Genomic DNA, 57671 nt, shown 5'->3' on the forward strand with positions numbered 1-57671 from the left:
CGGACTGCACTTTCGTTTTCCGCCAGTGCATCATAGAAAGCGATTTCATCCGGGTTTAAGCTCAGCGCATCATCGCGCGCCATCGCTTCCTGGAACGCTTTCGCCATCTGGATCAGCTCTTCAATCACCTGCGCGGTTTCAATGGCGCGGTTATTGTATTTCAGCAGCACGGCTTTCAGGCGATCGGAGTATTTCTTTTGCTGCACCACGTTATTACCAGAACGGGCATGAATGCCGTCATTGAGCAGTTTTTCCAGCAGTTCTACCGCCAGATTACGCTGTGGCATTTCCCTCACTTCTTCCAGGAATTCATCGGACAACAAACCGATGTTCGGTTTATCCAACCCTGCAAGGGCAAACACATCCTCAACGCCTGTAGCGACAACCGCGTTATCGAGGATCTTACTCAAGAGGGAGTTTTTCTCTGACTGGCTAAATTTTGCCTTAGGATCAAGTTTGATAAGCCCCACTCTAACCGCCGAAAGGAACGCGAACTCCTCCTGTAAGGGTTCAGCTTCATCAAGGGTGTTACAGAGCGACCAGGCTTTTCTCATCGCCAGCGAAACATCGAGGTAACGCTTTTTACCGTCATCCAGACCTAGAATGTAGTTCACGGCATCGCGTAAAAACGCTAATGGATCGCGAGAAAAGCCTTCGTAGCTAAAGCCTGGTTTTCCTGCTGACGGCGCGAACATCCCGTGAATGACATCGATTTTTTCCAACAGAATGGCGAAAGCTTCCCGGGCATCCACGGTGGTCTGCCCTTTCCCTTTTGAGTCGGTATAGGTTTTCAGCGCCTGCTTCAGCTCGTTTGCAATGCCGATGTAATCCACCACCAGCCCGCCAGGCTTATCGCGGAACACGCGGTTAACGCGCGCAATGGCCTGCATCAGGTTATGGCCGCGCATCGGCTTGTCGATATACATGGTGTGGCAGCACGGTGCATCAAACCCTGTCAGCCACATATCACGGACGATCACCAGCTTCAGCGGATCGTTCAAATCTTTAAAGCGGGCTTCAAGACACTTTTTGGTCTGCTTGTTGTAGATGTGCGGCTGGAGATGGTCTTTATCTGATGCCGAGCCGGTCATAATGACTTTGATAGCGCCTTGTTCAACATCCGTGCTGTGCCAGTCCGGGCGGATCTCTGTGATGGCATCGTAAAGCTTCACGCAGATATCACGGCTCATGGCGACAATCATCGCCTTGCCGTTCATGGCCGCATTGCGTGTTTCAAAGTGCTGAACCAGATCGGCGGCAACCTGTTTGATACGCGGCTCTGAACCTACCAGCTTTTCCAGACGGCTCCAGTCACCTTTGGTTTTCTCTTGCTGGTCCGTCTCTTCATCTTCCACCAGCTCATCCACCTGGTCGGAGAGCGTTTCCAGCTCTTCATGATTCAGGTCGAGCTTTGCCAGTCGGGATTCGTAGTAAATCGGCACCGTCGCGCCGTCATCCACCGCATCCTGTATGTCGTAGATAGAGACATAATCACCGAATACGGCACGGGTATCTTTATCTTCAGAGGCAATTGGCGTACCGGTAAAGCCCATAAACGACGCATTCGGCAGCGCATCGCGCATGTGTTTGGCGTAACCGTATTTATAGACGCCAGTTTGTCTGTCCAGCGTGGCGCTCAGGCCATACTGGCTGCGGTGTGCTTCATCGGAAATCACCACGATGTTGCTGCGTGAGTTAAGTGCCGGATGGCTCTGCTCGCTGTCCAGCGGCGCAAACTTTTGCACGGTGGTAAAGATGATACCGCCGGATTCACGCGCATTGAGCAGTTCGCGCAGCTCATCGCGGTCGTTGGCCTGTAAAGGCGTTTGCTTCAGCAGATCCTGCGCCTGGCAGAAAGTGGCGTAGAGCTGCCCATCCAAATCGTTACGGTCGGTTACCACCACGATGGTCGGATTGTTCATCTCTGCCTGTTGCAGCAGCTTTCCGGCGTAGCAGCACATGGAGATACTTTTGCCAGAACCCTGGGTATGCCACACCACGCCTGCTTTTTTACTGCCGGGGGTAATGTTGCTGCGCAGCGGCAGATGTTTGCCGGTAGACGCCACAATCGTGGCCGCAACCGCCTCACGCACCGCGTGGAACTGATGGTAAGCGGCAATCTTCTTGATCAGCCGTTTGCCGTCAGACTCAAACAGAACAAAGTAGCGAATGTAATCGAGAAGAAGCGCACGGTTAAAGAAGCCCTTCACGACGGTTTGCAACTGCCAGTCAAACTGTGGCTTATCGTCTTCGTTAGCGACGGTTTTCCACGGCAGGAAACGCTCTTCATCGGCAGTCAGCGAGCCGATACGGGCATTTTGCCCATCGCTCACCACCAGCGCTTCGTTGCAAATAAACAGGTCGCTGAGTTCGTTTTTATAGGTCTGCAGCTGGTTAAACGCAGCCCAGATATCGGCATTGGCATCAATCGGGCTTTTTAGCTCAATCACCGCCACCGGCAGGCCGTTGATATAACCAATGATATCCGGACGACGAACCTGTTTTATCCCCTGAATCGCCACCTGGTTCACGACCGTAAAGCGATTATTGCCGGGATGGTTAAAATCCATCAGCAGCGCTTTATCATGAACAGTCTTATCTTCACGCTTGTACTCAACGGGTACACCGTCGAGCAGCAGATGGTGGAAGGCCTTATTGCTGACGACCAGGTCCGGGCTTTGGGCATGGGCGACACGGAGTATCACCTCTTCCAGCACGGAAACAGGGAGATGGGGATTAATGGTTTGCAGCTGTTCCAGCATCACCGGGCGCAGAAACACATCATGAAATGAGGCACGCAGCGGGTTGTCGCCATCCGGCGCGATATCCGGCCCGTGCAGCACTTCCCAGTCCTGTTCAGCAAACCATTTCAGGCATTGCTGCTCTAAATCGTCTTCGCTCAGCATTACTCTTCCTCGGTGATCATACCGGTCTGTTTCAGCTCAATCGCCAGTTCCAGCAGGCTCGGGCGGATCGCTTTTTCCAGACGGCTCATGCTATCCATCATCCAGTCGATAATGGCAGGCCAGACCTCTTTATTGCCGCCATCAAACGCCTTTGAACAGACGATCTGGCAGCTTTTTCGCTCTGGCAGTAAACGCCAGTCGAGCGGCTCGCCAAAAAGCGATTCAATGTGCGTTTTACGTTCCTGAAGGCGTTCAAATAACCAGGTGTTTTCCAGCGCATCCCCGCGCGAAATATTGAGCTGCACGCGAGCATCTTTCTGGGAAAAGATCAGTTCAAAGGGCACGCCGCTGACCCCCGATCCGGCGGCCAGCCAGTGATCGGTTGAGGGAGCGCGGTTATTAAACAGTGAGCAGGGGCTGGTTCGGAATTTTTCCAGCGCCATCGTCCAAAAATCGCGGCGCAGATAATGGCGCTGCTGCAGTTCGCTACTGCTGGAGGTGGACTGCTCTTCCGCCTCTTTTTGCGCCATGCCGATCATGTAAGACTCCGCTTCCGGGGTAGGGATAACTTGGCGGATATCGACAAACACGTCTTCACCGAAACGGTAGGGGGTTACTTTGAAGCACTGCGCCCGGATACCAAACTGCATCAGCCACAGCGCGGTATTGGTGACCTCTTTGCGGAAATTAGCCGCAACCATGATGACGCGCTGGGTGCCTTTGCGGTTGAGCACCCCTTCTTTCAGGCTTTCCCAGCCCATAAATTCGGCGATGACGTCTGCCGCCTGGCGGTTCTCGTTGGGATCGTACTGATCAAGATAGAGCTGGAAGATCTCCACCACGCTTTCCTGACGGAGATTGGCACAGTAGCCGGCGTATTTCAGCGCTTGCCACACCACGTCGCGCCCGGAATCATCGAGCTTGTTCTCAATGATGACCAGGTTGCCTTTTTTATCGAGCGCCAGGAGATCGAGGCGCTCTTTGGTGTCGTCAAAGCCGGCGAACTCTTTCTGGATAATCAGCAGTTCGTCTTCTTTGTCGTCTTTTTTGGTCAGCGTCTGCGGATTTTTCGCCAGCCACTCCTGCAAATGATCGCGCTCGCGAAAGCCGAGGCTGCTGAACGACACTTCTTGCAGGGAGTGCAGGCTGTTGGTCGGCGTATCGACTTTATACATTTTCCGCCTCGCTTACCGCCTGCTCGGCTTCCGGCAGAGTGATTTCGCCGGAGAGGAGTTTGGGGAGAAGGGTGTCGCGGAGTGTAGTCAACGTTGCTGTTGATAAATTATTTTTTTGAATCATATTCCTGATAGCCGAAATATGATTATTGAATTTATTCAGAATGGAATGAATCGGTTTCAATACTTCTAGTCGATAGACATTATCTCGGTTTAATCCAGGCACTGCCGCATCAGTGTTCATACTTGAAAGATTTAACGTTTTCATAAGGTAATATAGATAACTTAGTGGAACCCCATCTTTATTAGAAACGTAATAAACGGTATCAATTGGATGAAATTTTCCATCCTCCCAATACAGAGTACCGATAGAACCTTTTCTTCCAACTATAATACTTGGACCTTCAACGAGATAACTGATGTGTGAGCCAGTGATGCCACCTGAACCATAGACTGAATAAGGTCCTTCTATACGCTCTGTCTTTTTAAGCGATTTTCCGTAATGAAGTGTTGCGATATTAGACAATCGCTGTGAACTCCATCCCTCTGGAATATCCCCTAACTCACTATCCTGCATAACATACGGAAACAGCTCTGCCGTGGCTTTTAACTCGGCATATTGCTCAGGGTGTTCATGCTCAAATACCGCCAGCGCATCATTATCTTTCCCGGAAATCGCCGTCATAGCTGCAAGCGTCGCATCTTCCGGCGAACCGCCCGCCTCCAGCACTGCCATTTTGGCTTTTACCGGTTCAAAATCGACAAACCAGCTTTTGAAAAGGGCTTGAGAAATATTTTCCAAAGTATTATTTATGACTAGAGAAATGTTGATTTTATCCTCAATGCCATTTAATAAATTAGTTAATTCTAACCGTTCATCCGTTAATTCTGGCAGGTTGAATTTAAAAAAATCCTCTCTTGAAAGCCCAAGATTGGTAGTTCCGGTGGCATGTGCTCGACAGTATTCTCTATACTGAGGAGTTCTAAGTAACCAGTAAAAATAATCTTTATTGAAATCTTCTTTAAAAATTAACTTCACTGTATCTTGGGTTAAGCGCCCGCATGGTATAAATGAAGGAACTTTAGCTATTGATCCAAGCAAATCTCCGCTTTGTGTTACATCCTTCAATGAAACATAAAGATCATTTGGATAAACCAACAATTTTTCTGGAGAATCCCCTCCATATGTTTTCAATTTCTCCTCTCGAAAACCGCCATTCCTACCAATACTTCCTAACCCGAGGAGAAATGGGCCTGGTTGATCAAGCAAAGCGCTTTTATAGGTTGTTCCTCGTTGAAGTTCAACCAGTTCCCCGATAGCCTTAAAACTCATAACCCAGCCCCCCCAGATTCGCCTTAATCTGCGCTTCCAGCTTCGCGCTCTCTTCCAGCTGATCTTTGAGCTGCGCGGTCAGTCGTGTCATCTTCTCGGCAAACGGCTCATCATCTTCTTCCTGCTCAGCGGCACCCACATAGCGCCCTGGGGTCAGCACAAAGTCGTGTTTCTGGATATCTTCCAGCATTGCGGAGAAGCAGAATCCTGCTTCGTCTTCGTAGTCTTTATCCGCCTGCCAGGCGTGGAAGGTATCGGCGATTTTGGCGATATCTTCGCGGCTGAAATCACGCAGCACGCGGTCTTTCATAAAGCCAATCTGGCGAGCATCGATAAAAAGTACTTCACCTTTGCGGTGCGCTTTGCCGCTACTGCCGGTTTTGTCTTTGGTCAGGAACCAGATACAGGCCGGGATTTGGGTATTGGTAAACAACTGGCCTGGCAGCGCGACCATACACTCGACCAGATCGGCTTCGATCAGGTTGCGGCGGATCTCGCCTTCGTTGTTAGTGTTGGAACTCATCGAGCCGTTGGCCAGCAACAGCGCCATCGAGCCTTTTGGGGCCAGGTGGTGGATCATGTGCTGCATCCACGCAAAGTTGGCGTTGCCCTGCGGCGGCGTGCCGTACTTCCAGCGCACGTCTTTTTCCAGCTTCGCGTTCCACCACTCCTTCATGTTGAACGGCGGGTTAGCCATCACGAAGTCGGCGCGCAGGTCCGGGTGCTGATCGTCCAGCAGCGTATCGGCATTTTTCGCACCGAAGTTAAAGTCGATGCCACGGATCGCCATGTTCATCGCCGCCAGTTTCCAGGTGGTCGGGTTGGATTCCTGGCCGTAAACGGAGATTTTCTGTTTCTGCTCAGCAGCGTTGTACTGCTTCTCACCGGCATGCTCTTCAATAAAGCGGTCGCTGGAGACGAAGAACCCACCTGAGCCCATTGCCGGGTCATACACGCGGCCGTTATAGGGCTGGAGCATTTCAACAATCAGGGTCACGATGCTTTTTGGCGTGTAGTACTGACCGCCCTGCTTGCCTTCTGCCAGCGCGAACTGACCGAGAAAATATTCGTAAACGTGGCCAAGAATATCTTTGCTCTTTAAGCTGAGCTTCTCGCCATTAAATTCTGGGTTGCTGAAGTTGGCATCCGAGAAGGTATTTATCAGGCCGGTCAGGACCTCGTTACCCAGCTGATACTGGCTGATGCGGTTCAGAATACCTTTCAGTTTTGGGTTAGTTTTTTCGATCTCATCCAGCGCGTTATCCACTAGCCAGGAGACAGAGCGCAGTGTCACATCCTTGCCGGTAGTTTCATCCACCCACAGCACGGTGCCGGTCGGCAACATGGCTTTGTTTTTCAGGGTTTCCCAACGCGCGGCTTTTGGTACCCAGAAGATGTTCTTTTCTGCGTAGTAATCTTCCACTTCCAGTTCATCAACAATCGCCTGCGCATACTCTTCATCAGAATCGTGATCGTCGCGCGACATGGCGTAGATGTTGTCAGGGTTACCGACATCGCGGAACAAGGTGATCAGTTCCTGCTGACGGGCCTCGAAGGCATCGGAGACATACTTCAGGAAGATGAGCCCCAGAACCACATGCTTGTAGTTGGCGGCATCCATATTGGCGCGCAGCTTGTCGGCGGCCTTCCAGAATTTGTTATCCAGTTCGTTCAGGAACAGTTGCTCAGCGTTGTTCATAAAATCCTCGAGGCAGATCGCAGCGAAAACGCAACGATGCCTTATTGCAAATACAGTTTTGGAATGCAGTTCGCAAAATGATACCCGGAACGGCAATGAATACAAACGACACAGCGTAAAGAAGTTTGCATTTGAGAGGTGAATAATAGGAAACTAAACCGCCGTTCCGTATGCGACTTCAGTCCTCAAGCGTTGCTACTTAGCTCATTCCCTGAGCAACAAGGCCTGTTCTGCGTCATCGGAACGATAAACTTGAAGAATGTTAAAAGTGAGAAACTACTCGGAAATTTTGATTAAAGGTAATCAAAATGTTGTCGATGGTTATTCTATCGTGTTTTTAATTTATAACAGGTAAAACTATGTCCTGGCTTAATTCCGTTTTATTGGCACTAACATCTGTGCAACCTCATATGGTGCCGCTAACTGTTATCAGCCTGGTCTTTGTTTCGTTTATCTGTTTTATGATCTTTTATTTTTTCAAATCAGTTGTAATTGTTAAGCGACTGAAAAAATATACACAGTCAATTAATAGCATTGAAAACAATGATCCTGAGCATCAACTCCAGCATTTAAAAAAATTGTTTGTACAGCCCGAGCTAAAACATGCCTGGAACGAGTTTGCGGAATCCCTGCATCCACAGCACGAGTTAGTCGGCAGTGAAGAGAAGATTGTCAAAATTCGCGCTACAGCCCCCAGCGCCAGCTACTTTTCCGAACAGCAGTTGGTGGATATTCCACTCAATACCGAATTCTTCAAGCATCTCCCCGGTATTCTGACCGGTGTGGGGATTATCGGCACATTCTATGGGCTGATGATTGGCCTGAACCATTTTGACCCCAGCACGCCGGAGCAGGTCGCCAGCAGCGTCAATAATCTGCTGCACGATGTGCTGTACGCTTTCCTTGGCTCTGCGGTTGCTATTTTTGCGTCCATCGTCGTCACATGGCTGGAGAAATTCTCTCTGGCGAAATGCTATAAGTACCTGGAAAAGTTTACCGCCTCCATCGACAGGCTCTATATCAGCGGCGTCGGTGAGGAGTATCTCGCCTCACTGGTGAAATCCAGCAACGAAAGCGCCACTCAAGCGCGCCACCTGAAAGAGAGCCTGGTTACAGATCTTCGCGACATGCTGCTGCATCTGGCTGAAAGCCAGAAAGTTGAAAATGAACGTCTCGCGAATACATTGAGCAATACCTATCGTGAATCAGGCGCACAATTTGCCGACCAGGTGAGCGGCGCAATCGAAAATAGCCTGAAGTCACCGCTGGATAAGATTGCGGGTGCAGTTCAGACCGCCAGCGGCGATCAAAGCGGCATGGTACAGAACATGCTGCAGGATGTGCTGACCGCATTTATGGCGAAGCTCGATACCACCTTTGGCCAGCAGTTTACCAATCTCAACGAAATGATGGGGCAAACCGTCGGGGCGATCCAGACGATGCAGGGCGGGTTCTCCGCGCTGCTACAGGATATGCGTCAGGTCAGCGACGATTCCCGCCAGGGCAGCGCACAGTTAATTGAACAACTGCTATCAGAAATGAAATCGGGCCAGCAGGCCATGCAGGCTGGCATGAATGACATGCTCACCAGCTTACAGTCTTCTGTCGCCAAAATTGGTGCTGAAGGCGAAGGTGCCGGTGAGCGTATGGCCCGCCAGCTTGAGAAAATGTTCGCCGACAGCGAGGCGCGGGAAAAAGCCCAGGCAGAACACATGTCCGCCTTTATTGAAGCCATTCAGAATTCAGTCCAGCAGGGCCAAAGTGCCACAATGGAAAAAATGGCAAACTCCGTCGAAGCACTCGGTGAGCAGTTGGGTAGCTTGTTTGGGCAGATTGATAAAGGTCAGCAACAGATATCAGTAAACCAGCAGGCTAATCAGCAGTCCCTGCACGAACAGACGCAGCGAGTGATGGGTGAAGTCGACGATCAGATCAAACAGCTGATTGAGACCGTTGCCAGCCAGCATCAGGGTACAACTGAAACACTTAACAAACTCGCAGAACAGACCAACCGACAGATTCAGGATATGCAAAACGGTGCGGACAAAATGCGTGTTGCAGCCGAACGCTTTGAACACGCAGGCGATCGGGTGTCGGAAGCGAATCACCTCACTGCTGACGTATTGAATAAAGCGCAATCGGCGGGTTCATCACTCTCCCTTGCCACCAGCGAACTCACTTCAGTGGTGGCCGATTACCGTAATAATCGGGAAGCTGTCAGCAAATCCATTGCCATGCTGGAGATGCTCGCAGCAAATACCCAGTCGGAACAAACCACCCGCAGCCAGTTCATCACCGATCTTAAGCAGCACGGTGAGCGCTTGCAGAGCTATAACCGCGAAGCGCAGACCTTTATGGAAAATGTCAGTGACGTGCTCGGCAAAGGCTTTGAAGACTTCTCAGAAGGTGTTTCTCGCAGCCTGGATAAAACCCTGGGCAGACTGGACGTCGAAATGGCCAAAGCCACCAATCATCTTGCAGGATCCGTTGAGCAGATCGGTGAAAGCGTCAGCGAGCTTGACGATGTTCTGTCTCGCGTGCGTGCCTGAGGGGGTGACAGCTAATGTTTGGAAACGCATTTGGTGTTAGAAAACGCCGTGGCGATGAAGCAGAAAAACCCTTTTGGATCTCCTATGCCGATCTGATGACCGCCATGATGGTGCTATTTTTAGTCGTCATGGTGGCGTCACTGAGTTCAGTAACGCAGCGTATCCAACGCGCAGAGCAAGGGGAAAAGGTCAGGGGACAGGATATCTCCCGATTGTGTGAGCGCCTGGAGCTGCATGCCCGCAGTGTGAATAAAACTATCGTGGTGGATTGCCACGATAACCGTATCAGCTTTGGCGAGGCAGGTCGTTTCGATCACAACCGATTTTTCCTGAATGCCGAAGGGCAAAAAGCATTGCAGGATGTCGTACCTCTGGTGCTGGAAGCATCCGACAGTGAAGAAGGCAAAAAGTGGTTCAAACAAATCGTCATTGAAGGTTTTACTGACACTGATGGTTCGTACCTTTACAACTTACATCTCTCGCTGCAGCGCTCTGAGTGGGTGATGTGCAGTTTGCTCGATAGCCGCAGTCCTCTGCAAAACAGCATTTCTGCAGAGCAGCAGATCCAAATTCGTAAGCTTTTCCTTGCTGGTGGTGTCTCGTTTAATAATGCAAAAGAGAGCAAAGAAGCCAGTCGTCGCGTTGAGTTGCGTATGCAGTTCTTTGGGCTTAAGGATAAACGTGATGGGGCCGAAGAGGTGGATTTCCCTCCGGTCGTTAATAAAGAAGTATGCCAACTGGTAATGCCGCAATGACACCCGCACTGAGTTCTCTTGCACAACGCATAGCGGCTAAACTGTCCTCCAGCCAGCAGGATGATAATTTCCTGCGTAATGATTTTCATGCGCTGACCTCTGCGGGTCTCGACATGGAAAAGCGGCTTGATAAAGCAGAGAAAATCCCCCCACCGCCTCAAGAGATGCGGCTGGCAGCCCTGCGTCGCTTTCGTCTTGCAGAAGAACTGACTGAACGAGAGTGGCGGATGGTGTTTTATGGCCTCGCCGATACAGATCCGCTCTACCCCGACCGGCCGGTATTACTGGAGGATGATATATTCTTCCCCCATGTAGACAGTGCTATAAAAAAACAGATTGAATCCAAGGCACTGAAGCGCAAGGACTGGGCAGCACTCTGTTCAAGTTATTTTGCCTACAAACACGAATCGCCAGAAACAAACCCGCACTGGTGTGTACTGCGTGGGCATATCGCCAGGGGATACCCCGTGGTAAAAGCCGCTATCCGCAGAGAAAAGTCGTGGATGAAAACCATTGAGTTTTATCACGACATTTTTACGCCTCAGGCTGGTGGTGTGATATCCCAACAGCTGCTTTCGGGTGAGAGCAATGCTTTATCATCATTAGAAAAAATAGCGCAAATCCCAGACAGCAGCTGGTTGTGGAAACGTATTTTCACCGTATTGCTGGCGCAGCTTGATACTCTGGACGATCCTCACTATCTGGATAAAATCAGTTGGCTATTAGGCCTGGCGGCGCAGTGGGTGCGTTTTCGTGATGACATTATGACGGCGACGCTGACCCGCTATTACCATTCTATCTATCGCGATCAGGTGCATTCCGCCCTGAAACAGGCGGCACTGGAATATTGGGATAACCCGCAGCTGAAAAGCCAACAGAATAAGTGGCATCAATATGTTTCTGAACCCGTCGCAGCGATGGTACGGGGCTGGCTGGCCAAACAAGATCTGATGCACTTCTTTGAACTGCTTCGCGGAAACGGCGATGTTGACCAGGCGCGACTGCACTACTGGCTGCGCTTCGCGAACCAGATGGGCTTCACCCGCATCGTGATGGGACCGGATGCCTGCCACGATCGTGGCAGCGACTTTGTGAAATTCCGCGAGGAGAATCGTGGGAGGCTGAGTCATCTGCGCGGTGGGCGTAGTTTCGATAACGCTATGATCATGCAGATTAACGATTATATCTTCGTTGAATTTTCCGGGACGGGAAACGCGATGTATGCCTATCGAGTGGGTCAGGCTCCATTTAACCCGGAGTCACACACATTGGATATAAATATCCAATTAAAAGACAAATACCGTAATGTTCTTCGTCTTCCACATACCCCAAGAGCCGAAGGGTACAACAAGACCCGGATCACCGGCTGGATGCTGAAATATGACGATGAACTGCGTCAGCTGGGTATCCGCTGGATGGCTGAAGAGCCTGTCAAATTTATAGATAAAAAAGCGCCCTCGACCGCCTCGGTATCTGACATCAAAATCATCAATCCATTGCGGGATACAGCAATACAGCGCCTGGTTGAAAATACCGCATGCATCGTCAGCGATAATCGACAAAAAGGTGGAGTCCTGTCCGTTCAGCTCAAATCCCCGGACGACACAACAGAAAGAGAGTTGCTTCGACTCGGTTTCACCCCTGTGACTAAAGAACCACATCGCTACTGGATCAAATAATGCTGAAACGTCTGTTAAGTAAACTGACGGGAAACCGTCAGCAGATAGAACGCCATCTGAAGAATCAGTACGTGATTGAGGACAATGGGCTCAGTTTTCCGCAATCGTTGGTTGATGACTCAGAGCTTTGGGCTCTGGCATCCTGGCTTGAGCAACTAGCCGAAGAAGACTATCTGATATCACTAACAGACCGATGGTTGTTGAGCTGGGATGCCTTGTATCGACTACTGCAAGACGAGGAACATTCCAGCAGTCTGCCTCTTATTGGCGTCCCAGGGGTATTACCATTACGTGCAAGCCTGAGTTCGCGTGGGGCATTAAGCGATAGTGATTTTCGTGTCTGGATTGCGGAGTGGACTTCGGTTCCTGCCCGCCAGTCGATTCGTTTCAATCGTACCGGCGCTATTTTTACTTATGAAAATCAGCAGTACCTGTTTTCGCGGGAAAACTGGGCACTCTTACAGGCAATAGAGCAGCTTAGTACCCAGCAAATTCAGACGCCTGGCGAAACCACTAACCAGCTGGGATGGGCCGCTGTTCGCAAATGTGCGAAGCAAGCCGACGCAAAATTTGATGACTACTTAGAAAAAACGCATGTTATCAAACCAACCTCATTGTCATTACGCCTGCGTAAGGCAACGGTTGCTGATACCGCCGTTATCGAGATTGAGCCCCACTTCGAAGACCAGCCCGCTAACTGGCTCGGCAGTTTTGACAAAAACTCACAGGTTCACGATAGCTACCGTATTCCCGGAGAGAACGGCGAACTCAGCCATGTCATCATCCCTCCCGAAGTGAAAGACGTCCTAAATTCAATACACGCAATCCCAGGCCGCCGGGTGGCCGGCAGTGAAGCTCTATCCTTTGTTCGCAACCCCTTTACTTTCCTGGGTGAAGATGCCGCCAGTGTTATTGCCCCTGAGGAACACGAACAGGCACTGTTTGATGCCCATATTTTCTTTCATCACTTCAGGCTTCAACCCCAAATCAATGATGAGAATAAGATAGAGAGTATTACGCTGGTACTGGAGCCTGTCTCTCCTGTACCGCAACCGGAAGTGACTTTTCTTTTCTCTGCCCCGTGGGAAATGGATAATTTTGTTCAGGCCTTAGGGATCAGCGTTGCCGCGCACATGCCAGCGGGTTCCTGGCAGGGATACGAGCTGGAACTAAGCCAATTTACTGAACAGCAATGGCATGATTGCCAATCGCTGTTGTCGCGCTGGCAACAGGAAGTCGAGGGTAAAGAATTTAGCGATGTACTGGATCTCGGTAAATACGGCGATCGCGTCATTGGCATTGGTGAGTTCGAAAAAATATCGTCTCCCTGGCTGACCAAAGCAGATAGTGAAAACTGGCTCCCTGATGATATCGACTTCTCCGCATTTTCGGAGGAGACACTAACGGGCTGGGAACCTGAAAACCTGCATCATTTCAATGAACTGCAGGAGAAAATAACCCAGGCCGAAGGGACTGGCGAAACACATATTATCTCACCCTGGAATGAGACTGAATTACCGCTGGATGCCGCTAAAACCTTCAGTAAGAACTGGGAAAAACAGCAGAACACAGCAACTGAATCTGAGGGCAATGCTGTTGATAAAGCAGTCCGAGCTGTACTCAAAATTGAACAAAACATTGAGGAAGCTGCTTATATCAAACAGCGCCGAGATTCACTCATCAATGCTCGACATGCTGAACCTGAAATTCCGCTAAGTCTGAAAGAGCACATCCGACTCAAAGACCATCAGCGTGAAGGCGTGGCCTGGCTTCAGCAGCTTTTCCTCCGCTCACCTCAAGAAACAGCAGGTTGCCTGTTAGCGGATGATATGGGGCTGGGGAAAACGCTGCAGATCCTGAGCTTCCTGGTCTGGTTCATTGAAAAATTCCCTGATGAGCCACCAAGTCTCATCGTTGCTCCCGTTTCTCTTTTGGATAACTGGGAACGTGAGTTGGAAAATTTCTTCTACACCGCCGGGATTTCGGTGATGAAATTGTATGGCGATACCATCAAAGCGGTGAAATACCCGAAACAGGCTATTCCTGCTGATCTACTGTCTCAGGGGATCAAAAATTTGCTAAAACCTGGCTGGCAGGGTAAGGCGAAAATCATTCTGACAACCTACGAAACGCTTCGCGATCAGGAGTTCTCACTGGCACGCCAGCCATGGTCCATTATGGTGTGCGACGAGGCACAAAAAATAAAGAACCCGGCAGCATTAATTACGCATGCCGCCAATGCAATACAAGCCAGGTTTAAAGTCGCATGCACCGGCACGCCTGTCGAAAACACGCTTGTAGACCTCTGGAGCCTCTTTGATTTCGCTCAGCCGGGTCTGTTAGGGGCTCTTAATGAGTTTGGCAAACATTATGTTCGCCCCATTGAGAACGAAGCGGGTCGTGATACAGGGCGGCTTGAAAGTTTACGAGCGTTGATTGAGCCACAGACATTACGCCGAACTAAAGAAGAGGTTGCGCGTGATTTGCCGCAAAAAATCGAAGTCGTCAGCTGCAAGCAACTGCCGCTTTCTGCCCCTCAAAAGCAACTTTACCTTTCTTCAATCGCTAACTGGCAACAACAACAGGCAATCAGCGAGGGCATGCAGCAGGCTGGTACGGGGATGTTGGGGTTATTACATCGTCTTAAACTCATTTGTGCACATCCGGCAGTTGTTAATCCAGAGCCTCGCTATCGTGAAAGCTCGCCAAAACTGAATTGGATGCTCAAAACGCTGGATGAAATTAAACACACCCGTAAAGACAAGGTGATTATCTTTACTGAGCTGCGCGATCTCCAGCGAGAAATCCAGCATGCTGTCCAGCAGCGATTCGGTTTCCGCCCGGTGATCATCAATGGCGACACCAGTACTAAAAGTCAGAGCCAGAACAGCCGTCAGCGATTGATTGATGATTTCCAAGCCCAACCCGGCTTTAGCGTGATTATTCTCTCCACAGTAGCAGTGGGTTTCGGGGTTAACGTCCAGAAAGCTAACCATGTTATTCATTTCACCCGCTGCTGGAATCCGGCAAAAGAAGATCAGGCAACTGACCGCGCTTACCGTATCGGCCAGACAAAGGATGTGTATGTCTATTATCCGACGGTAATGGACTCTGAAATCACCACGTTTGAAGAAACGCTAGACGAACTCCTTCAGCGTCGCCGGGCATTGGCGAGGGATATGTTGTGCTCTACACCGGATATAAGCAGTGCTGATTTTGAGAACATTTTAAAAGGGACGTAACTGCTCAAATTTTGCGATACAAAAAGATAATTGGTCCAATTCAAAGCCAAAAGGATTGTTAGCCGGATAAGTACGTCAGAGAAAAATCAGTGAGTTAAATTGAAGAGAGTTATCTGTAAGTCATCGAATTTTATGGTGCCGATATCGTGATGAGGCAGAGCGCCTTGCTGATCAGCAGTCAGATGTGGTGAAGAAGATGGTATTCGAGACTCTTAAGAGCATGTACAGCAAGGATAAATAATGAAGAAGGCGGCATTTTTTGCTCTCTCGCTTTTCGCATCTTCCTGCGGCGCTGAAATGCGTGAGTTACAAACAGGGAATGATCTTCTCCACAACATCAAAGAGGGTAAGGCTGGGAACGACTTTGCTTCATTTTATACAACCGGATACATTCGAGGAGTCACTGATTCGTTAGTTATGATTGGTTCCCTATGCCCTAGTCCCGGTGTTGATATGGCACAATACACTGATATAGTGCAGAAGTATCTTGAGAAGAATCCAGAGACAAGAAATGAAGCTGCCTTAGTTTTAACATTTCTTGCAGTGGGTCAGGCTTTCCCTTGCAAAAAGAAAATCCAATAAATAAGGATGTAAAATGAGATCTCTAATGTTTCTCGCATTTTTTTTATCGGCAGCCTCTGCTAGTGCTGAGTGCTGGGTGGTCAAAGATATGAAAGGCGTAAACTCCGCTTCTCATGGTGACTATAATTTCGAGAAGGATGGTTTTAGCGGAACATTCAGGATCTCTGCAGATGGTGATAAGGCATCCATAACATATTCTGGCAGTGATGCTGGAGGTTTGTCATATGGACAAATCCTGCCAAACACCATTATAGGTCTCAGTAATAATGAAAATGGACAAGTGGTAGAAACTTGGAATATTGGTAAAAACGGCATTGTGAAAATGACAAAAGTGATAAGTGGTTTTGGCGACTTTGATTCAGTTAAGGCCATGGTTGGCAAGGTGGCGAGCGAGTGTTAGCCGTCCATGGCTGTCACTTAGTCACCTGTGGCTTCGGCCTGCTCTTTCGCCTTGAGGAAGTTAACAACACCGTTGGTGTAAATTTGCTTTCTCTCAAGCGGGTCAAGTGTCGACGCCCAACGCTTATAGCGATCTGACTTCTTTAATGCTGCTTCTGCTGCCTTCACTTGCCTTGCGGAAGCATTGTTCCACACCGCCTGCTGCCGCGCTAAGTCACGAAACTCTGGTGAGGCGATCAGATCCGTGGCCACCTCCATTCGTTTGGAAGTGGAATTAGCGGCGGTAATCATATTGCCGATTGGCTCACCAACGAACGGAACCCTGCCGAGAACGCTTTTTGCCGTTCTGTTGACGATGGCATCACCTAACCGACTGGCATCGTCAAAAGCCTCCTTGATAGATGTAATCCGGCCGGTAGTAATATCTGACTTAAGCGCCTTTGAAATCCCGTCATTGAACACATACATATTCCTCAGCGCCTTCATTCCTCCAGGAGAAAGGTTTTTTGCCAATGCTCTGCGAGACTCTGCGTTTCTCATCATCCCACGATACCAGTTTGCATACTGTGTTGGAGATATTGCCACGCCTGGAGTAGTGCCCTTGCCAGTGAATGCCTTAGAGATAGCTGAAGCGGCAACGTACTGCCTCATGTCGGCCGGTACGTTTTGCATAAGCCGGTTGAAATTTGTTGTTGATCCATTGGCCAGCATGTTTATGGACGTGCGCATATTGTTGACTATGTCGCCGTCTTTGTTGCGGCCATAAAGATTAACGATGTTAGCCGGTTCCATCGAGTCGGCTATTGGGTGCGAATGCACTGCCACGTTATCCCCCTTTCGCCCGGTTCGTCCGGGCTTCTTTTTGCCTGGAGAAAACCGATGGAAGAAAAGATATTCACCCGCGATGAAGCGGCGGACTTCCTGCGGGTCAGCGAGGGCACTGTCGCGGAATGGATTAAGTCAGGAAGGCTGGCCGCCACCCGCAAGAACCCCGCCAAAAAGAAAAGCCCCTATCTCATCTGTCTGACGGATTGCATTGCAGCCCTGAAGAACCCGATCCACAATCAGCCGGTGAATGCGGTTGATGTGCAGGAGGATAAAGCATGTCAATCAAGCAACGTGCCGGTACGTGGCACTGCGACTTCGTTACGCCTGGTGGGAGCCGAATTAGACGGTCTCTTGGCACAACGGACAAAAGGCAAGCACAGGAGCTCCATGACCAGTTAAAAGCTGAAGCCTGGCGTGTCGATAAGATGGGGGAGTACAAGGCGCACACTTTTGACGAAGCATGCTTGCGCTGGCTCAACGAGAAGCAGCATAAGAAAAGCCTGGATGATGACAAAAGCCGGATAGGATTCTGGCTCATGCACTTCAGGGGTATGGATCTATCGGCCATCACTGAGGACAGAATTCTTTCAGCAGCGAGTGGGATGGTAAACAGAAAGCACCGAATGAACTGGGAGGCCAGGCGAGATAGTTTCCTGCGCACAGGGAAACCGGTGCCTGAGTTTAAGGATAAGCCGGCGGCGCAGGCAACCAGAACGACACACCTTGCGTTTATCAGGGCTCTGTTACGCTGTGCGGCAAATGAATGGAGATGGATCGCCAAAGCGCCAAATATTAAATGTCCGGTTCCGAAGAATAAGCGTATCCGGTGGCTGACAAGGGAAGAGGCCCAATCTCTTATCAGGGAGATGCCCGCACACTTTAAACCGGTTGTTGTCTTTGCTCTGGCAACGGGGTTGCGGCGGTCCAACATAACGGATCTGGAGTGGTCGCAGATAGACATGCAAAGGAAGGTTGCGTGGATACACCCTGAGGATGCAAAAGCAGGAAGGGCGATTGGGGTCGCCCTTAATGATTCTGCATGCAAGGTGTTACGCGATCAGGTAGGCAAGCATAACCGTTGGGTATTCGTTCACACTGAATCATCCGTTCGCCCTGATGGAACCAGAACAAAGGAAGTCAGGAAGATGAGGAGTGATGCTAACACGGCGTGGAGGGCTGCGTTAAGGCGCGCTGGGATAGAGAATTTCCGTTTCCATGATTTACGGCATACATGGGCGAGTTGGCTTGTTCAGTCCGGAGTGCCGTTATCTGCATTACAGGAAATGGGAGGGTGGGAGAGCATTGAAATGGTGCAACGGTATGCGCACCTGGCACCTAATCACCTGACGCAGCATGCCATGCAAATTGACTCATTTCTGGCAGGAAATGGCACAAATATGGCACAAGGGGCGTTTGCTGATTTGGTGAATATCGCGTGAAGCCGCGTGGATACTGGTGCCGATAATAGGAGTCGAACCTACGACCTTCGCATTACGAATGCGCTGCTCTACCAACTGAGCTATATCGGCCCTGAGAGGCCGGTTACGAGTGTAACCACGGGGCAAAAGGTTAAAACTAAGTGGGTGATGCGTCAATGGCCTTATGAATCAATTGCCTAAATTAGCATCACCCCTTTTTCATTTACGCACGAATCGTATCTTCACCGAAGCCGACCCACTTGTAAGTGGTCAGCGCTTCCAGCCCCATCGGGCCGCGCGCGTGCAGCTTCTGGGTGCTGACCGCCACTTCTGCGCCGAGGCCAAACTGGCCGCCGTCGGTGAAGCGGGTCGAGGCGTTCACGTAAACGGCAGAAGAATCCACTTCGTTCACGAAACGGTTCGCGTTGCTCAGCGTACGGGTGAGGATCGCATCCGAGTGCTGGGTACCGTGCTCGCGGATATGGGCGATCGCGTCGTCCAGTCCGCTGACGACCTTCACGTTCAGATCCAGCGACAGGTACTCGTCGTTGTACTGTTCTGCTTTGACGGGCATAACGCTTGCCGGGCCAGACTGCAGCTGCGTCAGGGCATTGTCGTCAGCGTGTAACGTCACACCGCTTTGCGCCATCTGCTTGCTCAATGCCGGCAGGAAAGTCTCTGCAATGCGCTGATGGACCAGCAACGTTTCCACCGAGTTGCAGGCGCTTGGACGCTGGGCTTTGGCGTTGACGATGATCTTGAGGGCCTGTTCGAACTCGATGCTGTCATCAACGAAAATATGGCATACGCCGATACCGCCGGTGATCACCGGGATCGTCGACTGCTCGCGGCACAGCTTGTGCAGCCCTGCGCCACCGCGCGGGATCAGCATGTCGATGTATTTGTCCATGTGCAGCATTTCGTTGACCAGCGCACGATCCGGGTTTTCAATCGCCTGAATGGCACCCGCTGGCAGGCCGCACTCTTCCAGCGCCTGCTGGATCACTTTTACCGTGGCGGCGTTGGTGCGCCAGGTCTCTTTCCCACCGCGCAAAATGGCGGCGTTGCCGGTTTTCAGGCACAGCGAGGCCACATCAACAGTCACGTTCGGACGCGCTTCATAGATAACGCCGATCACCCCAAGCGGCACGCGGCGACGTTCAATGCGCAGGCCGCTGTCCAGCAGTCCGCCGTCGATCACCTGTCCTACCGGGTCGGCAAGATTGCACACCTGGCGCACGTCGTCGGCGATGCTTTTCAGACGCGCCGGGTTCAGCGCCAGGCGGTCGAGCATGGCTTCACTCAGGCCGTTTTCACGCGCTTCGGCTAAATCTTGCTCGTTAGCCCGCAAAATCTCAGCGGATTGTGCTTCTAAATACTCTGCGATTTTCTCCAGCACGCGGTTTTTCTCGCGGCTAGACAGGAGCGCCAGTTTGTACGAGGCGGCTTTGGCGGCTGCGCCCATTTGTTCCAGCATTTTCTGGCTCCTTTAGCGAATAATCATATCGTCGCGATGGACGGCAACCGGGCCATACTCGTAGCCGAGAATGGCGTCGATCTGCTGCGAATGGTGGCCGGCAATGCGGCGCAGCGCGTCGCTGTTGTAGCGGCAAACGCCGTGGGCAATGTCGCGCCCTTCCAGGCTGCAGATGCGGATCACTTCACCACGTGAGAAGTTGCCTGTCACGTTTTTAATCCCTTTTGGAAGCAATGAACTGCCTCTTTCCAGAATGGCGGCGGTGGCGCCTGCATCAACGGTGATCTCGCCCGCAGGCGGTGCGCCGAAGATCCAGCGTTTGCGGTTTTCCAGCGGGGTGGCTTCGGCATGGAAACGCGTGCCGACCGAAATGCCTTCCATCACGTCGCCAATCACGCCCGGACGGCTGCCGGCGGCAATGATGGTGTCGATCCCGGCACGACAGGCGACGTCGGCGGCCTGCAGTTTGGTGCCCATCCCGCCGGTGCCCAGGCCGGAGACGCTGTCGCCCGCAATGGCGCGCAGGGCATCGTCGATGCCGCGGACATCCTGAATAAGTTCAGCCTGCGGGTTGGTGCGCGGATCGGCGGTAAACAGCCCTTGCTGATCGGTCAGCAGCAGCAGTTTATCGGCACCTGCCAGGATCGCGGCCAGCGCCGAGAGGTTGTCGTTATCGCCGACTTTAATTTCTGCGGTGGCGACCGCATCGTTCTCGTTAATGACCGGAACGATGTTGTTATCCAGCAGCGCGCGCAGGGTATCGCGGGCGTTGAGGAAGCGCTCGCGGTCTTCCATATCGGCACGGGTCAGCAGCATCTGCCCGACATGGATGCCGTAGATGGAGAACATTTGTTCCCAGAGTTGAATCAGGCGGCTTTGACCGACGGCAGCCAGCAGCTGCTTGGAGGCGATGGTGGCCGGGAGTTCGGGGTAACCCAGGTGTTCACGTCCGGCGGCAATCGCCCCGGAGGTGACAATCACAATACGATGCCCTGCGGCATGAAGCTGTGCGCACTGGCGCACCAGCTCGACAATGTGGGCGCGATTAAGGCGGCGCGATCCGCCTGTTAACACACTGGTACCGAGTTTTACCACCAGCGTCTGGCTGTCACTCATGATTCTCTGCCGTTTAACTATAGGGAAATGATATCAATCAGACTTTTTATCAGGACTGGGCCCCGTTGCCAACCGCCTTCGCAAAAAGCGAAACACTTTGTTGCGCGGGATCAGCAAGCGTAGCGGCAGAAAATGACAATTTTATTACTGAAATAAATAAACACAGATATTTAAAATTATTCTGAGATTGTCATAAAACTTTCATTGCAAAAAGTTACAACCCTTCCTGTTTTTTCACGGAACACAAGCATGAGCTTACTGTTCAGCGAATTTTAGCGCGTATTTAAATATCAGGATTGAAAATGAAAAAGAGTCTTCTGGCATTGATGGTAATGGGCGTCGTTTCTTCCGCATCTGTACATGCAGCTGAAGTTTTTAATAAGAACGGAAATAAGCTGGACGTGTACGGTAAAGTGAAAGCAATGCATTATCTCAGTGATGACAACGCCAAAGATGGCGACCAGACTTATGTGCGTTTCGGCTTTAAAGGCGAAACTCAGATTAACGATCAGCTGACCGGTTATGGTCGCTGGGAAGCAGAATTCTCCGGCAACAAAGCCGAAAGCGATGCAACGCAGAAAACCCGTCTGGCCTTTGCCGGTATTAAGCTGAAGGACTTCGGTTCATTCGACTACGGCCGTAACCTCGGCGCGTTGTACGACGTTGAAGCCTGGACCGATATGTTCCCGGAATTCGGTGGGGACTCATCTGGTCAGACTGATAACTTCATGACCAAACGTTCAAGCGGGCTGGCAACTTACCGTAACACCGACTTCTTCGGCGTCATCGACGGCCTGGATATGACCCTGCAGTATCAGGGCAAAAACGAAGGTCGTGAAGCGAAGAAACAGAACGGCGACGGCGTCGGCACCTCTCTGACTTATGATTTTGGCGGCAGCGACTTTGCCATTAGCGGTGCGTACACCAACTCTGACCGTACCAATGCCCAGAACCTGCTGGCACGTGGCCAGGGCGATAAAGCCGAAGCCTGGGGCACCGGTCTGAAATATGACGCGAACGATATTTACCTGGCGGCAATGTATACCGAAACGCGTAATATGACGCCAATCTCTGGTGGCTTCGCCAATAAAGCGCAGAACTTCGAAGTGGTTGCGCAATATCAGTTTGACTTTGGTCTGCGTCCATCCCTGGGTTATGTCCAGTCTAAAGGTAAGGATATTGAAGGCGTTGGCGCTGAAGACCTGGTGAAATACATTGATGTTGGCGCGACGTACTATTTCAACAAAAACATGTCTGCGTTCGTCGATTATAAAATCAACCAGATTGATGACGATAATGCACTGGGCGTAAGCAGCGATGATATCGTGGCTGTGGGCATGACCTACCAGTTCTGATGATGACGTAATAAAAAACCCGGTGCCTGTACACCGGGTTTTTTTATGTCTGTTGCTCGCGCAAAACGTTACGCTGTCAGCTTCACCGGTTGGTTGGTGAAATCATCAGCGGGTTCTAGCTTGAGTTCGAAACCGGCCAGCAGAACGCGGGCTTTTTGATGGAATTCGCGCAGGGTGTGCTCAAGGCGCTGCATCACTTCCGGATCCTTAATCGCCATCGCCTGCCAGTGACCCTCTTTATTGAACAGGCCAAACTGATAGCTGTAGGTGAAGCGTGACTTTTCCGCTTCCATTTCCATCCACCATCCCCAGAACTCCCGGCTCTCCGGGGCGGGTTTCACATTAACGCAAACGGCCAGGCAATCGAAAAAAAAGCGCGTCTCTTCGCACTGTTCTTCACGGATGTAGGGGCCAAGAGCCATAAACTTCTTGATCATTCTACTCTTCGGATGTCCACTCGGTAACGTCATTGCGATCTCCTTTTGTGAAGCCACTGTTTTACCAAACCACCAAAAATTAGCAATCTTCTAACACAATCTATGATGGATCCAACGTGTAATCTGCTTCAATGCCTTGTCAAAATTCTCATAAACCGGACTGAACGGCACTTCCAGCAGTTTGCCATCGACAGATGACGAGGTGATTAAACGGGATTCTTCTTCCGGGCTGAACGGATCGTTTTTCCAGAAGCCGGAGAGCATCGGTGTCGGGCAGCGACGGCCCAGCAGGCCCTGGGTTTTCAGGGAGTAACGGTTAAGCTCCACGCGCAGCGCCTCGTCCGAGGCATCGTGCATCCCCAGACGGCTGGCCAGCACGTCGAGGTACATTTCCGGCACGTTGCTCTGGCGGACCGGGTCGCTTAATAATGCATGCACAACCGGACCCAGGCATGCCACCGCTTTCAGCCGCGATGACTCCAGATAAGCCAGACGCACCGCCACATTGGCGCCAAAGCGGAAGCCAAACGCCGCGACTCGGGTGTGATCCACCCACGGGCTTTGTTCCAGCGCTTTCAGGGCATGTTGATGGAGCAAGCTGGAATCCTGGGTCAGTTTCCACTTCGACGAGAAGCCAATCGAGGGCATGTCGAGGGTCAACATTGCCATCCCCTTCGGCGCGAAGTAGCGCTCATACAGGCTGTAATAATCGATTTGCAGGGAATCGAGGCCGCCGCACATCATCACCGTTGGGAACGGGCCTTCACCTTCGGGCATATGCAGGAAGCCGGTTACCGCCGGGCCGCCGGGAATGGTAAAGCTGATTTCGCGCATCCGGCCAGGCAAATGCTGGGCGGCTTCCTGATAGGCACGATTCGCCAGCGCCTGCGCTTGCTCGGCCAGTTCGTCGCCTTTCAGGTGCGGGTAGGCCGCAATACTGTAGAGGTTGGAGGCATGCAGCCAGTGCTGGCCGCTCAACAGGGGATCCTGCTCCTGGCTGGCTTTTTGCTGCCAGACCATCGCCTGGGTGGCCCACTCGTAAATCCAGTTGCCGCCGCGATAGCCCACCACCGTGTCGTACAGGTCATCGTCGGTGCGCCCGGCATCGCTCATCACGATACGCGCCTGCACGTCCAGAATTTCACGCGGATCGATACCGCGCCAGATCCACATCAGGCGGTTAACCATGCGGTACCAGTGCGGGATGTTTTTGCCATCAAGCGTGGATTGCACCGCTGGCTGAACGCCAGGGTTAAAACGACGAACCAGCGTCGAGGTTTCGGGGTGTTTGAATTTGGGTTTAAACAGAACTTCGCTGAGATTCGCCTGGGTCATTGCGCTGCCTCTAAAGATACGTCAGAGGGGGCTATTGTAACGCGCCAGGGATAAAAACAATAACGCCCGGCAGTGCCGGGCGTTAAAAATGTGAGGATTAGCGACCTGAGATTGGCGGAACGAAGACTACGCCCATATCCCATGGCTGTTCAATCCAGGTATCCTGCGGGATATCAATCACATAATCATCTACCAGCGGCTGGCCAGCCGGCTTGGCGAAGATGGTCACGAAATGCGCTTTTGGGTACATTTCACGGATTGCCACTGCGGTGCCGCCGGTATCGACCAGGTCATCAATCACGATGAAACCTTCACCGTCGCCTTCTGCGCGTTTCAGCACGGTCAGCTCACGCTGGTTGTCGTGGTCATAGCTGGAGATGCACACGGTATCGACATGACGAATACCCAGCTCACGTGCCAGTAATGCGCCCGGTACCAGACCGCCACGGCTAACGGCAATGATGCCTTTCCACTGTTCAGATGGCATCAAACGGCTTGCCAGCTTGCGTGCGTGAATCTGCAACATGTCCCAGGTGACGACGTATTTTTCGCTCATGTGAAGTATCCCAGCCTGTTTATTTACGGCTTAAAAAGTGTTCGAGGGGGAAAATGGTTGCGCGAGATTATAGAGATCTGAAGCACTAAAAACCAGTGCTAAGCGGTTCAGCGCAGAGTTTTTACTTGCTTACCCCTACCAGCCGCCAGAGAAAGTGGTATTCTCAACCCCACCTCGCAAGTCTGACTTGTGGTGACTCTAAACCCGCTAACCCCGTGACCTGCAACACTGTCTGCAGGGCATCGACAAGGAGACTTACTGTGTCTGAACTGTCTCAATTATCGCCACAGCCGCTGTGGGATATTTTTGCCAAAATCTGCTCCATTCCTCACCCGTCTTATCACGAAGAACAGCTTGCCGAACACATTATGGGCTGGGCGAAGGAAAAAGGTCTGCACGCCGAGCGCGACCAGGTTGGCAACATTCTGATCCGCAAACCTGCGACCGCAGGGATGGAAAACCGCAAACCGGTGGTGCTGCAGGCGCACCTGGACATGGTTCCACAGAAGAACAACGACACCGTCCACGACTTCACGAAAGATCCGATTCAGCCGTACATCGACGGCGAGTGGATCAAAGCGCGCGGCACCACGCTTGGCGCAGACAACGGCATTGGGATGGCCTCTGCGCTGGCGGTGCTGGCGGATGAGCGCGTTGAGCACGGTCCACTGGAAGTGCTGCTGACCATGACCGAAGAAGCGGGCATGGACGGCGCGTTTGGTCTGCAGGCGAACTGGCTGCAGGCAGACATCCTGATCAATACCGATTCTGAAGAGGAAGGCGAAATCTACATGGGTTGCGCCGGTGGTATCGACTTTATCTCTACCCTGCCGCTGACCCGCGAAGCGATCCCGGCCGGTTTCCAGACCTTTAAGCTGACGCTGAAAGGGCTGAAAGGCGGTCACTCCGGCGGTGATATTCACTTAGGTCTGGGCAACGCCAACAAACTGCTGGCCCGCTTCCTGGCCGATCATGCTGCTGATCTGGATCTGCGTCTGGTGGATTTCAACGGCGGTACGCTGCGTAATGCGATCCCGCGTGAAGCCTTTGCCACCGTGGCAGTAGCTGCAGATAAAGCCGATGCGCTGAAAAGCCTGTCCGCTGAATATCTGGCGATCCTGAAAAACGAGCTGGAAGCGAAAGAGAAGAACCTGAACGTGGTTCTGGAAGCCGTCACCGCAGATAAAGCGGCGCTGACTGAACAGTCCCGTGACCGCTTTGTTCAGCTGCTGAACGCCACGCCGAACGGCGTGATCCGCAATTCTGACGTGGCGAAAGGTGTGGTAGAAACCTCTCTGAACGTCGGCGTCGTGACCATGGGTGACGACAGCGCAGAGATCATCTGCCTGATCCGCTCCCTGATCGACAGCGGAAAAGAGTACGTGGTGAGCATGCTGGAATCACTGGGCAAACTGTCTGGCGCGAAAACATCCGCTAAAGGTAGCTACCCGGGCTGGCAGCCAGATGCAAGCTCGCCGGTGATGGAACTGGTGCGCGAGACCTATCAGCGTCTGTTCAACAGCACGCCGAACATTCAGGTGATCCACGCCGGTCTGGAATGCGGTCTGTTCAAAAAGCCGTACCCGGAGATGGACATGGTGTCTATCGGGCCAACCATTACCGGTCCACACTCCCCGGATGAGCAGGTGCATATCGAAAGCGTGGGCCATTACTGGACCCTGCTGACCGAGCTGCTGAAAGCGATCCCGGCGAAGTAATACTGTTGTCCCAGCCTCTCCCACGGGGGAGGCTGAAAAAATCAGATCCGATTATTAACGCAGGACTTTGTTAGCGTTAAATTCTTTTATCAGTTCATCCACCGCGCGCTCAGCCAGCTTCTCAACCGCTTCGCTGCGGGATGTGCCACTCAGCATCGCCAGTCGGTCAATCTTTCTCAGAATTCTCATTCGTAACGATAACGACACCGCCGTTTTTTTATCTTTATCCAGATAAACGCGCCCACCCGTTTCGCTGGTTTTGAGTACGGCATTGGAGGCCAGAGCTTCACTCATCCGACGTAATGTTTTTTTATCCAGCTGCCCTGGATTGACAAGCTGGTAGGAATGGCCCGCCTTGCTGTATTTAATCTCCGCTGAATAAGACTCGCGAAGTTCTTTCAGCGCCCGGGTCAGGGTCGGTTCTGAACAATCCAGACTGGTGATAATGTCAGCGGCGGACACGGGTTTGCCGGTACCCAATAAAATGGCAAGCGTAAAGATCCGGGCCTGTCTGGTATTTAGTTGCATCGTAAAAGTTAGCCTGCATTCTGTGTAAGTGGTTCAATGAACTGAAAATGAACAGGGGCGTCATCTTGAGTATAATCGGGCGATCGCCTGACAGCCCGGCAAGATGTTTATCAACTTACGCTACCTGAATCCCATTATGATTTTCTTATTTATGCTGCGTCAGGGGAAGCACTCTGATTCCCTCAGCATTTTGTTCATTCAGGAATCCATACACCCGCACGCGCTCCAGGATCCCCGCAGCCCAACGACGGTGGGTAGCCGGTTCACACATCGCGCCCTGAGATTTAAACACAGCCTGGGTTGAGTTCAGAATTCGCAGCGCATCGGAATGCTCGCCCTGGGTAACTTTGAGCGCCTGTTCAATCACTTCAATCTGGCGGGGATGGATGGCCGTTTTGCCCACCAGTCCATGAGCGATATCGAGCGCCAGTTCCTGGGCCATCACCGCATGGTCGTCAATATGTTCGCAAACGGGGGCCGTCAGGGAAAAATCGCGTGGACCAAACACGGAAACCAGCATTTTAATCACGTATCCCATCGGGCTGTCATAGAGGGTCAGATGACGCGGGCGACGCAAAGACACCACGTTCATCAGGTCGTTGCCGCCAATACGCAACGCGATGATCCGCTCGTGGCACGGATGAGCCAGCAAGGTTATCGCCAGCTCGCGCATCTGCACCACGTCAAAGACATCCTCTGTTTCGAGCGTAGGCATCAGGCAAAGATGGGTATCGGCCATAATCGCCCACCAGACAGGTAACGAACTGAGGGTGAACTTCGGCAGCACAAAACCGTCTATCGCCATCAGCTGCTGGTGTTCAATCAGCCACTTGCCCATCTCGGTGTTGCGGGGGCGAATGAACACCAGCGGCCAGTCGTTATTACCCTGAGTCCGTCGGGCTTCATTCAGTTCCTGCAACAACTGTTCAAGATTGGCGAGGGCAACGGGAATATCCGCCTCGCTGACGGCATCTTCAAGGCAAATGACCAGCGAGCGCAAACCGGGGATCTTCCCGTGTATGACAGCGTCGACGATATCCTGCCTGGTCGCGGGCATATACAGCGTAGCCCCCAGATTCCAGGGCGAAAGGCGGTTTTTCATCAGAGCACCTTCTTGATAATAGTGACGGCCCGGTACTGGCCGAGGATGTCGCCCATCTCAGTGACGGTAATCCCTTTTTCAGCGGCCAGCCCTACAAGCAAAGCGACGTCAGGATCGTCAATCGAACGCACGAACACGTGATCGGGTACGCGGCGCAGTACTGCCCGGGTAGCCTCCGCTATTCCCGGTTTGATGCGGTTCACACTGTCAACGGCAAAGGTGTCGGCCAGGTAAGCAATCACATCACGACTTTTTTGCCACAGCCCTTGAGCGGCTGCCGGATCCCAGACCAGTGGCGCGGTGCTGTGTAGCGGCAACTGCCTGCGAAAATGCGATACGGTATCCACCAGCAGTCGGCTGCACTCAAATTCCTTGAGATGATCGCAGACCACACACCCGTGAAGACCTTCAGCAGACCAGACCGAGCGGGAAATAAGCCCGGATACCGGCGCACCCATAATGCCGAAAGGGATCAGCCAGTCATCATCGCTGGCAGCCAGCCAGGAGCAGCCACAAGGATCGGCAAGTACCACCAGCCGCGGCTGTTCCGGGTAACCCTCACGCCCCTTCAGGGCACGTACCAGCTCGCCGGTGATCGCCCCTTTCCCCGTCCAGCCGTCAACAAACACAATGCCGCGAGTACCGTGACGGCTTTCAATGATGTCCAGTGCCGCACTGTCGATCCCACGGTCACGGATAATACTGATGCCATAGTGGAAAGAGGTGACTCCCCTGTCGCACAGGGCCTGATGCAACATCACCCCCAGCGGTACGCCCGCCCTGACGAGGCTGACTAAAATAACGGGTTCATCACCGAAACGATCGGCAAGCGTAGTGGCGAGTTGCGTCACCTCTTTCGCCAGCCTTTCTGCGCCGCGATCCAGAGCACGGGTGAACAAATCCAGGTGCCACTGCGTGGGGGCAGGCTCCTGACTCAGCATCTCGGAATAATGCTTTTCCCCTGACTGGATCAGCTCTTCTTTACGCTCAACGGAGGTCATTTCCATTTCGACAGGCTTTAACAGGAATTCCACGTCGCCAGGTAAATAGGAGCCGGAGAAGGGATTACATGGCTGCATCTTAGTGTTCTCCAAAGATACGCTGTGAAATGGCGTCGGCGAACTGGCTCTGACGCGGAAGACCAAACCAGCTGCACAGCTTCATAAACCGGTGATCGCTGAGGCTGTCGCCAAGACCGATTACCGGGAAAACGCCACGTTCAGCCCGGAGTTTGTCCAGCAGCCAGCTCACGGCGAGGCCTTTCTCAACAGGGGTAGGAAGCCAGGCGACATTGTTGCTGTTACGGTGAATATAGAACCCTTCCGTCGGGAACAACGTCTCAATTTCATCGGCAATGGCGTTGAGTTCATCAAGGCGAGTGCTGTCCCGGTGTTTCATCACCATGTAGATCGGCGTCTCGTCGTATTCGTAATTGAGCCTCGCCCAGGCATTAATGCCTCTGGCGTCCATCATCTCGGTGATGACGCGCTGCATTGATATTAGCTTCTCCCGATAAGGTGCCAGCTGAAGTAGCATATGCGACGTCCATTCCTCGTCGGGTATCCCTTCCGGCGTCAGGATCACGGCACCGTGAGTGGTGATTGCCCAGGAGCGAAAAGGGATCTGCACGCGGCTGATTTCTTCCGTTCCTCTGGCCGTCACCGGAATAAGCTCCGCCTGCTCCAGCAGCCAGTCCACCAGCATGGACTGCTCTTCGGTCATAAAGCTGCGCGGGGCGAGGCTGCGGTCCAGAGCACCGGTTCGGAAAGGTTCCAGCGCCAGTTCATCCACCATCTTTCGGCGGGTTTGAAATAACGTGTCGTCGAGATCGCTCAGGATAACGGGCTTATTCATAGGTAATAATCTCCACGACAGGGGCAATGTCAGCCAGCGTGTTCAGTAAATGGCTGTCGATACTTTCAGCAGCCGTTTCAGTACAGAGCAGTACGCGATCAAACTTCTGGTGCGCCACGTTATAAACAAAGTTTGGAATACCCAGCCCATAATTGTCTGTAAAGCTAATGGCTGACTTAATGGCATAACCCAACGCAATCGGAGAGCGGGTGGTGGAACTGTAAAAGACCTGAGAGCCTGCAGCTTCAAGTCGCTCGGCCAGCAGGAACGGCTCCCAGACAAATTCACCGGTGCCGAGCACCAGCACGCGCTCATCGTGTGATGCGGTAAGCGCCTGGCCTAGATCGGCGGCAGGTGCAGTCATGCCCAGACGTCCCCAGGACTGTTTCCCGGCAATATCCCATGCGCCCCGGGAGGTGACATTAACAGCGGGCATAACGGGTACAGGCGCGTCCGGGAGCGGGGTCCAGTTCCACTGACCGCTCACCAGCGAAATCGACGTGACCGGCAAAGGACAGCGCGCGGGCAGCGCCTCACCGCTCCAGTCTGTCAGGGTCACGGCGACAACCTGTTCCAGATGGGCCAATTTACCGGTATCGCGCAGCGCAGACAGAAGATTGAGAAAGGTATTCCCGGTGGTTGCTTCATCATCAATCAAGACCAGCGATCGGGCTTCGGCAACCCGGCGGCGCATTTCGGCATCATCGGGCAGGTAGATCAAATGATCGGTAGCATGGCTGTGTTCTTCCTTAAATTCACACAGCAGTTCGCCGTTAACCGGATGACGCGTTGAGGTCAGGTAAACGGCTTCATCGTACTGATGTCTGAGTTCATCAAACACGCCAGCGCCCAGCCCTACCGCAGTTTCGGCCATACCGATAAACAGCACCGGCCCGGGAAGGGATGCTGAAAACTGGCTGGCGAGCTGTTTATAAGCCCGCCGCATCACCGACGGTGGCACCGGAATATGCCGCCCAAGCACCTTACTGACAAACAGGAAAGCCCGTTTAGGATTGCGTCTCTCGGCAATATCAAACAAGTCATCGAGCGCAACATCACCTTGATCGCGGGTGATCTGAATGGTGCCGCAAGAGAGTGTGCGACGGTAAACAGTACCTTCGTTGTTCAAAGACATCATTCAGCCTTAATTCAGTCGGTTAGTGAGCTGTTCCGGGTACAGAATCACATCCGTTATTGATCTGACTGCAGCCGGAGAAAAGGACGATTTCGCGTTCTCGATAACGTCATTTTTTGACATCAGCCCAAGCTGATAAGCCGCGAATAATCCCGGTAAATTAACACCGCTGTGACGGGTGTAACCGATGCCGCCGGACGGACGCATGTTGGTCTCAAGCAGCACGGGCTTGCCATGGTGATTGTTGCGTGTCTGGACGTTGACCAGTCCATCCGCTTTCATGGCCCTGGCACAGGCGCAGGCCAGTTCAAAGGCCTCACCTTCATGTTCGAGATACTGAACAGGCCCTTCTTTACGCCGACCTACCGCCGCGAGGATCTCCCCTTTGTCAGCCAGAATATCGACAGAATATTCCGGGCCAGGCAGATAAGGCATCAACACAAGGGGGGTAAATGATTCAGACGCGTCTGCGGCTGCAAGGTATTGCTGTGAGTTTACGACACGATTTTCGGGGTGATTAAACAGCGCCATAGACGATGCAGTGTCATCAAAACGCCAGAAACCTATGCCATAAATTCCTGTTACTGGTTTTACGCAGACAGGGCTATCGCTGAACGGTGGCGAGGCCAGATAGTCTTTCAGCTCTGACAGCGTTGTCACCCGCCAGGAAGGCACCACCGGGAGGCTGTTTTGCTCCATGAACTGTGAAAAAGCCACTTTTTCTTCGGATAGCGTGAGCCAGTCGGCACCGGTTGCGCCAGTGGTCAAGGTCGCACCACTGGCCTCAATCGCCGCACGGTTTTCTTCAAACCAGAGGCTGTTACGCCCCGTATGGATGGCGTTAATGCCATGCAGGGCAACGGTATCCAGAATAAATTCGAGTCGTTTCTCTGCGTCTTTTGGTTCGATCAGGGAATGATCGGCAACGGATAAAATTTCGTTACGCTCGTTGCGATGAGAAGCAAAAACGGTAATGCGGCACTTCAGTTGGTCAGCAAATGCTTTAATTCCCTGAATAATATCTTTCTGGGAGGACAAGCCTTCCATTAGCCAAATTTTGCTCTTCATTTTTATCAATACCTGAGAAGTTATGTGGACTGCGGGCGTCGAATGAGTCTATGAATGTCACCGGAACATGTCAATCATAATATGATTAGAAAAGGTAAGGTGATAAAAGCACTCCACCTCATCTTGATTTGTTATTTTAAAAATAAAAATCAATAAGTTATATGAATAAACTTAGCGCATTTATCGACAAAATGGATTTAACACGGTAAAACCTGACAAAAATATCCTTGTCAGGGTACTTCATCATGATATGATTTTCTTTGTTCGTGAATACACATACCTTTGATGTCTCGGTCATTACCATTTTAAGGAATAGAACATGGTTTCATTAAGTAAGAATCAGACGGTATCACTCAGCAAACAATCTTCTGCACTTAGCCAGCTTAAGTTCGGCCTCGGATGGGACCCGTTGAAGAAGAAAGGTCTTCTCGGTGGCTTATTTGGCGGTAGTGGCTCTATTGATCTCGATGCGGGCTGTGTATTGATGGACAGCGCGGGTAACAAAATTGACACCGTCTGGTTCCGTCAACTGCAATCACGCTGCGGATCGGTTATCCATAGCGGCGACAACCTGACTGGCGAAGGTGACGGTGATGATGAAGTCATCAACGTTAACCTGACTAAACTGCCTGCAAATGTGGAATACCTCGCCTTTACGGTTAACAGCTTCCGCGGTCAGTCTTTCAATGATGTTGATAATGCCTTCTGCCGTGTGGTCGATCAGGCTGATAAAGAACTGGCACGTTATAAACTGACTGAACAGGGCGCGCATACCGGTATTGTTATCGCCTCTCTGCGTCGTAACAGCGGCAACTGGGATTTCACCGCCCATGGACATGCCTGCCGTGGCCGCACCATTGACGATATGCACGCCGATATCGTTGCTACGGTAATTCGCTAATGAACCTGGCGCCGGGGGGAAATGCCCCCGTTCCCAATCAGGAGCTTCGCGTCCGGGTGACCTCTGGTGGCCCGGTTGATGCATCTGCATTCCGTCTGTTTGCCGACGGAAAAGTACAGGGTGATGCGGACATGGTGTTTTACGGCCAGCCCCGCAACAATGACGGTTCCATCAGTCTGGCAAGTGAAGGTCAGCATTCAACGTTTACGGTCTCTCTTCACCAGTTGAAAGCAGACGTACAGAAAGTCGCGTTTACCATCACCTGCGATGGCGGGCAGACAGTGTCTGGCCTGCGCAATCTGTCTATTGATGTTGATCAGGGTTCCACAAACCTGATCAATGGCATTGTCGATCTCTCCGGTCGTCAGGAAGCCGCGCTGATCCTGGGCGAGTTTTATCGTCGTAATAATGAGTGGAAATTCCGCTTTGTTGCCCAGGGTTTTAACGGCGGACTTAAGCCGCTGGCCGAGCATTTCGGCGTGAATATTGCCGACGAACCGGCCCCCGTGACATCACCTCCTCCGGCACCGCCGGTTAGCACCCCGCCACCGGCTGAGAAGAAAATTAATCTGAGTAAAGTTTCTCTTACTAAAGAGAAGCCGGCGATTAGCCTGACCAAACGGGATAACTTCGGTGAGATTCGCATCAATCTGAACTGGCATCGCGGTAACAGCAAATCAGGGCTGGCCGGTTTATTCGGTTCCAAAGGTATCGATCTGGATTTGGGTGCCTTTATCAAGCTCCAGAATGGCCAAAAAGGGGTGATTCAGGCGTTAGGTAATACCTTCGGTCATTACCATCAAGAGCCCTTTGTCCAACTTCAGGGCGATGACCGAACCGGTGAAGTTTCGGACGGCGAATGGCTGCATATCAATGGTCGTGAATGGAAGCATATTCACGAAGTCCTGATTTATGCCTTTATCTATCAAGGTGTGCCGAGCTGGGATAAGACCGATGGCGTTGTGACCATCCATATTCCGGAACAGCCGCCTATCGAGACGCGTCTGACAGAAGGGGAAGACCGTCGCACACTGTGCGCGATTGCCCGACTTGTTAATGAAAACGGCGCAATTAAGGTAGAGCGAATTAACCAGTATTTTAAAGGTCAGGACGAAATGGACCGGGCATTCGGCTGGGGATTTCGCTGGGGCTCCGGCTCTAAATAACACTGCAACTAAGGATTCAAGTATGAGCTTTTTTAACAAAGTTAAAGGTGCTATCAACTCCGGGCGTGACGAACTGACCCGCCAGGTTGGCCGTTTTAAGAACAAGAAATTCATGCAGGGCACTGTCGCTGTCTGCGCGCGCATTGCAGTATCCAGCGACGGCGTTAGCGCAGAAGAGAAACAGAAAATGATGGGCTTTCTGCGCTCTTCAGAAGAATTAAAAGTTTTCGATACCAATGAGGTCATCGACTTCTTTAACAAACTGGTTTCAAGCTTTGATTTCGATATCGAAATCGGTAAAGGCGAAACCATGAAGTACATCCTGGCGCTGAAGGATCAGCCTGAAGCCGCTCAACTGGCATTACGCGTGGGCATTGCTGTTGCAAAAAGTGACGGTAATTTCGATCAGGATGAAAAAAATGCCTCACGTGAAATCGCTATCGCGTTAGGTTTTGACCCGGCTGAATTTGGCCTCTGATCTGCATCCTTAAGGGTAAATTATGGTTTCAACACACATCGGTTTTCCGGCTGAAACAGTCATCGTGTTCGTTGCGCTGTCAGTCGGTGCCATCTTTATTGACTTGTTCATGCACCGCCACGACAAGCCAATCTCCCTGAAGAGTGCGGCGCTGTGGTCCGTATTCTGGGTTCTGGTTGCGATGGCATTTGCCGGTTTCCTCTATATCCATCACGGAGCGGAAGTTGCCAGCCTGTTTGTGACGGGTTATGCCCTGGAGAAAGTTCTGTCCGTCGACAACCTGTTTGTCATGATGGCTATCTTCTCCTGGTTCTCGGTACCGGATCGCTATCGTCACCGGGTGCTTTACTGGGGGATCGTCGGCGCCATTGTCTTCAGGGGTATTTTTGTTGCCATCGGCACAAGTCTGCTGAGCCTGGGGCCCTATGTTGAAGTTGTGTTCGCCATCATCGTGGCGTGGACGGCGGTCATGATGCTTAAGAGCGGAGATGACAACGACGAAATTGAAGATTATTCCCAGCATCTGGCCTACCGGATGGTTAAACGCTTCTTCCCGATCTGGCCGAAGCTGAAAGGACATGCTTTCCTGCTGAGCCAAAAGGAAGTGGATGAGGAACTGGCAAAACCAGAAAATAGCGATGTGACTATTGGCCGTGGTAAGAAGGCGGCCCTGTATGCAACGCCGCTTTTCCTGTGTGTAGCCGTGGTTGAACTTTCGGATGTTATGTTTGCGTTTGACTCGGTTCCGGCCATTATTGCCGTTAGCCGTGAACCGCTTATCGTCTACAGTGCCATGATGTTTGCTATCCTCGGCCTGCGTACTCTCTATTTCGTTCTTGAAGCACTGAAGCAGTACCTGGTTCATCTGGAGAAAGCCGTTATTCTGCTGCTGTTCTTCATTGCGCTGAAACTGGGTCTGAACGCCACTGACCATATCTGGCATCACGGCTACAGTATTGCCGCGACAACCAGCCTGTATGTTGTTCTGGGTGTTCTGGCTGTGGGTATTATTGCCAGCGCCATGTTCCCGGGCAAAAAAGAAGAAAAAGAGAGTTAATCTCCTGACGGTTTGACATAAACCCATTATTTATCAAAGAGGTTATTGTATGAGTGTTTCTCTTTCCAAAGGCGGGAACGTATCCCTGAGTAAAGCCGCTCCGTCCATGAAAAATGTCCTGATTGGACTTGGCTGGGATGCGCGTTCTACTGATGGTCAGGACTTTGACCTGGATGCGTCAGCATTCTTGCTGGCAGCTAACGGCAAAGTGCGTGGTGATGCTGATTTCATCTTTTATAACAATCTGACCTCTGCTGACGGCTCTGTAACCCATACCGGTGATAACCGTACGGGTGAAGGCGATGGCGATGATGAATCCCTGAAGATTAAACTGGATGCAGTACCGGCGGATGTCGATAAAATCATCTTCGTGGTGACCATCCATGATGCTCAGGCCCGTCGTCAAAGCTTCGGCCAGGTATCCGGGGCGTTCATTCGTCTGGTCAATGATGATAACCAGACTGAAGTGGCTCGATACGATTTGACGGAAGATGCTTCCACAGAGACCGCCATGCTGTTCGGCGAACTCTATCGCCATAGCGGTGAGTGGAAATTCCGTGCTGTAGGTCAGGGTTATGCGGGTGGTCTGGGCTCAGTTTGCGCTCAGTACGGTATCAACGCATCCTGATTATCACGTCACTTTTTCAACACTGGGCTGTTCTGACAGCCCTAACTCAACTGTTAGCAGGAGCTAAAAATGGCAGTTTCTCTCGTAAAAGGCGGTAACGTTTCTCTGACCAAAGAAGCACCAACCATGAACATTGCTATGGTCGGTCTGGGCTGGGATGCGCGTGTAACTGACGGTCAGGGATTTGACCTCGACGCGTCTGTATTCGCAGTGGGTGATGACGGCAAGGTTTTGTCTGACGCTCATTTCATTTTCTTTAACAACAAAACCAGCCCTGACGGCTCGGTAGAACACCAGGGTGATAACCGCACTGGTGAGGGTGATGGCGATGACGAGCAGGTCAAAATTGATCTGACCAAAGTGTCCGCTGACATCAAAAAGTTGGTATTTGCAGTGACCATTTATGATGCTGAAGCGCGTAAACAAAACTTCGGTATGGTAAGCAACAGCTTCATGCGTGTTTACAACAACGACAATGGCACTGAAATTGCGCGCTTCGATTTGTCTGAAGATGCGTCTACCGAAACCGCGATGGTATTTGGCGAATTGTACCGCCACGGTGCCGAGTGGAAATTCAAAGCCGTAGGTCAGGGTTTTGCTGGCGGCCTGTCTGCTCTTGCATCCCAGCACGGTGTGAATGTCTGATAAGCGTGATGGTAACCCCGGCGATCATGCCGGGGTTTTGTTCCGGTTTCGCGTCTCGTATTTACAGCCCCAGCACCAGCTGCCGTTCAAGCTGCGGATCCAGCAGCGTCACATGTAACCCCACCAGCCGAACCCCGCGCCCTGCCCGCCTCTCGTCCCAGGCTTTTCGGGCTGTTGCAATCAAATCCTCTTTATTCAGCCGCGGCCAGACGTGCTCCTGCGTGGTTTGCTGAAAGTCGTTAAACTTAAGTTTGATGCCCTGACGGGCGATCAGCAGATCCGGTTTGACCTTTGCCAGTCGCCGTTCCAGTTCGGGATAAAGCTGCCCGGTGATGATCGCCTCGCACGCTTCCCAGTCATGAATATCGTCCGCCAGCGTCCGCTCCACGCCTACCGATTTACGCAGCCGCTCGTTGTTGACGCCGCGCTCATCAATGCCCTGACTGCGCTCCCACAGTATTCGGCCAAACTTACCAAAACGCTTAAGCAACATCGCCAGATCGCTGTTCTGCACGTCTTCGCAGGTGCGTAGACCCATGCTCTCGAGCTTAGCCGCAGACACTTTACCGACGCCGGGGATTTTGCCAAGCGAGAGCGTTTTGATAAATGCCGGAACCTCATCAGGGGTGATTACGTATTGACCGTCAGGCTTGTTAAGGTCCGAGGCAATTTTGGCAAGAAACTTGACCGGTGCGATGCCCGCCGAGGCCGTGAGGTTAAGCTCGCGGGCAATGGTCTGGCGGATCTCCTGCGCCATCAGCGTGGCGGAGCCGTGGCAGTGCAGGCTGTCGGTAACGTCCAGATAGGCTTCGTCCAGCGACAGGGGTTCAATCAGGGAGGTGTACCGGGAGAAGATTTCGCGAATATGGTGGGAGGCTTCTTTATAGGCCTCAAAGCGACCAGGTAATAAGGTTAAATGCGGGCAAAGTTTTAACGCCATGGCGGTTGGCATTGCGCTGCGCACGCCAAATTTGCGCGCCGGATAGTTTGCCGTGCTGATCACTCCGCGCTTCACGCGGCTGCCGCCGATAGCAATAGGAATATCCCGTAGCGCCGGATTATCGCGCATCTCTACCGCAGCAAAAAAACAGTCCATATCAACATGGATTATCTTGCGCATCATCTTCACCACACCTGTAATTATCCACAGTATAACAAAGTACAAAAAATGCGTCAGCTGTTTTACCGTCTCACTTCTGTCATGAAAGCGTGGTACAAAATTGAGCCACTAACCGCTTACAATTCATTTAGTTACATGATTTAAAATGGAATATCATTGATGAAACATATAATTATTGCCTCACTTTTGTTCTCCAGCGCCGCATGGGCCAGTCCACAAATTATCGCCCACCGTGGCGGAACCGCCGATGCGCCAGAGAACACCCTTCCGGCGATCGCGCTAGCGCTGGAAAACCAGGCCCAGGCGATCTGGGTAACCGTCCAGCTCAGTCGTGACGGCGTGCCGGTGTTGTATCGTCCCAGCGATTTGAGTGCGTTGACTACCGCGCAGGGCAAAGTCTCTCAGTACACCCAGGCCGAACTGGCGACATTTGATGCCGGCGCGAAAGCGAAAGCGAAAATGGCCGGTACCACCATCCCGACCCTTAAAGCGGTGCTGGAACGCTGGCCTGACGTCTCTTTCTATATTGATATTAAATCGCCCGACGCAGACCCGGTTGAGATGGGCAAGCAGCTGCAAGCTGTGCTTAAAGAGACCAACAGTCTGAAGCGTGTTCGCGTCTATTCAACAGAGGATCGCTATCTGGATGCGCTGCCTCCCGAGGTACCGCGTTTTGTGACCCGCAGTGAAACGCGTACCCGGCTGGCGAATATCTCCATGAACCACGTATGCCAGTCGCCGACAAAGCAAATGGACGCCTACTGGTACGGGCTGGAGCTGAATCGCAAAGTGGAAGTGGTGGAAAAATTCACCCTGGGCGATGGCATCTCGCCGGCAACCCTGACGTGGGACAAAGAGGCGATGGACTGCTTCCGCTCCCAGGGTAATGCCCATGTGATCCTGCTTGGCGTCAATTCCGACGAGGATTATCAAAAAGCGCAAAGCCTGGGGGCCGACGGCGTGATGGTGGATTCTCCCGCCCAGGCGAAAGCGTGGCTGAAGTAAAAAAATCAGGCCGCTTTCTGCGGCCTGTTTATTTCAGAGGATCCTGTTCTGCTGACGCTGTGCTTCTCGCACTATGCGCTTTTTACGCGCGTCGCAGGGCTCCGGGCAATCGCAGACCTTCTCCAGTCCCAGCGAAGAGATGCCGCCGCAGCTGCCCTGAATGCTTTTGCGCTTGATGATCCAGCCGAGCGACATAGCGAAGACCACCAGCACAAACACCGCAAAGGTCAGTAAAAAAGTCACCACAATCAGCCTCCGAAATCATCGAGCATGATGTTGTCATCTTCCACGCCGAGATCCTGCAGCATCTTAATGACCGCGGCGTTCATCATTGGCGGGCCACACATGTAGAACTCGCAGTCTTCCGGCGCGGCATGCTGCCTGAGGTAGTTTTCATACAGTACGTTATGAATGAACCCGGTATACCCGGTCCAGTTGTCTTCCGGCAGAGGATCGGACAGCGCAATGTGGAAGCTGAAGTTCGGGTTGTCCCGCGCCAGCTGTTCGAACTCCTCCTGATAAAACATTTCGCGCAGCGAGCGCGCGCCATACCAGAAGCTGATTTTACGCTGACTGCCGAGGCGCTTAAGCTGGTCGAAAATGTGCGAACGCATCGGTGCCATCCCGGCGCCACCGCCGATAAAGACCATTTCGGCGTCAGTCTCTTTAGCAAAGAACTCACCAAACGGGCCGGAGATGGTGACGCTATCGCCCGCTTTCAGCGACCAGATATACGACGACATGATCCCCGGCGGCGCGTCCGGCGCATTCGGCGGTGGCGTGGCGATACGCACGTTGAGCATGATGATGCCCTTTTCGTCCGGGTAGTTCGCCATCGAATAGGCGCGCAGCGTAGGCTCTTTGACCTCGGAGACAAAGCGGAACAGATTAAATTTATCCCAGTCCCCGCGATACTCGTCAGGCACGTCAAAGTCTTTATAGGCGACGATATGTGCCGGACACTCGATCTGAATATAGCCGCCCGCCCGGAACGGCACGTCTTCGCCATCGGGTACCCGCAGCTTGAGCTCTTTAATGAAAGTGGCTTTGTTATCGTTGGAGATAACCTCGCACTGCCACTTTTTCACCCCGAAGATCTCCTCCGGCAGTTCAATCTTCATGTTCTGGCGCACCGCCACCTGGCAGGCCAGCCGACATCCCTCTTTCGCCTCACGCTTGCTGATGTGCGACAGTTCCGTCGGCAGGATATCGCCACCGCCCTCTTTCACCGTCACCCGGCACTGCCCGCAGGAGCCGCCGCCGCCGCAGGCAGAAGAGATAAAAATGCCGTTTCCCGAGAGGGTATTCAGCAGTTTGTCGCCCGCAGGCGTGCGGATCTGCTTATCCGCTTCGTCGTTGATCTCGATGATCACATCGCCAGCGTTCACCAGCTTCGATCGCGCCAGCAGAATCAGCCCGGAGAGCACCAGCACGATCAGCGTGAACATCACCACGCCAAGAATAATTTCCATACTTTAAGCCCTTACAGCTGCACACCGGAGAAGGACATAAAGCCCAGCGCCATCAAACCGGTGGTGATAAAGGTGATCCCTAAGCCGCGCAATCCGGCCGGCACGTTGGCATACTTCATTTTTTCGCGCAGCCCTGCCATGGCAACGATGGCAAGCATCCAGCCAATCCCGGAGCCGAAACCGTACACCACCGATTCGGTGAAGTTGTAGTCGCGCTGCACCATAAACGACACGCCGCCAAAGATGGCACAGTTCACCGCAATCAGCGGCAGGAAGATCCCCAACGCCGTGTAGAGCGACGGGAAGTACTTATCGAGGATCATCTCGAGGATCTGCACCAGCGCCGCAATCACCCCAATAAAGGTGATGAAGTTAAGGAAGCTCAGGTCAACGCCGTCGACCAGCGCCCCGTCGCGCAACACCAGATTAAACACCAGGTTGTTGATCGGCACGGCCAGCCCCAGCACCACCGTGACGGCAACGCCCAGGCCGAACGCGGTTGACACTTTTTTGGACACCGCCAGGAAGGTACACATCCCGAGGAAAAACGCGAGCGCCATGTTTTCGACAAATACCGCACGCACAAACAGGCTAAGGTAATGAGCCATCGTCGGTTACTCCTTTTCCTGCTGTTCAGGACGCCAGGTTCTCACCGCCCAGATCAGCAAACCGATAATGAAGAACGCACTGGGCGCCAGCAGAAACAGACCATTTGGCAGATACCAGCCACCGTTTTGCACGGTATCGAGCACGGTGATACCAAACAGCTTTCCGCTGCCGATCAGTTCGCGCAGGAAACCGACCGTCAGCAGGATCACGCCGTAACCGAGGCCGTTGCCGATACCGTCCATAAAGCTGGCCAGCGGCGGCATTTTCATCGCATAGGCTTCTGCGCGTCCCATCACGATACAGTTGGTGATGATCAGGCCGACAAACACCGACAGCTGTTTGGAGGTCTCGTAGGCAAATGCCCGCAGCAGCTGATCCACCACGATCACCAGCGAGGCGATGATCGCCATCTGCACGATAATGCGCACGCTGTTGGGAATGTGATGGCGGATCATTGAGATGAACATGCTGGAAAATGCCGTCACCAGCGTCACCGCCAGGGTCATGACCACGGCGGTTTCCATTTTAGTGGTCACCGCCAGTGCGGAACATACTCCCAGTACCTGCAGGGTAATCGGATTATTGGCAATCAGCGGCCCAACGAGCACCCGTTTGACTTCTTTCAGTTCGCTTGCATCAGCCATTGTTCAGCTCTCCCTCGCGTACTTTTTTAAGAAATGGTCCAAAACCCATCTCGCCCATCCAGAAGGTAAAGCTGTGCTGCACGCCGTTGGAGGTCAGCGTGGCGCCCGACAGACCATCGACGGCATATTCATCGCCCGGACGTGCGGCCCCTTTCATCACTTTCAGCGCCGGTTGACCCTTGTCGTCCAGCACTTTTTTGCCGATGAACTGCGCCCGCCAGGCCGGATTTTCGATTTCGCCGCCCAGCCCCGGGGTTTCGCCCTGATCGTAGTAAGTAATGCCCTTGACGGTACGGCCATCGGTATCGAGGGCGACAAAGGCATACATCATCGACCACAAACCGTTGCCGTACACCGGCAGGATCATCTGCTGTACGCGCTGGTGTTCATCGCGCACCAGGTAGATTTCGGCGGTATTGCTGCGACGCTTAATGCCTGCGGGATCCTGGCTGACGTCCAGCTCGGTGCTGCGTTGCGGATCTTTCAGCGCCTGCGCCTGGTTGTAGCTCGCCGGATCGTGGTCGAGCAGATCGCCGCTTGCCAGATCAACCAGCCGCGGCGTGATGCGGGAAGCAAAAGTCTGCGCCACATCTTCGGGGCTCATTTCACCCGGCATCAGCCCGGCAACGGACAGGATGTTGCGCTGCTTATCCAGGGCGCGCTGTTCCTGCTGGCGGGACTTGAGCCCCACGGCAGAGCCCGCCACCACAATGGAGCAGACCAGACACAGCACCAGAACCACCGTCAGCGTTTTGCCGATGCTGTCATTATTTTTTATCTCAGCCACGCGCCTTCCTCCGTTTGATGTTGGCACGCACCACCAGGTAATCGAACAGCGGCGCAAACAGGTTGGCGAACAAGATCGCCAGCATCATCCCTTCCGGATAGGCCGGATTCACGACGCGAATAAGTACGCACATCCCGCCAATCAACGCCCCGTAACACCATTTACCCTTGTCGGTGAATGATGCCGAAACCGGGTCGGTGGCCATAAACATCATCCCGAAGGCAAATCCGCCCAGCACCAGGTGCCAGTACCACGGCATAGCGAACATCGGGTTGGTGGCCGAGCCAATCAGGTTAAACAGCGTTGCGGTGACGATCATGCCAAGCATGACGCCCGCCACGATGCGCCACGAGGCGACGCGGCCAAACAGAATAATGGCCCCGCCAATCAGGATCATCAGGGTGGAGACTTCACCAATCGAGCCCGGAAGGGTACCGACAAAGGCATCGAACCAGCTGACCGGTTGGCCGGTGGCATTGTTGACCAGCGCTTCGCCACCGTGAGCCGCCCACTGCGAGAGTGGCGTGGCGCCAGAGAACCCGTCCGCCGCCGTCCAGACCAGATCGCCGGAGATTTGCGCCGGGTAGGCAAAGAACAGGAACGCGCGCCCGGCCAGCGCCGGGTTGAGGAAGTTGCGCCCGGTGCCGCCGAAGATCTCCTTGGCAATCACCACGCCAAAGCTGATGCCCATCGCCGCTTGCCACAACGGCAAGGTTGGCGGGACAATCAGGGCAAACAGGATTGAAGTGACAAAGAAGCCTTCGTTAATCTCGTGTTTGCGCACGATGGCAAACAGCACTTCCCAGAAGCCGCCGACCAAAAATACCGTCAGGTAAATGGGCAGGAAGTAGACCGCCCCCAGCGTCATCATGCTGAGCCAGCCCGCATCGGCGCTAAAGCTGACGCCGAGCATCTGCGCGACCCGATAGTGCCAGTCGCCCGCGATAACCTGCTGCACCTGCTGGGCATCATACAGATGATGCAGCGCCGGAATGGTCTGCAAGCCGACGTTGTACATGCCCCAGAACATTGCCGGGAAAACGGCGAACCAGACGAGGATCATCATGCGCTTCAGGTCGATAGCATCACGCACATGCGCGGCCCCTTTAGTCACCTGCCCGGGCGTATAGAGCAGCGTCGCGGTCGCTTCAAACAGCGGGTAGTACTTTTCCAGTTTGCCGCCGTGAGTAAAGTGCGGCTCCAGTTTTTCAATGAGATGTTTCAGGCCCATCAGTTATCCTTCCTGCTCAATGCGGGTTAACACCTCGCGCAATACGGGTCCATATTCGTACTTACCGGGACACACATAGGTACACAGCGCCAGATCTTCTTCATCCAGCTCAAGGCAGCCCAGCGCCTGGGCGCTGTCGGTATCACCCGCCAGCAAATCGCGCAGCAGCATGGTTGGCAGAATGTCGAGTGGCATCACGCGTTCATAATTGCCGATCGGCACCATCGCCCGCTCGCCGCCGTGGGTATCCGTTGAGAAGTTAAACAGCTTGTTGCGCAGGAAATGGCCCAGCGTGGTGCGGGTCACCGAGAATTTCTCTCTGCCCGGCATGACCCAGCCGAACAGCTCTTTCTCGCGCCCCTCTTTCACCACACAGACCTGCAGATGAAAACGCCCGAGATAGGCCTGAGCCCCCACCGCTTGTCTGCCGCTCAGCACAGAGCCCGAGATATGTCGGTTATCGCCGTCCTGCGTTTCGGCCACCAGCAGTTCAGTGATATCCGCGCCAAGGCAGGTGCGCACCAGACGCGGGTTGCGCAGCTGTGGGCCACCCAGCGCAATCACCCGCTCGCTGCACAGCTGCCCGGTGGTGAACAGTGTGCCGATGGCGATCACGTCCTGATAATTGAGATGCCAGACCTGCTTTGTCTGGCTAACGGCATCCAGAAAATGGATATGCGTGCCCACCAGCCCTGCCGGATGCGGCCCGGCAAAGGTATTAAAGGTCACTTTGCCCTGCGGGTGCCCGCCCAGCTTGCCGCCATTGGCCTGGCAGACATGTACTCTGCCGTCCGTCAGTCGTGTGAGTAACGTTAACCCGGCGTCAAAGGCCTGCCGCTGCGCCAGGATAATAGGCTGCGGGTCAGCACTGAGCGGGTTGGTGTCCATCGCGGTGACAAAGATAGCGGCAGGAACGGTACCAGGCACCGGGGTTTTGCTGTAGGGACGCGTGCGCAGCGCCGTCCAGAGTCCAGATTCAAGCAGCTGCGATTGCACCGCATCACGGTTAAGCGTGGCCAGATTAGCGCTATCGTGGCGGGCAAACTCGCGCTGCGCATCGCCTTCAAGACGGATGACCACCGACTGCAGTACCCGACGCTCGCCACGATGGATAGCCACGACGGTACCGGCGGCCGGAGCGGTAAAGAGAACGCCGGGATTTTTTTTATCCTCAAACAGCGTCTGACCTTTAATCACCCGGTCGCCTTCCTGCACCAGCATGGTGGGACGCATACCGATGTAGTCATCCCCCAGAATCGCCACGTGACGCGGTAATGCGCACGGCGAAACCTGCTGGACGGGGATGCCAGCAATCGGCAAATCAAGTCCTTTTCTGATTTTAATCATAATGTTAGCTAATATCCATGAACAACAGTCCGGACCGGAATGCCGGACAGGTTGAAATCGTTGCACAGGAGAAGAAAGGCGGCGGGAACTCACTCATGTAACCAGCAGGATCGCCTGATCCTGAGAAAAGCTTCCTTTCTTGACCTTCGGTCATAAGAACGGCGCAGTGTAGCATTTTCGCCCATCGGGCGGCACGGATAACGCAGCGGCACGGGATCAAAATGCGAGCTATTGCGCAAAGTTCTCAAAGCCAGCGCTGCTTATTCAGGTTATAAGGTAAAACTATTTTGTAAACCGACACGTTGACGCTTGCGAAAAAATGCAGTGGTGCTAATGTGAGCAGCCCTGATACAGATTAATCTTATTCCGGGTTTCTTTTGCCGTCCTGGCAAGTTGGTTATGTTTTATCAAGGAACATGTTGTATGCGTAAAATCGCATTGTTCATTGCGATGCTTCTTATTCCGTGCGTTTCGTTTGCCGGGCTGCTCAGCAGCAATAGCTCCACGACGCCGGTCAGCAAAGAATATAAACAGCAGTTGATGGGCTCCCCGGTCTATATCCAGATCTTTAAGGAAGAGCGCACGTTAGACCTGTTTGTGAAGATGGGTGAGACGTATCAACTGCTCGACAGCTATAAAATCTGCAACTACTCCGGCGGTCTGGGTCCGAAACAGCGTCAGGGCGATTTCAAAAGCCCGGAAGGGTTTTACAACGTTCAGCGTAACCAACTCAAACCCGACAGCCGCTTCTATAAAGCCATCAACATCGGTTTTCCGAATGCCTATGATCGCGCGCACGGCTATGACGGTAAATACCTGATGATCCACGGTGCCTGCGTATCCGTCGGTTGCTATGCGATGACCGACAGTGGGATTGATGAGATCTTCCAGTTTGTTACGGGTGCACTGGTCTTCGGGCAGTCTGCCGTGCAGGTGAGCATCTATCCGTTCCGCATGACTGACGCCAATATGCAGCGTCATAGAACGTCGTATTTCGCGGACTTCTGGAAGCAGTTAAAGCCGGGTTATGACTACTTCCAGCAAACGCGTAAGCCGCCAACGATCTCAGTGGTGGACGGACGTTACGTGGTCAGCAAGCCGCTGAGCCACGAAGTTATCCAGCCACAGCTGGCGTCAAATTACGCGCTCCCCGAGACAAAATAAGATCCACTCGCCTGGCATGATTTTTTGCCAGGCTTCATTGCCCGTTAGCGGCTGAGTGGCAATCACCGTTACCACATCGTTAGGTGTGGTTTCAGTCTGAAAATCAATCTCCACATCCTGATCCAGCAGTTTTGCCACGCCGAACGGCGCCCGCCGGGTGATCCAGTACAGATTCGTCGAGCAAAACGCCATCACATATCGCCCATCCGAAAGCAGCATGTTAAACACGCCCTTCTCGCGCAGCTCTGACGCTAGCGAGGCGATGTATTTGAAGACTGAGGCCATGTTGCCCGGCGTGCGCGGGTAGCGCTCGGTCAGCTTGTGCAGCAACCAGCAAAAAGCCTTTTCGCTGTCGGTTTCTCCCACCGGACGGAAGTTGCCCGTCTCAAGCGTCTTATAACCGGTCAGCTGCCCATTATGGGCGTAGGTCCAGTTGCGTCCCCACAGCTCGCGGGTAAACGGATGGGTATTCTCCAGCGCCACTTCGCCCCGGTTGGCCTGGCGAATATGGGCCACTACCGAGCGGGATTTAATCGGATAATCCTGCACCAGTCTGGCAATCGGCGAATTAAAGCTGGGTTGTGGATCCTTGAACGTGCGACAACCTTTCCCTTCGTAGAAGGTAATGCCCCAGCCGTCTTTATGCGGCCCGGTTCCTCCACCGCGCTGGACCAGCCCGGTGAAACTAAAGCAGATATCGGTCGGCACATTGGCGCTCATCCCGAGCAGTTCGCACATACATCACCTCCACAACAGCGGGGGCAATAAGCCCCCAGCGAAGTCTTACTTAACCATCTCTTTTTCGATTAACTGGATCAGGATATGGATCACTTTGATGTGAATTTCCTGAACACGGTCAGCGTAACCGAAATGCGGCACACGAATTTCGATATCCGCAGAACCGGCCATTTTGCCGCCGTCTTTACCGGTCAGGGTGATGACTTTCATCCCCTTCTCGCGTGCAGCTTCGATGGCTTTAATGACGTTGGCGGAGTTGCCTGAGGTGGAAATCCCCAGCAGAACATCCCCTTCGCGGCCCACGGCTTCAACATAACGCGAGAAGATGTGATCGTAACCGAAGTCATTGCCCACGCAGGAGATGTGGCTGACGTCAGAGATGGCGATCGCCGGATAGCCCGGACGGTTTTCACGGTAGCGACCGGTTAACTCTTCGGCGAAGTGCATGGCGTCACAGTGGGAACCGCCATTGCCGCAAGAGAGCACTTTACCACCCGCTTTAAAGCTGTCGGCCAGCAGGACCGCGGCGCGCTGAATCGCGTGAATATTGGCTTCATCTTTCAGAAAGTTAGCCAGCGTTTCCGCTGCTTCGTTCAGTTCGTTACGAATAAGATCCTGGTACATGAGGATAATCCTTCAGTATTGATGAAATAACCCAGCAAGTTTACCGGATAGCGGTAAAAGCGAGAAGCTAAAGCCGTGGTAATCGGCAGCAGTTTTGCGTTTTTGTGCCGTGCGAAACCTGAACAATGTGAACCAGGTTGTAATTATTTTGTGAATACATTGCTAAAAGAAATAACATCCACTACAACCATATCATCACAAGTGGTCAGACCTCCTACAAGACAGGGAGCTTTTTTTATGATGATTCTCAGTATTTTCTTAACCGTTGTTCTGCTCGGAGTGCTGTTCTATCACCGGGTCAGCTTGCTTCTGAGCAGTCTTATTTTACTGGCGTGGACCGCTGCGCTTGGCGTAAGCGGCATCTGGAATATCTGGGTGCTGGTTCCGCTGGCGATTATGCTGGTGCCGTTTAACATCACCTCCATGCGTAAGTCGATGATTTCCGTCCCGGTATTCCGCGGCTTCCGCAAAGTGATGCCACCGATGTCACGCACCGAAAAAGAGGCGATCGACGCGGGTACCACCTGGTGGGAAGGCGAGCTGTTCCAGGGGAATCCTGACTGGAAAAAGCTGCATAACTATCCGCAGCCGCGCCTGACTGCCGAAGAGCAGGCGTTTATCGACGGCCCGGTAGAAGAAGCCTGCCGCATGGCAAACGACTTCCAGATCACTCATGAAATGGCCGATCTGCCGCCAGAACTGTGGGCATATCTGAAAGAACATCGCTTCTTCGCGATGATCATCAAGAAAGAGTACGGCGGCCTGGAGTTCTCTGCTTACGCTCAGGCTCGCGTGCTGCAAAAACTGGCGGGCGTCTCCGGGATCCTGGCGATCACCGTCGGCGTACCGAACTCTTTAGGCCCGGGCGAACTGCTGCAACACTACGGGACTGAAGAACAAAAGAATCATTACCTGCCGCGCCTGGCCCGCGGTCAGGAGATCCCGTGCTTCGCGCTGACCAGCCCGGAAGCGGGTTCCGATGCGGGTGCCATCCCGGATACTGGCGTGGTCTGTATGGGCGAGTGGCAGGGTGAACAGGTGCTGGGAATGCGTCTGACCTGGAACAAACGCTACATCACGCTGGCACCGATCGCCACGGTGCTGGGGCTGGCGTTTAAACTCTCTGACCCCGACAAACTGCTGGGTGATGAAGAAGAGCTCGGTATTACCTGTGCGCTGATCCCAACGTCAACGCCGGGCGTTGAGATTGGTCGTCGTCACTTCCCGCTGAACGTGCCGTTCCAGAACGGTCCGACCCGTGGCGACAACATTTTTGTTCCCATTGATTACATCATTGGCGGCCCGAAAATGGCCGGCCAGGGCTGGCGCATGCTGGTGGAATGTCTGTCTGTAGGACGTGGCATTACCCTGCCGTCGAACTCAACCGGCAGCCTGAAATCGGTGGCAATGGGGATTGGCGCATACGCCCATATCCGCCGCCAGTTCAAAATCTCTATCGGCAAGATGGAAGGGATTGAAGAGCCGCTGGCGCGTATCGCAGGCAACGCCTACGTCATGGATGCTGCGGCTTCCCTGATTACTTACGGAATTATGCTCGGCGAGAAACCGGCGGTGCTGTCGGCCATCGTGAAGTATCACTGCACCCACCGCGCGCAGCAGTCAATTATTGATGCAATGGATATCGCTGGCGGGAAAGGCATTATGCTCGGCGAAGGTAACTTCCTGGCTCGTGGCTATCAGGGCGCGCCGATTGCCATCACCGTGGAAGGGGCAAATATTCTGACCCGCAGCATGATGATCTTCGGTCAGGGTGCGATTCGCTGCCATCCCTATGTGCTGGCAGAGATGGACGCCGCACAGAATAACGATGTGGATGCGTTCGATAAACTGCTGTTCAAACACATTGGTCACGTTGGCAGCAATAAAGTGCGCAGCTTCTGGCTGGGTCTGACCCGCGGTTTGACCAGCTCCACGCCAACCGGTGATGCAACCCGCCGCTACTACCAGCATCTGAACCGTCTGAGCGCCAACCTTGCGCTGCTCTCCGACGTATCGATGGCGGTACTGGGCGGCAGCCTGAAGCGTCGGGAACGTATCTCCGCGCGTCTGGGCGATGTGCTGAGTCAGATCTACCTCGCCTCGGCAGTGCTGAAACGCTACGACGACGAAGGCCGTCATGAGGCGGATCTTCCACTGGTTCACTGGGGCGTGCAGGATGCGCTGTATCAGGCGGAACAGGCGATTGACTCCCTGCTGGTCAACTTCCCAAACCGTCTTGTGGCAGGTGCTCTGCGCGTGGCTATCTTCCCGACCGGTCGTCACTATCTGGCGCCGTCCGATAAGCTGGATCATAAAGTGGCGAAGATCCTGCAGGTGCCGAGCGCTACCCGCTCGCGGATTGGTCGCGGTCAGTATCTGACTCCGAGTAAACATAACCCGGTTGGTCTGCTGGAAGAGGCGCTGCTGGACGTGATGGCGGCGGATCCTATTCATCAGAAAATTTGTAAACAGCTGGGTAAAAACCTGCCGTTTACCCGCCTGGATGAGCTGGCGAAACAGGCGCTGGCGGGCGGTATTATCAGCCAGGATGAGGCTAGCCTGCTGATCAAGGCCGAAGCGAGCCGTCTGCGCAGTATCAACGTGGATGACTTCGACGCCGACGAACTGGCGACACAGCCGGTAAAGCTTGCGGAGAACATCCGCAAACCTGAAGCCGCGTAACCCGCATCAATGCTCACCAACCCCGCCTCGTGCGGGGTTTTTTATTGCCACCCGTTTGTCTAATTGTCGTGCTACAGTGTCGAAATGTGGTCCTTCGAGGAGTCTTACTGTGCCTGGTTTGAAGATTACGCTTTTGCAACAACCGCTGGTGTGGATGGATGGCCCCGCCAACCTGCGCCATTTTGATCGTCAGCTGGAAGAAATTGTCGGGCGCGATGTCATTATCCTGCCAGAAATGTTTACTACCGGGTTCGCCATGGAAGCCGCAAAGAAGTCGATGCCGCAGGACGATGTCGTCGCCTGGATGCAGGCCCGGGCGCAGCAAACCCAGGCGTTAATCGCCGGTAGCGCCGCATTACAAACCGAACGCGGGCCGGTGAACCGTTTCCTGCTGGTTGAGCCAGAGGGTAAGGTGCATTTTTACGACAAACGCCACCTGTTCCGGATGGCCGACGAGCATCAGCACTATGAAGCGGGCAACGAACGGCTGGTGTTTGAGTGGCGCGGCTGGCGCATTCTGCCGCTGGTCTGCTATGACCTTCGCTTCCCGGTGTGGTCACGTAACTGCAACGATTATGATCTGGCGCTGTATGTCGCTAACTGGCCTGCGCCGCGTTCGCTGCACTGGCAGGCGTTGCTGACAGCGCGCGCCATTGAGAACCAGGCGTATGTCGCAGGCTGCAACCGGGTAGGCACCGATGGCAATGGTCATCATTATCGCGGCGACAGCCGGGTGATTAACCCGCAGGGCGAGATCATCGCCACCGCCGAGCCGCACCATGCCACACGCATTGATGCAGAGCTGTCGCTAACAGCGTTGAGAGAGTACCGGGAGAAGTTTCCTGCCTGGCAGGATGCGGATCCGTTCAGCATCAGTTAATTACGCTCGGGCGGCGCATGCGTCTGCCCGATTTAACGACGCGCTGAAACGACAAAGGCCTGAGTCATTGCTGACTCAGGCCTTTTGAATAGTGGCGGAACGGACGGGACTCGAACCCGCGACCCCCTGCGTGACAGGCAGGTATTCTAACCGACTGAACTACCGCTCCACTGTGTTCCGTTGGGAACGAGGCAGATAGTACGGTTTGCCTCGGATCCCGTCAATGCTTTTTCTCTGCTTTTGAATCACTTGCTGCAAAAATCGCCCATACGCTTATTTTACCAGCATTTGCGGCGGATTTATCCGCGCCAGAGGCAGCTACCGCCCTTCTTCTGCACCAGATCCAGCCGGGATTCATGCGCCACTAACTCTTCATCGCTGGCTAAAATAACCCGTAAGGCATCTGACTGACGCACAATGCGTTGGATCCCGCCTTCGTTTAACCGCTGCTGTGCATCACTGTCAGAACTAAAAGACAGCGCGGTCTGACCGCCGGTCATCAGCAGGTAGACGTCTGCCAGGATCTGGGAATCGAGCAGTGCCCCGTGCAGCGTTCGTTTGCTGTTATCTATTTCGTAGCGCGAGCATAACGCATCCAGGCTGTTACGCTTGCCGGGGAACATCTTCCTCGCCATCGCCAGGCTGTCGGTCACCTTACAGAAGGTGTCGGTCTTCGGCAGCCCGCGGTTGAGTTTATTAAACTCGTAGTCCATAAAGCCGATATCGAACGAGGCATTATGGATGACAAGCTCGGCGCCCTTGATGTACTCGATGAACTCATCGGCGACGTCAGCAAAGGTGGGCTTATCGAGTAAGAACTCATCTGCGATGCCGTGAACGCCAAAGGCTTCGGGGTCCACCAGCCGATCCGGCTTCAGGTAAACGTGGAAGTTATTCCCCGTCAGACGGCGGTTGATGACCTCGACGGCACCGATCTCGATAATCTTGTGCCCTTCATAGTGGGCACCGATCTGATTCATACCGGTGGTTTCGGTATCGAGGACGATGATCCTGTCAGCGCTAAGTGTGTCTGCAATGCTCATTCTGTAGGCCTGTTCTTTTCAACGGCGATATTGTAAACAACCTGGCCGGGCCTTCAAGGGCTAATTCGCCGCACCTCTATTTTGCAGTGCCGAAGCCGGTCATTTATGTCAGACTTGCCGTTTTCATCACAGGATGTCTGCCAGGATGCGTAAACAGGTAGAAATTTACACCGACGGTTCTTGCCTCGGCAATCCGGGCCCCGGGGGTTACGGTGCGATCATACGGTATCGCGAACATGAAAAAACCTTCAATGAAGGCTATCGCCTGACCACCAATAACCGCATGGAACTAATGGCGGCGATTGTGGCGCTTGAGGCCCTGAAAGAGCACTGTGATGTGGTGCTAAGCACGGACAGCCAGTATGTGCGCCAGGGGATCACCCAGTGGATCCATAACTGGAAAAAGCGCGGCTGGAAAACCGCCGACAAAAAACCGGTTAAGAATGTCGATCTCTGGCAGCGCCTGGATGCGGCGCTCGGTGAGCATAAGATCCAATGGGAGTGGGTGAAAGGCCATGCCGGCCACCCGGAAAACGAACGTTGCGACGAGCTGGCGCGCGCGGCGGCCATGAATCCGCAGCATGAAGATGTAGGCTATAAGCCGGAGGCCTGATCAGGGCTTACGATATTGTCGCGTGGCGCCTACGGCGGCACGCAGCCGGGTTCTGGATTTACTTTGCTTCATTGGATTGAGTGTCAGGGGAACGGTTCGCTTGCGCGCGACAATCACCTGCATACAGCCCAGCGCCGGCAAATGGGTACTGAGCATCTTCCCGCCCTGCCGCGTCCACGGCACGACCTGAAAACCGCTCTGGTGCATCACCTCAAAGTTGAGCAGCGAGAGCCAGTCTAGCTGGCGCATCAGGGTAAACATGCGGCTGTTGTAAGGCGGCGTGCGGCGCAGCACTGGCACCAGCTTTCGCATCCCCATCAGGCTCATCGGATTAAACCCACTGATCACCAGCCATCCATCATCAATCAAAACCCGATCGACCTCGCGTAATAGACGATGCGGATCGTCGCACCAGGGCAACGAATGCGCCAGCAGGCAGGCATCAACGGATTTTTCAGCAAAGGGCAGATGCAGCGGATCGGCTTTCACCTGCACCGGCTCTCCTCCCAGCGAGACATTGACCTGATGTGAAATTGCGCAGCTTTCCGAGTTGATTTCCGCGCTCAGATTGCCAATCTTAAGCAGGTGAAAACCATACATTTTCGCGAACCAGGGCTTAAGCTGCTGCTCAAGTGCTTCGCGATAATATTCGCCCCAGGGCAATTCCGCCCAGTGTTCCGGTGCGATAACAATCTGAGGTATCCTTGCCGGTTTCATCAAACACCCGCCACGCTATGAGAGGTAATGTATGAATCTTATCAGTATTCCTGCTTTTCAGGACAATTACATCTGGGTTTTAACCGATGACTCCGGTCGCTGCATTATTGTCGATCCGGGCGAGGCCGAACCGGTATTAAACGCAATTGAGCACAACCAGTGGCAGCCGGAGGCGATACTGCTTACTCATCACCACCGCGATCACGTCGGTGGCGTAGCGGCACTTTGTGCAAAATTTCCGCATCTGGTGGTTTATGGTCCGGCAGAGGCAAAAGATAAAGGGGTTACACGCGTAGTTGAAGATGGCGAAAAGTTCGTCATTCTTATGTTGGAATTTTCTGTAATTGCCACACCGGGTCACACATCCGGACATATTTCGTTCTTCAGTTTTCCTTATCTTTTTTGTGGCGACACGATGTTCTCCGGCGGCTGTGGCCGTCTGTTCGAAGGCACGCCAACCCAGATGTACCAGTCCTTCCAGAAAATTAACGCACTTTCCGACGAGACGTTGATTTGTTGCGCACATGAATACACTTTAGCAAACATGAAGTTTGCAATGCACATTCTGCCAGAGGATCGTGCAATTCAGGATTATTACCTTAAAGTGAAGGAGTTACGTGCAAAACAACAAAGCACACTCCCTGTAATTCTGAAAAATGAGCGTAAAATAAATTTATTCTTAAGAACCGATGACATTGATTTAATTAATAAAATCAATGAAGAAACAAATATGCAACAACCTGAGGCCCGTTTCGCGTGGTTAAGGGCAAAGAAAGATGTGTTCTGACAATTGCGGGTTGCCTTTTCAAAAATTCGTCGTTATCATCGCTCGTCTTTTAAGCAACTATTGACACACACATGAAGGCAAAAGCGATATTACTCGCCTCTGTCCTGCTTGTGGGTTGCCAGGCGTCGCAAAACGCCGGCAACGTACAACAGCACGCACAGAGCCTTTCTGCAGCTGGTCAAGGGGAAGCAGGGAAGTTTACAAGTCAATCGCGATGGGCAGACGATGGGACGTCTTTCGCACAGGATCAAGACTTGTGGGCCTCTATTGGCGACGAGCTAAAGATGGGAATTCCGGAGAACAACCGGATACGCGAACAGAAACAGAAGTATTTAAGAAATAAGAGCTATCTCCACGATGTAACTTTACGGGCAGAGCCGTATATGTACTGGATAGCAGGGCAAGTTAAGAAACGTAACATGCCTATGGAACTGGTACTACTACCCATAGTGGAGAGCGCTTTTGACCCGCACGCAACGTCTGGTGCCAACGCCGCAGGGCTTTGGCAGATCATACCGAGCACTGGGCGAAATTATGGATTGAAACAGACCCGCAGCTACGATGCGCGTCGTGATGTGGTCGCTTCGACGACTGCCGCTCTCGACATGATGCAACGTCTGAACAAGATGTTCGACGGTGACTGGCTGTTGACTGTCGCTGCGTATAACAGCGGCGAAGGTCGTGTACTGAAGGCAATGAAAGCGAATAAAGCACGGGGCAAGCCCACCGACTTTTGGTCGCTTCCACTGCCACGGGAAACTAAGCTGTACGTACCGAAAATGCTGGCATTGAGTGATATTCTCAAAAACAGCAAACAGTACGGCGTGAAGCTGCCGACTGGAGATGAAAGTCGTGCGCTGGCGAGAGTCCGTCTCAACAATCCTGTTGAACTGAAACAGATTGCGGATATGGCGGGCATCTCGGTCACCAAACTGAAGGCCTTTAACGCAGGTGTGAAAGGCTCTACGCTTGGTGCCAACGGGCCGAAGTACGTCCTGGTGCCACAAAAACACGCGGAACAACTACGCGTATCGCTCGCTTCGGGTGAAATTGCTGCGGTTCAGTCTACGCTGATCGCCGATAATTCACCGGTTAACAGCCGTAGCTATCAGGTACGTTCAGGCGATACGCTTTCAGGCATCGCATCACGTCTGGGTGTGAGCACGAAGGATTTGCAGCAGTGGAATAATCTGCGCGGTTCTTCGCTGAAAGTGGGTCAGGACCTGACGGTTGGCGCGGGTAAAAGCGCGCAGCGTCTCGCCAGCAACGACGATAGTATTACCTATCGTGTGCGGAAAGGTGATTCGCTATCCAGTATTGCGAAGCGTCACGGCGTGAACATCAAAGATGTGATGCGCTGGAACAGTGATACTGACAACCTGCAGCCTGGCGATCGGATCACGCTGTTTGTGAAAAACAACGCGACACCGGATTCCTGATTTCAGAGACAGATATAAAAAGGCACCGATTCCCCCGGTGCCTTTTTTGTTTATCCCGCTTTCTGCGCTTCAGCCAGGATCGTATCACTGGTAAATGAACCCTCTTCCTGCAGTTCAAAATACGCTTTTACCTCGGCTGAGGCACTCTCCTGATACAGACGAATGGCCTGGCTCAGGGCCTCCGGCGTGCGCATACGCGCGATCCATGATGAGAATTCCAGGGTCAGCCTGTCAGTCTGCAGCGAGCGCGAAATCAAGCCAGCATCGGTGAACATCGATAACCACTCACCACTGGAATAATTACGCACATGAGACGTGTCGCGCAGCGCTTCGACCGTTTGTAACCACACATCGCGTACCGGATGACCCGGTGACATGATATCCATGATAATCACCGTCCCGCCCGGTTTCAGCACCCGTTTAACTTCACGCAGCGCCTGCCCGACATCATGCCAGTGGTGTGCAGAGTAACGGCTAATAACGACATCGAAGGATTGATCGTCAAAGGGTAAGGATTCAGCATAACCCTGCCGGGTAGCCAAATTTGCCAGTCCCTTCTCTTTTGCGGCTTCTGCCACAACCTCCAGCATCTGACTGGATAAATCGTATGCCGTCACCTGAGCGACCTGCTGTGCCGCCACAAAACTGGCATGACCGGCACCACAGCCTAAATCAAGGACGCAAGCGTTGGGAAAATCGGCCAGCCTTTCTGCCAGACGAACCAGATCGCGCCCGGATGCATGCACCGCGCTGGTGAGATAGGCTTTGGCCTGAGAGCCAAACTGTTTTTCGACGTTGTCATGATGGGACTGTGTTGTCATTTTGCTGTCCTTCGGTTTGTAGAAAAATAAAGGGCAGCACCTGCGCAGGTCTGCCCCATGGCAGACCTGACCGACCTTTATCTCTCAGGTTTGCCGGGACTGAATTCGACGAGTAGCGGATTGTGATCGGACGCACGGGTCACCAGCACTGAGGCTTCGGCAACGTTCAGACCACGATAGAAGACAAAATCGAGAGGACGGCCAAACGCCTTACGACGCTGGTCATCGGTAAAACGGACTTCGCGCAGCGACATCTCACGTGCAAAGCGGTACAGCGCGTTCATCCGCGGACGACTCCAGGCATTGAAATCACCGGCCATCACCACCGGACCACTGTGATGGGCGATCTGATCGCCAATAGGGAGCAATTGCTTACTGTAAACATCCACGCCAAGGCTGAAATTGACCGCGTGAATATTCACCACCATCAGCAGCCGGGTATCCGGCAACGGGTAGACGGTGACAAGCGCTGATTTAGCCAGCCGCAGGATCGGTTCACGTTCACGCAGTGGGCAACAATAAACCGGATGGGCGGCAGAGAGGGTCATCACCCCCGATGGATGCTGAGGCAGAACAAATGCCGGAACCTGATCTGCGGCAAGATAGTTAGTGGTCGCAAACCTTACCAGTTCCGGCGTGGCTTGAGCCTCCTGCAACAACACGAGATGCGCATCCTTGCCAAAATTCTGCAGGACGGACAACCATTCAGCGCGCTGCTGCTTAAAAATATTCCAGACCAGAACCCGAATTTTTGCATCGCTACTCAACGGGGCTCCAGCGGGTAATGCCTGCCCAATGCTCGCAAACGACCCCGGAGGTAAAATTCT

Annotated in this window: 53 protein-coding genes, 2 tRNA genes and 1 pseudogene (2 of these 56 cut by a window edge); 24 read left to right on the forward strand and 32 right to left on the reverse strand. The window is 53.1% G+C overall.

Going from position 1 to position 57671, the window contains the following annotated elements:
- The 4 genes in view from M8013_RS03385 to M8013_RS03400 are tightly spaced (each overlapping or abutting the next) and all read right to left on the reverse strand, a layout consistent with a single transcriptional unit that may run on beyond the window.
- Positions 1 to 2906, reverse strand: the 5' portion of a protein-coding gene (locus tag M8013_RS03385; RefSeq protein WP_271266428.1) for a type I restriction endonuclease subunit R. The gene continues 226 nt to the left of window position 1, outside the view; the window shows 2906 of its 3132 coding nt (coding positions 1-2906); the start codon lies at positions 2904 to 2906; its stop codon lies off the left edge, out of view.
- On the reverse strand, positions 2906 to 4081 hold the full coding sequence (locus M8013_RS03390; RefSeq protein ID WP_271266429.1) for a DUF4268 domain-containing protein: 1176 nt from the start codon (positions 4079 to 4081) through the stop codon (positions 2906 to 2908). The genes M8013_RS03385 and M8013_RS03390 overlap by 1 nt, the downstream gene beginning before the upstream one ends.
- Entirely contained in the window at positions 4074 to 5414 is a 1341-nt protein-coding gene (locus tag M8013_RS03395) for a restriction endonuclease subunit S (RefSeq protein ID WP_271266430.1), read from the reverse strand. The genes M8013_RS03390 and M8013_RS03395 overlap by 8 nt, the downstream gene beginning before the upstream one ends.
- Positions 5404 to 7113: a class I SAM-dependent DNA methyltransferase gene (locus tag M8013_RS03400; RefSeq protein ID WP_271266431.1), complete on the reverse strand. Its 1710-nt coding sequence runs from the start codon at positions 7111 to 7113 to the stop codon at positions 5404 to 5406. The genes M8013_RS03395 and M8013_RS03400 overlap by 11 nt, the downstream gene beginning before the upstream one ends.
- Before the next feature lie 359 nt (positions 7114 to 7472).
- Here M8013_RS03400 and zorA1 point away from each other — a divergent pair, with 359 nt between their 5' ends.
- The 7 genes and pseudogenes from zorA1 to M8013_RS03435 all read left to right on the forward strand — a co-directional run bounded on the left by zorA1 (position 7473) and on the right by M8013_RS03435 (position 16320).
- Positions 7473 to 9662, forward strand: a complete 2190-nt coding sequence (gene zorA1, locus M8013_RS03405) for a type I Zorya anti-phage system protein ZorA1 (RefSeq protein ID WP_271266432.1) — start codon at positions 7473 to 7475, stop codon at positions 9660 to 9662.
- A gap of 14 nt (positions 9663 to 9676) precedes the next feature.
- Positions 9677 to 10417 carry a type I Zorya anti-phage system protein ZorB1 gene (gene zorB1 / locus M8013_RS03410; RefSeq protein ID WP_271266433.1) on the forward strand — a complete coding sequence of 247 codons (741 nt, stop codon included), beginning with the start codon at positions 9677 to 9679 and terminating at the stop codon, positions 10415 to 10417.
- Complete coding sequence (gene zorC / locus M8013_RS03415; protein WP_271266434.1) at positions 10414 to 12096, forward strand: type I Zorya anti-phage system protein ZorC; 1683 nt, start codon at positions 10414 to 10416, stop codon at positions 12094 to 12096. Before zorB1 ends, zorC begins: the two co-directional genes overlap by 4 nt.
- Complete coding sequence (gene zorD / locus M8013_RS03420; protein ID WP_271266435.1) at positions 12096 to 15338, forward strand: type I Zorya anti-phage system protein ZorD; 3243 nt, start codon at positions 12096 to 12098, stop codon at positions 15336 to 15338. The genes zorC and zorD overlap by 1 nt, the downstream gene beginning before the upstream one ends.
- 142 nt (positions 15339 to 15480) lie before the next feature.
- Positions 15481 to 15579: pseudogene (locus M8013_RS03425) on the forward strand (Arc family DNA-binding protein); the annotation flags it as partial.
- Positions 15579 to 15920: a Rap1a/Tai family immunity protein gene (locus M8013_RS03430; RefSeq protein WP_271266436.1), complete on the forward strand. Its 342-nt coding sequence runs from the start codon at positions 15579 to 15581 to the stop codon at positions 15918 to 15920. The pseudogene M8013_RS03425 and the gene M8013_RS03430, both read left to right, overlap by 1 nt.
- A gap of 25 nt (positions 15921 to 15945) precedes the next feature.
- Complete coding sequence (locus tag M8013_RS03435) at positions 15946 to 16320, forward strand: hypothetical protein (RefSeq protein ID WP_271266437.1); 375 nt, start codon at positions 15946 to 15948, stop codon at positions 16318 to 16320.
- A 17-nt stretch (positions 16321 to 16337) separates the two neighbouring features.
- On the opposite strand, the gene M8013_RS03440 is transcribed toward M8013_RS03435, so the two are convergent.
- The gene (locus M8013_RS03440; RefSeq protein WP_271266438.1) at positions 16338 to 17144 is read right to left on the reverse strand and encodes a hypothetical protein; all 807 of its coding nucleotides are present in this window, start codon (positions 17142 to 17144) and stop codon (positions 16338 to 16340) included.
- A 54-nt stretch (positions 17145 to 17198) separates the two neighbouring features.
- Here M8013_RS03440 and M8013_RS23540 point away from each other — a divergent pair, with 54 nt between their 5' ends.
- Positions 17199 to 17546 carry a helix-turn-helix domain-containing protein gene (locus M8013_RS23540; RefSeq protein ID WP_057056241.1) on the forward strand — a complete coding sequence of 116 codons (348 nt, stop codon included), beginning with the start codon at positions 17199 to 17201 and terminating at the stop codon, positions 17544 to 17546.
- Complete coding sequence (locus tag M8013_RS03450; RefSeq protein WP_271266479.1) at positions 17429 to 18586, forward strand: site-specific integrase; 1158 nt, start codon at positions 17429 to 17431, stop codon at positions 18584 to 18586. Before M8013_RS23540 ends, M8013_RS03450 begins: the two co-directional genes overlap by 118 nt.
- Before the next feature lie 14 nt (positions 18587 to 18600).
- Here the strand turns inward: M8013_RS03450 and M8013_RS03455 are convergent.
- From M8013_RS03455 to proB, 3 genes are all read right to left on the reverse strand, one after another.
- Positions 18601 to 18676: transfer RNA gene (locus tag M8013_RS03455), tRNA-Thr, on the reverse strand.
- A 112-nt stretch (positions 18677 to 18788) separates the two neighbouring features.
- Positions 18789 to 20042 carry a glutamate-5-semialdehyde dehydrogenase gene (gene proA / locus M8013_RS03460; RefSeq protein ID WP_271266439.1) on the reverse strand — a complete coding sequence of 418 codons (1254 nt, stop codon included), beginning with the start codon at positions 20040 to 20042 and terminating at the stop codon, positions 18789 to 18791.
- Positions 20043 to 20054: 12 nt separating this feature from the next.
- Positions 20055 to 21158, reverse strand: a complete 1104-nt coding sequence (gene proB, locus M8013_RS03465; protein WP_271266440.1) for a glutamate 5-kinase — start codon at positions 21156 to 21158, stop codon at positions 20055 to 20057.
- Positions 21159 to 21460: 302 nt separating this feature from the next.
- On the opposite strand from proB, the gene phoE reads away from it, so the two are divergent.
- Positions 21461 to 22513, forward strand: a complete 1053-nt coding sequence (gene phoE, locus M8013_RS03470; protein WP_271266441.1) for a phosphoporin PhoE — start codon at positions 21461 to 21463, stop codon at positions 22511 to 22513.
- Between the two features lie 68 nt (positions 22514 to 22581).
- Here the strand turns inward: phoE and crl are convergent, their stop codons facing one another.
- From crl to gpt, 3 genes are all read right to left on the reverse strand, one after another.
- Positions 22582 to 22983, reverse strand: a complete 402-nt coding sequence (crl, locus tag M8013_RS03475) for a sigma factor-binding protein Crl (RefSeq protein WP_271266442.1) — start codon at positions 22981 to 22983, stop codon at positions 22582 to 22584.
- A 57-nt stretch (positions 22984 to 23040) separates the two neighbouring features.
- Positions 23041 to 24285, reverse strand: coding sequence for an esterase FrsA (frsA, locus tag M8013_RS03480; protein ID WP_271266443.1), 1245 nt, complete (start codon positions 24283 to 24285; stop codon positions 23041 to 23043).
- A 97-nt stretch (positions 24286 to 24382) separates the two neighbouring features.
- Entirely contained in the window at positions 24383 to 24841 is a 459-nt protein-coding gene (gene gpt / locus M8013_RS03485; RefSeq protein ID WP_271266444.1) for a xanthine phosphoribosyltransferase, read from the reverse strand.
- Between the two features lie 260 nt (positions 24842 to 25101).
- Here gpt and pepD point away from each other — a divergent pair, with 260 nt between their 5' ends.
- Positions 25102 to 26559 (forward strand): cytosol nonspecific dipeptidase, encoded by a 1458-nt coding sequence (gene pepD, locus M8013_RS03490; protein WP_271266445.1) that lies wholly within the window; start codon positions 25102 to 25104, stop codon positions 26557 to 26559.
- Between the two features lie 54 nt (positions 26560 to 26613).
- On the opposite strand, the gene M8013_RS03495 is transcribed toward pepD, so the two are convergent.
- From M8013_RS03495 to M8013_RS03520, 6 genes are all read right to left on the reverse strand, one after another.
- Positions 26614 to 27087 carry a helix-turn-helix domain-containing protein gene (locus M8013_RS03495; protein ID WP_271266446.1) on the reverse strand — a complete coding sequence of 158 codons (474 nt, stop codon included), beginning with the start codon at positions 27085 to 27087 and terminating at the stop codon, positions 26614 to 26616.
- Between the two features lie 145 nt (positions 27088 to 27232).
- On the reverse strand, positions 27233 to 28189 hold the full coding sequence (locus tag M8013_RS03500; RefSeq protein WP_271266447.1) for an HpcH/HpaI aldolase/citrate lyase family protein: 957 nt from the start codon (positions 28187 to 28189) through the stop codon (positions 27233 to 27235).
- Positions 28189 to 29268 carry a cysteine protease StiP family protein gene (locus M8013_RS03505; RefSeq protein ID WP_271266448.1) on the reverse strand — a complete coding sequence of 360 codons (1080 nt, stop codon included), beginning with the start codon at positions 29266 to 29268 and terminating at the stop codon, positions 28189 to 28191. The genes M8013_RS03500 and M8013_RS03505 overlap by 1 nt, the downstream gene beginning before the upstream one ends.
- A gap of 1 nt (position 29269) precedes the next feature.
- The gene (locus M8013_RS03510; RefSeq protein ID WP_271266449.1) at positions 29270 to 30043 is read right to left on the reverse strand and encodes an HAD family hydrolase; all 774 of its coding nucleotides are present in this window, start codon (positions 30041 to 30043) and stop codon (positions 29270 to 29272) included.
- Positions 30036 to 31178 (reverse strand): phosphoribosyltransferase domain-containing protein, encoded by a 1143-nt coding sequence (locus M8013_RS03515; RefSeq protein ID WP_271266480.1) that lies wholly within the window; start codon positions 31176 to 31178, stop codon positions 30036 to 30038. The genes M8013_RS03510 and M8013_RS03515 overlap by 8 nt, the downstream gene beginning before the upstream one ends.
- 9 nt (positions 31179 to 31187) lie before the next feature.
- Complete coding sequence (locus M8013_RS03520; RefSeq protein WP_271266450.1) at positions 31188 to 32246, reverse strand: ATP-grasp domain-containing protein; 1059 nt, start codon at positions 32244 to 32246, stop codon at positions 31188 to 31190.
- Between the two features lie 319 nt (positions 32247 to 32565).
- Between M8013_RS03520 and M8013_RS03525 the strand changes: the two genes are divergently transcribed.
- The 6 genes from M8013_RS03525 to M8013_RS03550 all read left to right on the forward strand — a co-directional run bounded on the left by M8013_RS03525 (position 32566) and on the right by M8013_RS03550 (position 37121).
- On the forward strand, positions 32566 to 33147 hold the full coding sequence (locus tag M8013_RS03525; RefSeq protein WP_271266451.1) for a TerD family protein: 582 nt from the start codon (positions 32566 to 32568) through the stop codon (positions 33145 to 33147).
- Positions 33147 to 34313: a TerD family protein gene (locus M8013_RS03530; RefSeq protein WP_271266452.1), complete on the forward strand. Its 1167-nt coding sequence runs from the start codon at positions 33147 to 33149 to the stop codon at positions 34311 to 34313. The genes M8013_RS03525 and M8013_RS03530 overlap by 1 nt, the downstream gene beginning before the upstream one ends.
- A gap of 22 nt (positions 34314 to 34335) precedes the next feature.
- A complete protein-coding gene (locus tag M8013_RS03535; RefSeq protein WP_271266453.1) occupies positions 34336 to 34791 on the forward strand; it encodes a tellurite resistance TerB family protein in 456 nt (151 codons plus the stop codon).
- A gap of 22 nt (positions 34792 to 34813) precedes the next feature.
- Positions 34814 to 35848: a tellurium resistance membrane protein TerC gene (gene terC, locus M8013_RS03540; protein ID WP_271266454.1), complete on the forward strand. Its 1035-nt coding sequence runs from the start codon at positions 34814 to 34816 to the stop codon at positions 35846 to 35848.
- Positions 35849 to 35897: 49 nt separating this feature from the next.
- Positions 35898 to 36476 carry a tellurium resistance membrane protein TerD gene (gene terD / locus M8013_RS03545; protein ID WP_271266455.1) on the forward strand — a complete coding sequence of 193 codons (579 nt, stop codon included), beginning with the start codon at positions 35898 to 35900 and terminating at the stop codon, positions 36474 to 36476.
- A 69-nt stretch (positions 36477 to 36545) separates the two neighbouring features.
- Positions 36546 to 37121 carry a TerD family protein gene (locus M8013_RS03550; protein WP_271266456.1) on the forward strand — a complete coding sequence of 192 codons (576 nt, stop codon included), beginning with the start codon at positions 36546 to 36548 and terminating at the stop codon, positions 37119 to 37121.
- A 61-nt stretch (positions 37122 to 37182) separates the two neighbouring features.
- Here M8013_RS03550 and dinB read toward each other — a convergent pair whose 3' ends face one another.
- Entirely contained in the window at positions 37183 to 38241 is a 1059-nt protein-coding gene (dinB, locus tag M8013_RS03555) for a DNA polymerase IV (protein ID WP_271266481.1), read from the reverse strand.
- 159 nt (positions 38242 to 38400) lie between these two features.
- On the opposite strand from dinB, the gene M8013_RS03560 reads away from it, so the two are divergent.
- Positions 38401 to 39246: a glycerophosphodiester phosphodiesterase family protein gene (locus M8013_RS03560; protein WP_271266457.1), complete on the forward strand. Its 846-nt coding sequence runs from the start codon at positions 38401 to 38403 to the stop codon at positions 39244 to 39246.
- Positions 39247 to 39279: 33 nt separating this feature from the next.
- Here M8013_RS03560 and nqrM read toward each other — a convergent pair whose 3' ends face one another.
- From nqrM to M8013_RS03595, 7 genes are read right to left on the reverse strand one after another with little or no spacing between them, the layout of a single operon-like run.
- Entirely contained in the window at positions 39280 to 39441 is a 162-nt protein-coding gene (nqrM, locus tag M8013_RS03565; protein WP_272501553.1) for a (Na+)-NQR maturation NqrM, read from the reverse strand.
- A gap of 53 nt (positions 39442 to 39494) precedes the next feature.
- A complete protein-coding gene (gene nqrF / locus M8013_RS03570) occupies positions 39495 to 40718 on the reverse strand; it encodes an NADH:ubiquinone reductase (Na(+)-transporting) subunit F (protein WP_271266458.1) in 1224 nt (407 codons plus the stop codon).
- A gap of 11 nt (positions 40719 to 40729) precedes the next feature.
- Positions 40730 to 41326: an NADH:ubiquinone reductase (Na(+)-transporting) subunit E gene (gene nqrE, locus M8013_RS03575; protein ID WP_271266459.1), complete on the reverse strand. Its 597-nt coding sequence runs from the start codon at positions 41324 to 41326 to the stop codon at positions 40730 to 40732.
- A gap of 6 nt (positions 41327 to 41332) precedes the next feature.
- A complete protein-coding gene (locus M8013_RS03580) occupies positions 41333 to 41971 on the reverse strand; it encodes an NADH:ubiquinone reductase (Na(+)-transporting) subunit D (protein WP_271266460.1) in 639 nt (212 codons plus the stop codon).
- Entirely contained in the window at positions 41964 to 42758 is a 795-nt protein-coding gene (locus M8013_RS03585) for a Na(+)-translocating NADH-quinone reductase subunit C (protein ID WP_271266461.1), read from the reverse strand. Before M8013_RS03585 ends, M8013_RS03580 begins: the two co-directional genes overlap by 8 nt.
- Positions 42751 to 43989 carry an NADH:ubiquinone reductase (Na(+)-transporting) subunit B gene (locus M8013_RS03590; protein ID WP_271266462.1) on the reverse strand — a complete coding sequence of 413 codons (1239 nt, stop codon included), beginning with the start codon at positions 43987 to 43989 and terminating at the stop codon, positions 42751 to 42753. The genes M8013_RS03585 and M8013_RS03590 overlap by 8 nt, the downstream gene beginning before the upstream one ends.
- 3 nt (positions 43990 to 43992) lie before the next feature.
- Complete coding sequence (locus M8013_RS03595; RefSeq protein WP_271266463.1) at positions 43993 to 45336, reverse strand: Na(+)-translocating NADH-quinone reductase subunit A; 1344 nt, start codon at positions 45334 to 45336, stop codon at positions 43993 to 43995.
- Positions 45337 to 45759: 423 nt separating this feature from the next.
- On the opposite strand from M8013_RS03595, the gene dpaA reads away from it, so the two are divergent.
- Entirely contained in the window at positions 45760 to 46500 is a 741-nt protein-coding gene (dpaA, locus tag M8013_RS03600) for a peptidoglycan meso-diaminopimelic acid protein amidase (RefSeq protein ID WP_271266464.1), read from the forward strand.
- On the opposite strand, the gene M8013_RS03605 is transcribed toward dpaA, so the two are convergent.
- The gene (locus M8013_RS03605; RefSeq protein ID WP_271266465.1) at positions 46471 to 47238 is read right to left on the reverse strand and encodes a class II glutamine amidotransferase; all 768 of its coding nucleotides are present in this window, start codon (positions 47236 to 47238) and stop codon (positions 46471 to 46473) included. The genes dpaA and M8013_RS03605 overlap by 30 nt on opposite strands.
- A gap of 45 nt (positions 47239 to 47283) precedes the next feature.
- Positions 47284 to 47862, reverse strand: coding sequence for a D-sedoheptulose 7-phosphate isomerase (gene lpcA, locus M8013_RS03610; protein WP_039032082.1), 579 nt, complete (start codon positions 47860 to 47862; stop codon positions 47284 to 47286).
- A 237-nt stretch (positions 47863 to 48099) separates the two neighbouring features.
- Between lpcA and fadE the strand changes: the two genes are divergently transcribed.
- Positions 48100 to 50544 carry an acyl-CoA dehydrogenase FadE gene (gene fadE, locus M8013_RS03615; protein WP_271266466.1) on the forward strand — a complete coding sequence of 815 codons (2445 nt, stop codon included), beginning with the start codon at positions 48100 to 48102 and terminating at the stop codon, positions 50542 to 50544.
- Between the two features lie 109 nt (positions 50545 to 50653).
- A complete protein-coding gene (locus tag M8013_RS03620) occupies positions 50654 to 51424 on the forward strand; it encodes an amidohydrolase (protein WP_271266467.1) in 771 nt (256 codons plus the stop codon).
- A gap of 92 nt (positions 51425 to 51516) precedes the next feature.
- Here the strand turns inward: M8013_RS03620 and M8013_RS03625 are convergent.
- Together M8013_RS03625 and dnaQ are read right to left on the reverse strand one after the other, a co-directional pair.
- A tRNA-Asp gene (locus M8013_RS03625) sits at positions 51517 to 51593 on the reverse strand.
- Between the two features lie 130 nt (positions 51594 to 51723).
- Positions 51724 to 52467, reverse strand: coding sequence for a DNA polymerase III subunit epsilon (gene dnaQ / locus M8013_RS03630; protein WP_271266468.1), 744 nt, complete (start codon positions 52465 to 52467; stop codon positions 51724 to 51726).
- A gap of 145 nt (positions 52468 to 52612) precedes the next feature.
- Here dnaQ and rnhA point away from each other — a divergent pair, with 145 nt between their 5' ends.
- Positions 52613 to 53080: a ribonuclease HI gene (gene rnhA / locus M8013_RS03635; RefSeq protein WP_271266469.1), complete on the forward strand. Its 468-nt coding sequence runs from the start codon at positions 52613 to 52615 to the stop codon at positions 53078 to 53080.
- Here the strand turns inward: rnhA and M8013_RS03640 are convergent, their stop codons facing one another.
- Positions 53081 to 53797, reverse strand: a complete 717-nt coding sequence (locus tag M8013_RS03640; RefSeq protein WP_271266470.1) for a class I SAM-dependent methyltransferase — start codon at positions 53795 to 53797, stop codon at positions 53081 to 53083.
- Positions 53798 to 53828: 31 nt separating this feature from the next.
- On the opposite strand from M8013_RS03640, the gene gloB reads away from it, so the two are divergent.
- Positions 53829 to 54584, forward strand: coding sequence for a hydroxyacylglutathione hydrolase (gene gloB / locus M8013_RS03645; RefSeq protein ID WP_271266471.1), 756 nt, complete (start codon positions 53829 to 53831; stop codon positions 54582 to 54584).
- A gap of 71 nt (positions 54585 to 54655) precedes the next feature.
- Positions 54656 to 56023, forward strand: coding sequence for a murein transglycosylase D (mltD, locus tag M8013_RS03650; protein ID WP_271266472.1), 1368 nt, complete (start codon positions 54656 to 54658; stop codon positions 56021 to 56023).
- Positions 56024 to 56073: 50 nt separating this feature from the next.
- On the opposite strand, the gene M8013_RS03655 is transcribed toward mltD, so the two are convergent.
- Both M8013_RS03655 and M8013_RS03660 read right to left on the reverse strand, forming a co-directional pair.
- Positions 56074 to 56844, reverse strand: a complete 771-nt coding sequence (locus M8013_RS03655) for a class I SAM-dependent methyltransferase (protein WP_271266473.1) — start codon at positions 56842 to 56844, stop codon at positions 56074 to 56076.
- A gap of 77 nt (positions 56845 to 56921) precedes the next feature.
- Positions 56922 to 57671 carry the 3' portion of an endonuclease/exonuclease/phosphatase family protein gene (locus M8013_RS03660; protein WP_271266474.1) on the reverse strand. Its footprint extends 51 nt past the window's final position, so only the last 750 of its 801 coding nucleotides appear in the window; the start codon falls outside the window, past its right edge; the stop codon is at positions 56922 to 56924.

This window comes from Silvania confinis (genome assembly GCF_025564085.1).
Taxonomy (GTDB): Bacteria; Pseudomonadota; Gammaproteobacteria; order Enterobacterales; family Enterobacteriaceae; genus Enterobacter; species Enterobacter confinis.

Excerpts from the sequence above, each read along its gene's own strand:
- M8013_RS03390 (WP_271266429.1), bottom strand. The coding sequence starts at position 4,081 with ATGTATAAAGTCGATACGCCGACCAACAGCCTGCACTCCCTGCAAGAA.
- M8013_RS03395 (WP_271266430.1), bottom strand. The coding sequence starts at position 5,414 with ATGAGTTTTAAGGCTATCGGGGAACTGGTTGAACTTCAACGAGGAACA.
- M8013_RS03400 (WP_271266431.1), bottom strand. The coding sequence starts at position 7,113 with ATGAACAACGCTGAGCAACTGTTCCTGAACGAACTGGATAACAAATTC.
- zorA1 (WP_271266432.1), top strand. The coding sequence starts at position 7,473 with ATGTCCTGGCTTAATTCCGTTTTATTGGCACTAACATCTGTGCAACCT.
- zorB1 (WP_271266433.1), top strand. The coding sequence starts at position 9,677 with ATGTTTGGAAACGCATTTGGTGTTAGAAAACGCCGTGGCGATGAAGCA.
- zorC (WP_271266434.1), top strand. The coding sequence starts at position 10,414 with ATGACACCCGCACTGAGTTCTCTTGCACAACGCATAGCGGCTAAACTG.
- zorD (WP_271266435.1), top strand. The coding sequence starts at position 12,096 with ATGCTGAAACGTCTGTTAAGTAAACTGACGGGAAACCGTCAGCAGATA.
- M8013_RS03430 (WP_271266436.1), top strand. The coding sequence starts at position 15,579 with ATGAAGAAGGCGGCATTTTTTGCTCTCTCGCTTTTCGCATCTTCCTGC.
- M8013_RS03435 (WP_271266437.1), top strand. The coding sequence starts at position 15,946 with ATGTTTCTCGCATTTTTTTTATCGGCAGCCTCTGCTAGTGCTGAGTGC.
- M8013_RS23540 (WP_057056241.1), top strand. The coding sequence starts at position 17,199 with ATGGAAGAAAAGATATTCACCCGCGATGAAGCGGCGGACTTCCTGCGG.
- proA (WP_271266439.1), bottom strand. The coding sequence starts at position 20,042 with ATGCTGGAACAAATGGGCGCAGCCGCCAAAGCCGCCTCGTACAAACTG.
- proB (WP_271266440.1), bottom strand. The coding sequence starts at position 21,158 with ATGAGTGACAGCCAGACGCTGGTGGTAAAACTCGGTACCAGTGTGTTA.
- phoE (WP_271266441.1), top strand. The coding sequence starts at position 21,461 with ATGAAAAAGAGTCTTCTGGCATTGATGGTAATGGGCGTCGTTTCTTCC.
- crl (WP_271266442.1), bottom strand. The coding sequence starts at position 22,983 with ATGACGTTACCGAGTGGACATCCGAAGAGTAGAATGATCAAGAAGTTT.
- frsA (WP_271266443.1), bottom strand. The coding sequence starts at position 24,285 with ATGACCCAGGCGAATCTCAGCGAAGTTCTGTTTAAACCCAAATTCAAA.
- gpt (WP_271266444.1), bottom strand. The coding sequence starts at position 24,841 with ATGAGCGAAAAATACGTCGTCACCTGGGACATGTTGCAGATTCACGCA.
- M8013_RS03495 (WP_271266446.1), bottom strand. The coding sequence starts at position 27,087 with ATGCAACTAAATACCAGACAGGCCCGGATCTTTACGCTTGCCATTTTA.
- M8013_RS03500 (WP_271266447.1), bottom strand. The coding sequence starts at position 28,189 with ATGAAAAACCGCCTTTCGCCCTGGAATCTGGGGGCTACGCTGTATATG.
- M8013_RS03505 (WP_271266448.1), bottom strand. The coding sequence starts at position 29,268 with ATGCAGCCATGTAATCCCTTCTCCGGCTCCTATTTACCTGGCGACGTG.
- M8013_RS03510 (WP_271266449.1), bottom strand. The coding sequence starts at position 30,043 with ATGAATAAGCCCGTTATCCTGAGCGATCTCGACGACACGTTATTTCAA.
- M8013_RS03515 (WP_271266480.1), bottom strand. The coding sequence starts at position 31,178 with ATGTCTTTGAACAACGAAGGTACTGTTTACCGTCGCACACTCTCTTGC.
- M8013_RS03520 (WP_271266450.1), bottom strand. The coding sequence starts at position 32,246 with ATGAAGAGCAAAATTTGGCTAATGGAAGGCTTGTCCTCCCAGAAAGAT.
- M8013_RS03525 (WP_271266451.1), top strand. The coding sequence starts at position 32,566 with ATGGTTTCATTAAGTAAGAATCAGACGGTATCACTCAGCAAACAATCT.
- M8013_RS03530 (WP_271266452.1), top strand. The coding sequence starts at position 33,147 with ATGAACCTGGCGCCGGGGGGAAATGCCCCCGTTCCCAATCAGGAGCTT.
- M8013_RS03535 (WP_271266453.1), top strand. The coding sequence starts at position 34,336 with ATGAGCTTTTTTAACAAAGTTAAAGGTGCTATCAACTCCGGGCGTGAC.
- terC (WP_271266454.1), top strand. The coding sequence starts at position 34,814 with ATGGTTTCAACACACATCGGTTTTCCGGCTGAAACAGTCATCGTGTTC.
- terD (WP_271266455.1), top strand. The coding sequence starts at position 35,898 with ATGAGTGTTTCTCTTTCCAAAGGCGGGAACGTATCCCTGAGTAAAGCC.
- M8013_RS03550 (WP_271266456.1), top strand. The coding sequence starts at position 36,546 with ATGGCAGTTTCTCTCGTAAAAGGCGGTAACGTTTCTCTGACCAAAGAA.
- dinB (WP_271266481.1), bottom strand. The coding sequence starts at position 38,241 with ATGCGCAAGATAATCCATGTTGATATGGACTGTTTTTTTGCTGCGGTA.
- M8013_RS03560 (WP_271266457.1), top strand. The coding sequence starts at position 38,401 with ATGAAACATATAATTATTGCCTCACTTTTGTTCTCCAGCGCCGCATGG.
- nqrM (WP_272501553.1), bottom strand. The coding sequence starts at position 39,441 with ATGTCGCTCGGCTGGATCATCAAGCGCAAAAGCATTCAGGGCAGCTGC.
- nqrF (WP_271266458.1), bottom strand. The coding sequence starts at position 40,718 with ATGGAAATTATTCTTGGCGTGGTGATGTTCACGCTGATCGTGCTGGTG.
- nqrE (WP_271266459.1), bottom strand. The coding sequence starts at position 41,326 with ATGGCTCATTACCTTAGCCTGTTTGTGCGTGCGGTATTTGTCGAAAAC.
- M8013_RS03580 (WP_271266460.1), bottom strand. The coding sequence starts at position 41,971 with ATGGCTGATGCAAGCGAACTGAAAGAAGTCAAACGGGTGCTCGTTGGG.
- M8013_RS03590 (WP_271266462.1), bottom strand. The coding sequence starts at position 43,989 with ATGGGCCTGAAACATCTCATTGAAAAACTGGAGCCGCACTTTACTCAC.
- M8013_RS03595 (WP_271266463.1), bottom strand. The coding sequence starts at position 45,336 with ATGATTAAAATCAGAAAAGGACTTGATTTGCCGATTGCTGGCATCCCC.
- dpaA (WP_271266464.1), top strand. The coding sequence starts at position 45,760 with ATGCGTAAAATCGCATTGTTCATTGCGATGCTTCTTATTCCGTGCGTT.
- M8013_RS03605 (WP_271266465.1), bottom strand. The coding sequence starts at position 47,238 with ATGTGCGAACTGCTCGGGATGAGCGCCAATGTGCCGACCGATATCTGC.
- lpcA (WP_039032082.1), bottom strand. The coding sequence starts at position 47,862 with ATGTACCAGGATCTTATTCGTAACGAACTGAACGAAGCAGCGGAAACG.
- fadE (WP_271266466.1), top strand. The coding sequence starts at position 48,100 with ATGATGATTCTCAGTATTTTCTTAACCGTTGTTCTGCTCGGAGTGCTG.
- dnaQ (WP_271266468.1), bottom strand. The coding sequence starts at position 52,467 with ATGAGCATTGCAGACACACTTAGCGCTGACAGGATCATCGTCCTCGAT.
- rnhA (WP_271266469.1), top strand. The coding sequence starts at position 52,613 with ATGCGTAAACAGGTAGAAATTTACACCGACGGTTCTTGCCTCGGCAAT.
- M8013_RS03640 (WP_271266470.1), bottom strand. The coding sequence starts at position 53,797 with ATGAAACCGGCAAGGATACCTCAGATTGTTATCGCACCGGAACACTGG.
- gloB (WP_271266471.1), top strand. The coding sequence starts at position 53,829 with ATGAATCTTATCAGTATTCCTGCTTTTCAGGACAATTACATCTGGGTT.
- mltD (WP_271266472.1), top strand. The coding sequence starts at position 54,656 with ATGAAGGCAAAAGCGATATTACTCGCCTCTGTCCTGCTTGTGGGTTGC.
- M8013_RS03655 (WP_271266473.1), bottom strand. The coding sequence starts at position 56,844 with ATGACAACACAGTCCCATCATGACAACGTCGAAAAACAGTTTGGCTCT.